Origin of the sequence: Ectothiorhodospira marina (assembly GCF_900109495.1) — a bacterium.
GTDB classification, from domain to species: Bacteria; Pseudomonadota; Gammaproteobacteria; order Ectothiorhodospirales; family Ectothiorhodospiraceae; genus Ectothiorhodospira; species Ectothiorhodospira marina.
Genome location: NZ_FOAA01000007.1, coordinates 1 through 57,671 on the forward strand (window position 1 = coordinate 1; position 57,671 = coordinate 57,671).

General features: G+C 64.5%; 50 protein-coding genes (1 of these 50 running past the window's edge). 38 read left to right on the top strand and 12 right to left on the bottom strand.

Features of this window, described 5'->3' with window-relative positions; genetic code table 11:
- Positions 1 to 452: 452 nt before the first annotated feature.
- On the bottom strand, positions 453 to 3,305 hold the full coding sequence (gene uvrA / locus BMY52_RS07455) for an excinuclease ABC subunit UvrA (protein WP_090252908.1): 2,853 nt from the start codon (positions 3,303 to 3,305) through the stop codon (positions 453 to 455).
- Positions 3,306 to 3,520: 215 nt separating this feature from the next.
- On the opposite strand from uvrA, the gene ssb reads away from it, so the two are divergent.
- The 6 genes from ssb (at position 3,521) to lnt (ending at position 9,666) form a co-directional block, all read left to right on the top strand.
- A complete protein-coding gene (gene ssb, locus BMY52_RS07460; protein ID WP_090252910.1) occupies positions 3,521 to 4,048 on the top strand; it encodes a single-stranded DNA-binding protein in 528 nt (175 codons plus the stop codon).
- A gap of 246 nt (positions 4,049 to 4,294) precedes the next feature.
- Positions 4,295 to 5,665 (top strand): tRNA (N6-isopentenyl adenosine(37)-C2)-methylthiotransferase MiaB, encoded by a 1,371-nt coding sequence (gene miaB / locus BMY52_RS07465; RefSeq protein ID WP_090252913.1) that lies wholly within the window; start codon positions 4,295 to 4,297, stop codon positions 5,663 to 5,665.
- A gap of 54 nt (positions 5,666 to 5,719) precedes the next feature.
- Positions 5,720 to 6,730, top strand: a complete 1,011-nt coding sequence (locus tag BMY52_RS07470; protein WP_090253192.1) for a PhoH family protein — start codon at positions 5,720 to 5,722, stop codon at positions 6,728 to 6,730.
- A 2-nt stretch (positions 6,731 to 6,732) separates the two neighbouring features.
- Positions 6,733 to 7,209: an rRNA maturation RNase YbeY gene (gene ybeY, locus BMY52_RS07475; RefSeq protein ID WP_090252918.1), complete on the top strand. Its 477-nt coding sequence runs from the start codon at positions 6,733 to 6,735 to the stop codon at positions 7,207 to 7,209.
- On the top strand, positions 7,206 to 8,078 hold the full coding sequence (locus BMY52_RS07480) for a CorC family transporter (RefSeq protein WP_090252920.1): 873 nt from the start codon (positions 7,206 to 7,208) through the stop codon (positions 8,076 to 8,078). The genes ybeY and BMY52_RS07480 overlap by 4 nt, the downstream gene beginning before the upstream one ends.
- 37 nt (positions 8,079 to 8,115) lie before the next feature.
- Positions 8,116 to 9,666, top strand: a complete 1,551-nt coding sequence (gene lnt, locus BMY52_RS07485) for an apolipoprotein N-acyltransferase (protein WP_090252923.1) — start codon at positions 8,116 to 8,118, stop codon at positions 9,664 to 9,666.
- On the opposite strand, the gene BMY52_RS07490 is transcribed toward lnt, so the two are convergent.
- Complete coding sequence (locus tag BMY52_RS07490; RefSeq protein ID WP_090252926.1) at positions 9,648 to 10,181, bottom strand: zinc ribbon-containing protein; 534 nt, start codon at positions 10,179 to 10,181, stop codon at positions 9,648 to 9,650. The two genes, lnt and BMY52_RS07490, sit on opposite strands and share 19 nt — an antisense overlap.
- Positions 10,182 to 10,411: 230 nt before the next feature.
- Here BMY52_RS07490 and leuS point away from each other — a divergent pair, with 230 nt between their 5' ends.
- The 14 genes from leuS (at position 10,412) to pmbA (ending at position 27,507) form a co-directional block, all read left to right on the top strand.
- Positions 10,412 to 12,865, top strand: coding sequence for a leucine--tRNA ligase (leuS, locus tag BMY52_RS07495; protein ID WP_090253194.1), 2,454 nt, complete (start codon positions 10,412 to 10,414; stop codon positions 12,863 to 12,865).
- Between the two features lie 26 nt (positions 12,866 to 12,891).
- A complete protein-coding gene (locus tag BMY52_RS07500; protein ID WP_245740685.1) occupies positions 12,892 to 13,404 on the top strand; it encodes an LPS-assembly lipoprotein LptE in 513 nt (170 codons plus the stop codon).
- A gap of 12 nt (positions 13,405 to 13,416) precedes the next feature.
- Complete coding sequence (holA, locus tag BMY52_RS07505) at positions 13,417 to 14,457, top strand: DNA polymerase III subunit delta (RefSeq protein ID WP_090252928.1); 1,041 nt, start codon at positions 13,417 to 13,419, stop codon at positions 14,455 to 14,457.
- Complete coding sequence (locus BMY52_RS07510; RefSeq protein WP_238627273.1) at positions 14,457 to 15,731, top strand: glutamate-5-semialdehyde dehydrogenase; 1,275 nt, start codon at positions 14,457 to 14,459, stop codon at positions 15,729 to 15,731. The genes holA and BMY52_RS07510 overlap by 1 nt, the downstream gene beginning before the upstream one ends.
- 30 nt (positions 15,732 to 15,761) lie before the next feature.
- Positions 15,762 to 16,400 (top strand): nicotinate-nucleotide adenylyltransferase, encoded by a 639-nt coding sequence (gene nadD, locus BMY52_RS07515; RefSeq protein ID WP_090252931.1) that lies wholly within the window; start codon positions 15,762 to 15,764, stop codon positions 16,398 to 16,400.
- A gap of 14 nt (positions 16,401 to 16,414) precedes the next feature.
- Complete coding sequence (rsfS, locus tag BMY52_RS07520) at positions 16,415 to 16,801, top strand: ribosome silencing factor (RefSeq protein ID WP_090252934.1); 387 nt, start codon at positions 16,415 to 16,417, stop codon at positions 16,799 to 16,801.
- A gap of 3 nt (positions 16,802 to 16,804) precedes the next feature.
- Entirely contained in the window at positions 16,805 to 17,275 is a 471-nt protein-coding gene (rlmH, locus tag BMY52_RS07525) for a 23S rRNA (pseudouridine(1915)-N(3))-methyltransferase RlmH (protein ID WP_090252936.1), read from the top strand.
- 13 nt (positions 17,276 to 17,288) lie between these two features.
- Positions 17,289 to 17,837, top strand: coding sequence for a Maf family protein (locus tag BMY52_RS07530; RefSeq protein WP_090252937.1), 549 nt, complete (start codon positions 17,289 to 17,291; stop codon positions 17,835 to 17,837).
- A 77-nt stretch (positions 17,838 to 17,914) separates the two neighbouring features.
- On the top strand, positions 17,915 to 19,393 hold the full coding sequence (gene rng, locus BMY52_RS07535) for a ribonuclease G (protein WP_090252939.1): 1,479 nt from the start codon (positions 17,915 to 17,917) through the stop codon (positions 19,391 to 19,393).
- A 41-nt stretch (positions 19,394 to 19,434) separates the two neighbouring features.
- The gene (locus tag BMY52_RS07540) at positions 19,435 to 23,253 is read left to right on the top strand and encodes a YhdP family protein (protein ID WP_090252942.1); all 3,819 of its coding nucleotides are present in this window, start codon (positions 19,435 to 19,437) and stop codon (positions 23,251 to 23,253) included.
- A 44-nt stretch (positions 23,254 to 23,297) separates the two neighbouring features.
- Positions 23,298 to 23,645, top strand: coding sequence for a hypothetical protein (locus tag BMY52_RS07545; RefSeq protein WP_143050444.1), 348 nt, complete (start codon positions 23,298 to 23,300; stop codon positions 23,643 to 23,645).
- A gap of 18 nt (positions 23,646 to 23,663) precedes the next feature.
- Positions 23,664 to 24,488: a carbon-nitrogen hydrolase family protein gene (locus BMY52_RS07550; RefSeq protein ID WP_281244074.1), complete on the top strand. Its 825-nt coding sequence runs from the start codon at positions 23,664 to 23,666 to the stop codon at positions 24,486 to 24,488.
- A 142-nt stretch (positions 24,489 to 24,630) separates the two neighbouring features.
- Positions 24,631 to 26,076 (top strand): metalloprotease TldD, encoded by a 1,446-nt coding sequence (gene tldD / locus BMY52_RS07555; protein ID WP_090252947.1) that lies wholly within the window; start codon positions 24,631 to 24,633, stop codon positions 26,074 to 26,076.
- A gap of 84 nt (positions 26,077 to 26,160) precedes the next feature.
- Entirely contained in the window at positions 26,161 to 27,507 is a 1,347-nt protein-coding gene (gene pmbA / locus BMY52_RS07560; RefSeq protein ID WP_177169889.1) for a metalloprotease PmbA, read from the top strand.
- A 7-nt stretch (positions 27,508 to 27,514) separates the two neighbouring features.
- On the opposite strand, the gene BMY52_RS07565 is transcribed toward pmbA, so the two are convergent.
- From BMY52_RS07565 to purM, 4 genes are read right to left on the bottom strand one after another with little or no spacing between them, the layout of a single operon-like run.
- Complete coding sequence (locus BMY52_RS07565) at positions 27,515 to 28,951, bottom strand: dihydrolipoyl dehydrogenase family protein (protein WP_090252950.1); 1,437 nt, start codon at positions 28,949 to 28,951, stop codon at positions 27,515 to 27,517.
- A 23-nt stretch (positions 28,952 to 28,974) separates the two neighbouring features.
- Positions 28,975 to 29,712, bottom strand: a complete 738-nt coding sequence (locus BMY52_RS07570) for a DUF3108 domain-containing protein (RefSeq protein ID WP_245740686.1) — start codon at positions 29,710 to 29,712, stop codon at positions 28,975 to 28,977.
- 34 nt (positions 29,713 to 29,746) lie between these two features.
- Positions 29,747 to 30,418, bottom strand: coding sequence for a phosphoribosylglycinamide formyltransferase (gene purN, locus BMY52_RS07575; protein WP_090252957.1), 672 nt, complete (start codon positions 30,416 to 30,418; stop codon positions 29,747 to 29,749).
- Entirely contained in the window at positions 30,418 to 31,473 is a 1,056-nt protein-coding gene (gene purM / locus BMY52_RS07580) for a phosphoribosylformylglycinamidine cyclo-ligase (RefSeq protein WP_090252959.1), read from the bottom strand. Before purM ends, purN begins: the two co-directional genes overlap by 1 nt.
- Positions 31,474 to 31,673: 200 nt before the next feature.
- Between purM and BMY52_RS07585 the strand changes: the two genes are divergently transcribed.
- From BMY52_RS07585 to hda, 3 genes are read left to right on the top strand one after another with little or no spacing between them, the layout of a single operon-like run.
- Positions 31,674 to 32,741, top strand: coding sequence for a DUF2066 domain-containing protein (locus BMY52_RS07585; RefSeq protein ID WP_177169890.1), 1,068 nt, complete (start codon positions 31,674 to 31,676; stop codon positions 32,739 to 32,741).
- A complete protein-coding gene (locus tag BMY52_RS07590) occupies positions 32,738 to 33,307 on the top strand; it encodes a CDP-alcohol phosphatidyltransferase family protein (protein WP_090252964.1) in 570 nt (189 codons plus the stop codon). Before BMY52_RS07585 ends, BMY52_RS07590 begins: the two co-directional genes overlap by 4 nt.
- A gap of 4 nt (positions 33,308 to 33,311) precedes the next feature.
- A complete protein-coding gene (gene hda / locus BMY52_RS07595; RefSeq protein ID WP_090252967.1) occupies positions 33,312 to 34,019 on the top strand; it encodes a DnaA regulatory inactivator Hda in 708 nt (235 codons plus the stop codon).
- Here hda and BMY52_RS07600 read toward each other — a convergent pair.
- Positions 34,016 to 34,363, bottom strand: a complete 348-nt coding sequence (locus BMY52_RS07600) for a DUF2069 domain-containing protein (RefSeq protein ID WP_090252969.1) — start codon at positions 34,361 to 34,363, stop codon at positions 34,016 to 34,018. The genes hda and BMY52_RS07600 overlap by 4 nt on opposite strands.
- 10 nt (positions 34,364 to 34,373) lie before the next feature.
- Complete coding sequence (gene wrbA / locus BMY52_RS07605) at positions 34,374 to 35,000, bottom strand: NAD(P)H:quinone oxidoreductase (protein WP_090252972.1); 627 nt, start codon at positions 34,998 to 35,000, stop codon at positions 34,374 to 34,376.
- A 139-nt stretch (positions 35,001 to 35,139) separates the two neighbouring features.
- Between wrbA and BMY52_RS07610 the strand changes: the two genes are divergently transcribed.
- The 3 genes from BMY52_RS07610 to BMY52_RS07620 all read left to right on the top strand — a co-directional run bounded on the left by BMY52_RS07610 (position 35,140) and on the right by BMY52_RS07620 (position 36,587).
- On the top strand, positions 35,140 to 35,475 hold the full coding sequence (locus tag BMY52_RS07610; protein ID WP_238627287.1) for a DUF4398 domain-containing protein: 336 nt from the start codon (positions 35,140 to 35,142) through the stop codon (positions 35,473 to 35,475).
- A gap of 105 nt (positions 35,476 to 35,580) precedes the next feature.
- Entirely contained in the window at positions 35,581 to 36,174 is a 594-nt protein-coding gene (locus BMY52_RS15625) for a LysM peptidoglycan-binding domain-containing protein (protein WP_245740689.1), read from the top strand.
- A 131-nt stretch (positions 36,175 to 36,305) separates the two neighbouring features.
- Positions 36,306 to 36,587 carry an acylphosphatase gene (locus BMY52_RS07620; protein ID WP_090252974.1) on the top strand — a complete coding sequence of 94 codons (282 nt, stop codon included), beginning with the start codon at positions 36,306 to 36,308 and terminating at the stop codon, positions 36,585 to 36,587.
- A gap of 19 nt (positions 36,588 to 36,606) precedes the next feature.
- On the opposite strand, the gene BMY52_RS07625 is transcribed toward BMY52_RS07620, so the two are convergent.
- Positions 36,607 to 37,488 carry an HDOD domain-containing protein gene (locus BMY52_RS07625; RefSeq protein ID WP_090252976.1) on the bottom strand — a complete coding sequence of 294 codons (882 nt, stop codon included), beginning with the start codon at positions 37,486 to 37,488 and terminating at the stop codon, positions 36,607 to 36,609.
- A 120-nt stretch (positions 37,489 to 37,608) separates the two neighbouring features.
- Between BMY52_RS07625 and BMY52_RS07630 the strand changes: the two genes are divergently transcribed.
- The 6 genes from BMY52_RS07630 to BMY52_RS16015 all read left to right on the top strand — a co-directional run bounded on the left by BMY52_RS07630 (position 37,609) and on the right by BMY52_RS16015 (position 45,503).
- Positions 37,609 to 40,098, top strand: coding sequence for a DUF1631 domain-containing protein (locus tag BMY52_RS07630; RefSeq protein ID WP_090253208.1), 2,490 nt, complete (start codon positions 37,609 to 37,611; stop codon positions 40,096 to 40,098).
- An 89-nt stretch (positions 40,099 to 40,187) separates the two neighbouring features.
- Positions 40,188 to 41,348 carry an ABC transporter substrate-binding protein gene (locus BMY52_RS07635; RefSeq protein ID WP_238627291.1) on the top strand — a complete coding sequence of 387 codons (1,161 nt, stop codon included), beginning with the start codon at positions 40,188 to 40,190 and terminating at the stop codon, positions 41,346 to 41,348.
- Positions 41,349 to 41,436: 88 nt separating this feature from the next.
- Entirely contained in the window at positions 41,437 to 42,312 is an 876-nt protein-coding gene (locus tag BMY52_RS07640; protein ID WP_090252979.1) for a branched-chain amino acid ABC transporter permease, read from the top strand.
- Positions 42,312 to 43,325, top strand: coding sequence for a branched-chain amino acid ABC transporter permease (locus BMY52_RS07645; protein WP_177169891.1), 1,014 nt, complete (start codon positions 42,312 to 42,314; stop codon positions 43,323 to 43,325). The genes BMY52_RS07640 and BMY52_RS07645 overlap by 1 nt, the downstream gene beginning before the upstream one ends.
- 4 nt (positions 43,326 to 43,329) lie before the next feature.
- Positions 43,330 to 44,148 carry an ABC transporter ATP-binding protein gene (locus BMY52_RS07650; RefSeq protein ID WP_090252983.1) on the top strand — a complete coding sequence of 273 codons (819 nt, stop codon included), beginning with the start codon at positions 43,330 to 43,332 and terminating at the stop codon, positions 44,146 to 44,148.
- A 5-nt stretch (positions 44,149 to 44,153) separates the two neighbouring features.
- Positions 44,154 to 45,503: an ATP-binding cassette domain-containing protein gene (locus BMY52_RS16015; protein WP_090252985.1), complete on the top strand. Its 1,350-nt coding sequence runs from the start codon at positions 44,154 to 44,156 to the stop codon at positions 45,501 to 45,503.
- Between the two features lie 61 nt (positions 45,504 to 45,564).
- Here BMY52_RS16015 and BMY52_RS07660 read toward each other — a convergent pair whose 3' ends face one another.
- Entirely contained in the window at positions 45,565 to 47,286 is a 1,722-nt protein-coding gene (locus BMY52_RS07660; protein WP_090252988.1) for a proline--tRNA ligase, read from the bottom strand.
- Positions 47,287 to 47,924: 638 nt separating this feature from the next.
- Here BMY52_RS07660 and BMY52_RS07665 point away from each other — a divergent pair.
- Entirely contained in the window at positions 47,925 to 48,968 is a 1,044-nt protein-coding gene (locus BMY52_RS07665) for an efflux RND transporter periplasmic adaptor subunit (RefSeq protein WP_090252990.1), read from the top strand.
- Complete coding sequence (locus BMY52_RS07670; RefSeq protein WP_090252993.1) at positions 48,965 to 52,237, top strand: efflux RND transporter permease subunit; 3,273 nt, start codon at positions 48,965 to 48,967, stop codon at positions 52,235 to 52,237. The genes BMY52_RS07665 and BMY52_RS07670 overlap by 4 nt, the downstream gene beginning before the upstream one ends.
- 41 nt (positions 52,238 to 52,278) lie before the next feature.
- On the opposite strand, the gene BMY52_RS07675 is transcribed toward BMY52_RS07670, so the two are convergent.
- On the bottom strand, positions 52,279 to 53,151 hold the full coding sequence (locus tag BMY52_RS07675; protein ID WP_090252996.1) for an SDR family oxidoreductase: 873 nt from the start codon (positions 53,149 to 53,151) through the stop codon (positions 52,279 to 52,281).
- 72 nt (positions 53,152 to 53,223) lie between these two features.
- Complete coding sequence (locus BMY52_RS07680; protein ID WP_090253213.1) at positions 53,224 to 53,601, bottom strand: DsrE family protein; 378 nt, start codon at positions 53,599 to 53,601, stop codon at positions 53,224 to 53,226.
- 124 nt (positions 53,602 to 53,725) lie between these two features.
- Between BMY52_RS07680 and BMY52_RS07685 the strand changes: the two genes are divergently transcribed.
- The 4 genes from BMY52_RS07685 to BMY52_RS07700 form a co-directional block, all read left to right on the top strand.
- Positions 53,726 to 54,019 carry an FmdB family zinc ribbon protein gene (locus tag BMY52_RS07685; protein WP_090252998.1) on the top strand — a complete coding sequence of 98 codons (294 nt, stop codon included), beginning with the start codon at positions 53,726 to 53,728 and terminating at the stop codon, positions 54,017 to 54,019.
- Between the two features lie 2 nt (positions 54,020 to 54,021).
- On the top strand, positions 54,022 to 54,678 hold the full coding sequence (locus tag BMY52_RS07690) for a DUF502 domain-containing protein (protein WP_245740691.1): 657 nt from the start codon (positions 54,022 to 54,024) through the stop codon (positions 54,676 to 54,678).
- 225 nt (positions 54,679 to 54,903) lie between these two features.
- Positions 54,904 to 56,691 carry an aspartate--tRNA ligase gene (aspS, locus tag BMY52_RS07695; protein WP_090253003.1) on the top strand — a complete coding sequence of 596 codons (1,788 nt, stop codon included), beginning with the start codon at positions 54,904 to 54,906 and terminating at the stop codon, positions 56,689 to 56,691.
- Between the two features lie 393 nt (positions 56,692 to 57,084).
- Positions 57,085 to 57,671: the 5' end (the start) of a molybdopterin oxidoreductase family protein gene (locus BMY52_RS07700; RefSeq protein WP_090253006.1), read on the top strand. It continues 2,314 nt past the right edge of the window; 587 of the gene's 2,901 nt are visible here — the first part of the coding sequence; the start codon lies at positions 57,085 to 57,087; its stop codon lies off the right edge, out of view.

Genomic DNA, 57,671 nt, shown 5'->3' on the forward strand with positions numbered 1-57,671 from the left:
TCGGGCCTTACCCCGAACACCGCCGGGTCGTTCGCGAACGACCCGTACAGGGACGGGGCATGAATCTCACTCCCCCTCCATCAGGAACACCCGCGGACGGCTCCACGGGGGGCTCAAGCCTGCCTAGAACCCCCCCGTACGGGCGCTTCGAGAAGCGCCCCTGCCAACCCCACCCCCACCGCATCCACGAGATACCGTATGGGTCGTTCGCGAACGACCCATACAGGGACGGGGCATGAAACTCACTCCCTCTCCGTCAGGAACACCCGCGGACGGCCCCACGGGGGCTCAAGCCTGCCTAGAACCCCCCGTACGGGCGCTTCGAGAAGCGCCCCTGCCAACCCCACCCCCACCGCATCCATGAGATACCGTACGGGTCGTTCGCGAACGACCCCCGCCGGAGCCCCAAAGCCCGACTCAGGTCGCCCGACCTACCAGGGCCGCCTGCTCGATTACGTCCCGGTCGATGAGGCCGTTTCGGGCATACCCAGCATGGGCGCCAGAAACCGCCCCGTATGCGAGCCGGATACAGCTGCGACCGCCTCTGGCGTTCCCGTGGCAATGATCTCACCGCCACCGGATCCGCCCTCGGGCCCCAGGTCGATGATCCAGTCGGCCGTCTTGATCACATCCAGGTTATGTTCGATGACCACCACCGTGTTGCCATGGTCCCGCAGACGGTGCAGCACCTTGAGCAGCTGATCCACGTCCTCGAAGTGCAGGCCGGTGGTGGGCTCGTCCAGGATGTACAGCGTCCGGCCCGTGTCACGTTTGGAGAGCTCCCGGGCCAGTTTCACCCGTTGGGCCTCGCCCCCGGAGAGGGTGGTGGCATTCTGTCCCAGTTGGACGTAGGACAGACCCACGTCCATCAAGGTATCCAGCTTGCGTTTGACCACCGGGACGGCGTCGAAGAACTCCACCGCGTCCTCCACGGTCATCTCCAGCACTTCGTGGATGTTCTTGCCCTTGTAGCGTACATCCAGGGTCTCGCGGTTGTAGCGCTTGCCCCGACAGATGTCGCAGGGCACATAGACATCCGGCAGGAAATGCATCTCTACCTTGATCACCCCATCCCCCTGGCAGGCCTCGCAGCGTCCGCCACGGACATTGAACGAGAAGCGACCGGGCGCATAGCCCCGGGAGCGAGCCTCCTGGGTGCCCGCGAACAGCTCGCGAATGGGAGTGAATAGGCCGGTATAAGTGGCCGGATTGGAGCGGGGTGTACGGCCAATGGGGCTTTGGTCGATGTCGACCACCTTGTCCAGATGTTCCACGCCCTCCACACGCTCATAGGGCGCCGGTTGATCTCCCGCCTTATTGATCCGCAGGGCCATGAGCCGATACAGGGTGTCGTTGATCAGGGTGGATTTGCCGGAGCCGGAAACGCCCGTGACGCAGGTCAGCAGGCCCACCGGCACGTCCATGTCCACGTTGCTCAGGTTATTGCCCCGGGCTCCGATGACGCGCAGCAGGCGGTCCGGGTCCACGGGGTGTCGCCGGGATGGCACTTCGATGCGTCGGCGCCCACTCAGATACTGCCCGGTGAGGGAGTGTTCCGTCTGACTCACCTGTCCGGGGGTGCCCTGCGCCACCACTTGCCCACCGTGACGTCCGGCGCCCGGACCCATGTCCACCACATGATCGGCGCGGCGGATGGCATCCTCGTCGTGTTCCACCACCAGGACGGTGTTGCCTAGGTCCCGCAGGTAGGTGAGGGTGTTGAGCAGGCGTTCGTTGTCGCGCTGATGCAGGCCGATGGAGGGTTCGTCCAGGATGTACATCACGCCCACCAGGCCGGCGCCAATCTGTGAGGCCAGGCGGATGCGCTGGGCCTCGCCCCCGGAGAGGGTATCGGCCGAGCGGTCCAGGGTCAGGTAGTCCAGGCCCACGTTCACCAGGAAATTCAGTCGGGCCACGATCTCCTTGACGATCTTGTCGGCGATCTGTCCCTGTTTGCCCGGCAGGGCCAGTTCGGTGAAAAATCGCTGGGCGTCGCCGATGGGTAGCGCGGTGAGCTGGGGCAGGGTGCGATCGTCCACAAAGACGTTGCGCGCGGCCTGGTTCAGGCGGGTGCCCTGGCAGGTGGGGCAGGGATGCATGGAGCGGTACTTGGCCAGCTCCTCCCGCACGGCGCTGGAGTCGGTTTCCCGGTAGCGGCGCTGCAGATTGGGGATGATGCCTTCAAAGGTGTGTTCGGATTTGGAGCGGCGACCGCGTTCGTTGTGATATTCGAACTGAATCTTGTCCCGGCCACTGCCATGAAGCACCACCTGGCGCACCTCTTCAGGCAGATCCTGGAAAGGGGTTTCAATATCAAAGCCGTAATGGGCCGCCAGGGACTGGATGAGTTGGAAGTAGTAGGCGTTGCGCCGGTCCCAGCCGCGCACGGCACCGCCGGCCAGGCTCAGTTCCGGGTGGGCCACCACGCGCTCCGGGTCGAAGAACTGTTGAACCCCCAGCCCATCACAGGTGGGGCAGGCACCCACCGGGTTGTTGAAGGAGAACATGCGCGGCTCCATCTCCTGGATGGCATAGCCGCAATGGGCGCAGGCGAACTGGGAGGAGAACACCAGCGGCGCACGCTTGGGGTCGTCCAGCCAGGCCACCAGGGCCAGGCCTTCGGAGAGATTCAGGGCCGTTTCCAGGGACTCGGCCAGGCGCAGCCCAATGTCGTCGCGCACCCGGAATCGATCCACCACCACCTCGATGGTGTGCTTGCGTCGTGGTTCCAGGCTGGGCGGGTCATCCAGTTCGATGAGTTCGCCATCAATGCGCGCCCGCAGATAGCCCTGGGCCCGCAGACCCTCCAGCACATTCAGGTGTTCGCCCTTGCGCTCCTGCACCACTGGCGCCAGCAGCATCAGCTTGTCGCCCTCGGGGAGCGCCAGGATCTGATCCACCATCTGACTGACGGTCTGTGCCTCCAGGGTGGTGCCATGTTCCGGACACCGGGGCGTGCCGGCGCGAGCGAACAGCAGGCGCAGGTAGTCGTAGATCTCCGTGATGGTGCCCACGGTGGAACGCGGGTTATGGGAGGTTGTCTTCTGTTCGATGGAGATGGCCGGAGAGAGCCCTTCGATGTGGTCCACATCCGGCTTTTCCATCATGGACAGGAACTGCCGCGCATAGGCCGACAGGGACTCCACATAGCGTCGCTGCCCCTCGGCGAACAGGGTGTCGAAGGCGAGCGAGGACTTGCCCGATCCGGACACGCCGGTGATGACGATGAGACGGTCTCGGGGAAGCATCAGGTCCACATTCTGAAGATTGTGGGTCCGGGCGCCGCGGATGATGATCTGTTCCATGGAGTGATCGCTTCGAGGGGGCGGAGGGAGTGGATCCACCCCAGTGACAGATTGCAGGCAAACGACTAATGTAACATGATCTCCGCCCCCCAAGCGGCCCCGGATCCTGGGGCCGGCCTGGGGCGGGGAGTCGGCTCGGCAACACGGATGATCCGGGCATCAGGGAATGATTCGAATCGATTGAAAACGGACTCAATGAGGCGTTAGGAGCGAACATGGCAAGAGGTATCAACAAAGTCATCCTGGTGGGTAATCTGGGGAATGACCCGGAAGTGAAATATATGCCCAGTGGCTCGGCGGTGGCCAATGTGAGCATTGCCACCACGGATCGCTGGAAGGACAAGCAGAGCGGCGAGATGCAGGATCGCACCGAGTGGCACCGGGTGGTGTTCTTCGGTCGTCTGGCGGAGATCGCCGGGGAGTACCTGCGCAAGGGCTCCCAGGTGTATGTGGAGGGTCGACTGCAGACCCGCAAATGGCAGACCCAGGACGGTCAGGATCGCTACAGCACCGAGATCGTGGCCAACGAGATGCAGATGCTCGGCGGCCGGGGTGGCAGTGGCGGCGGCGGTGGCTCCAGCGACTTCGACTCCGGTGGCGGTTCCGGTGGTGGTCAATGGGGCCAGGGCGGCGGCTCCCGGGGGCAGGGTGAATCCGCATCGTCCGGGGGCGGGCAAGCCTCCGGCCAGTCGTCCGGGTCACGGCCCGAACCCAGTGATTTCGACGACGATATACCCTTCTAGATCGGAGGTATCTGACGTGCCCCCCTGTGGGAGCGGGCCTGCCCGCGAATCGCTGCGGTAGCAGCGCTTGGGGGATTGGGGCCGCCGCTTTCGCGGGCAGGCCCGCTCCCACAAAGGCCAGGCTTGTTCCCGCCACCGCTGCCGGGCTGTCCCACAACTACCGGGTGGCCCTCACAACAGGAATGCCAGGCCTTCCTGTCCCTACCGGCCCGCGACATTCGCTCTGATCAGGTTTAAAATCCCCGCATGACTCTCAAGATCCACATCCAGACCCATGGCTGCCAGATGAACGAGTATGACTCGGGCAAGATGGTGGACGTGCTGCGGGCTTCCCATGGGGCGGAGTTGACGGACGATCCCGCCTCGGCCGATCTGCTGCTGCTCAATACCTGTTCCATCCGCGAGAAGGCCCAGGAAAAGGTCTTTTCGCTGCTGGGGCGCTGGCGCCGACTCAAGGACGCCCGCCCCGGGGTGCTGATTGGCGTGGGGGGCTGCGTGGCCAGTCAGGAGGGTGAGGTGCTGCGCGAGCGGGCCCCCTTCGTGGACCTGGTCTTCGGGCCCCAGACCCTGCATCGTCTGCCGCAGATGCTGGACCGTGCCCGCCGGGAGCATCAGCCGGTGGTGGACGTCTCCTTTCCCGAGATCGAGAAGTTTGATTGCCTGCCCGAGCCCCGGGCCGAGGGGCCCACGGCCTTTGTGTCGGTGATGGAGGGGTGCAGCAAGTACTGCACCTACTGTGTGGTGCCCTTCACCCGGGGCGAGGAGATCAGTCGCCCCTTCGACGATGTGCTGGCCGAGGTGGCGCAGCTGGCGGCCCAGGGGGTGCGCGAGGTGAACCTGCTGGGGCAGAACGTGAATGCCTATCGTGGCCCCATGCACGATGGCGAGATCGCCGACCTGGCCCTGCTGATTCACTATGTGGCGGCCGTGGACGGGATCGACCGGATCCGTTTCACCACCTCCCATCCGGTGGAGTTCTCCGACAGCCTCATTCAGGCCTTTGCCGATGTGCCGGAACTGGCCAGCCACCTGCACCTGCCGGTGCAAAGCGGCTCGGATCGCATCCTGGCGGCCATGAAGCGCGGCCACACGGCCCTGGAGTACAAGTCCCGCATTCGGCGGCTGCGCCAGGCCCGCCCGGATCTGTCCCTGTCATCGGATTTCATTGTGGGCTTCCCGGGCGAGACCGATACCGACTTCGAGGCCACCATGCGGCTGATCGAAGATCTGGGTTTCGATCAGTCCTTCAGCTTCATCTACAGCCCCCGCCCGGGCACGCCCGCCGCCAATCTGGAGGACTCGGTGCCCCTGGAGGTGAAGAAGGCGCGCCTGCAGCGCTTGCAGGATCACATTAATGCCTCGGCGCGGGCCATCAGCGAGGCCATGGTGGGTTCGGTGGAATCCATTCTGGTGGAGGGCCCCTCGCGCAAGGATCCGGCCTTCATGGCCGGTCGTACCGCCAATCATCGTATGGTCAACTTCCCCGGTGGGCCGGAGTTATTGGGGCAATTTGTCCCTGTGCGCATCACCGAGGCCATGAGCAACTCGCTGCGTGGCGAGCTTGTGAATGATCCGACATCGCCTCAGCCGGCCTCCATGGCGGCGAACAGCGCCTGATCCGGCTATACTTTTCAAGACACGCAACACGTCCAGTGGCCTGACCCGACCTTGATAGACCAACCTGCCGATTCCCAATCAGCGGCCCGACCCTCCTCCGTGGAGTTGTCTCTGGAGCCCGCCGACAACCTGCGTCTGGCCAATCTCTGTGGCCAGTTTGATGAACACCTTCGGCTGCTGGAAAAGCGCCTGGGGGTGGAGGTCAATAATCGCGGTAACCGCTTCAATATCATTGGCGATGCCGAGCCTGCCCAGGCCGGTGCCGAGGTGATTCGTGATCTGTATCGCATCACCGCCCGCGAGACCCTCACGCCCGAGCGGGTGCATCTGCACCTGCAGGAGTCCCAGGTGGATCTGCTCATGGAGCGCCGGGACAGTGCTGCCGATGAAGAGGACCCCGTCCTGCGGCTGCGCCGTGGCGTGATCCGGGGGCGTGGCGCCCATCAGATGCGTTATCTGCGCAACATCCGCACCCATGATCTCAATTTCGGCGTGGGTCCTGCGGGGACCGGCAAGACCTACCTGGCCGTGGCCGCCGCCTGCGAGGCCCTGGAGACGGACCGGGTGCGTCGTCTGGTGCTGGTGCGCCCGGCGGTGGAGGCAGGTGAACGCCTGGGGTTCCTGCCCGGGGATCTGGCTCAGAAGATCGACCCCTATCTGCGTCCCATGTACGACGCGCTTTACGAGATGCTGGGGTTCGAGAAGGTGGCCAAACTTCAGGAACGCAGCGTCATCGAGGTGGCCCCGCTGGCCTACATGCGCGGGCGCACCCTCAATGATGCCTTCGTCATCCTGGACGAAGCCCAGAACACCACGCCGGAACAGATGAAGATGTTCCTCACCCGCATCGGCTTTGGTTCCACCGCGGTGGTCAACGGCGACGTCACGCAAACAGATCTTCCTCACCCCCGGCAGTCGGGCCTGCGTCACGGGGTGGAGATCCTCAAGGACGTGAAGGGGGTCAGCTTCACCTTCTTTACCGCCCGGGACGTGGTGCGCCATCCTTTGGTGCAGCGTATTGTCGAGGCCTATGACGCCGGGGACGTCGGCGGCAAGGGCGCCTGATCGTGGAGTCTCGGATCCAGGTCCAGTATGCGGTGCCCCGTCGGGGCATCCCCGCCCCCGTGTCCCTGGGCCGTTGGGCGAGCCTGGCACGCCAGGGCGCCCCGGGGTCTGTGGTCATCCGTGTGGTTGATGAGGATGAGAGTGCCCAACTCAACGGTACCTATCGCGGCAAGCGGGGCCCCACCAACGTGCTGTCCTTCCCCTTCGAGGGGCCGGAGGGCATCCCTGTGGATCATCTGGGCGACCTGGTGATCTGTGCCCCCGTGGTGGCCCGCGAGGCCTGGGAGCAGGGCAAGACGCCTCGCGGCCACTGGGCACACATGGTCATCCACGGTGTCCTGCATCTGCGCGGCTACGACCATCTGAACGAGGCCGAGGCGCGGGAGATGGAAATGATTGAAACATTGCTGATGGCAGAATGCGGCTATGATGACCCCTACACCCTTCCTTCCAATCCCCCTGAAACGACACACTCATGAACACTGATCGATCTAGTCACCCCGGGACCCGCAGCTGGGTGGAGCGCTTTAGTCTTGCTCTCTCCTCGGAGCCCCGGGATCGTAGCCAGCTGGTGGAACTGCTGCGCAATGCACACCAGCGCCAGATCATTGACCCGGATGCCCTGGGGATGCTCGAGGGCGTCATGCAGGTGGCCGACATGCAGGTGCGGGACATCATGATCCCGCGGGCACAGATGGACGTGGTGACCCGGGATGCACGGCTGGATGAGATCGTGCCCCTGCTGGCGGAATCGGCCCATTCCCGTTTTCCCGTGATCGGTGATGATCGGGACGAGGTGGTGGGTATCCTGCTGGCCAAGGACATGCTGCGTTATTTCACTCAGGAGGGGGCGGCGGGCTTCGACATGCAGGACATCCTGCGTCCTGCCGTGTTCGTTCCCGAGGCCAAGCGGCTGAACATCCTGCTCAAGGAGTTCCGTAACAGCCGTAACCACATGGCCATTGTCGTGGATGAGTACGGCGGCGTGGCCGGGCTGGTCACCATTGAGGATGTGCTGGAACAGATCGTTGGCGAGATCGACGATGAGCACGATATCGATGATTTCCTCACGCATATCCTGCGCCATACCAACGGTCGCTTCACCGTCAAGGCGCTCACTCCCATTGAAGAGTTCAACGCCTACTTCAACACTCAGTACAGTGACGAGGCCTTTGACACCATCGGCGGTTTCATCGTCCACCGCTTTGGCCATGTGCCCAAACGGGGCGAAGAGCTGGTATTCGATCGCTTCCACGTGCGTGTGCTGCGAGCCGATAACCGGCGCGTTCACCTGCTGGAGTTGAGCTATCGGGACGTGCCGGCGGCCGAATCCGACAAGACCTCCTGACCACGGCCCCGTTGATGCTTCCAGACTCGTTGCCCTCATGACCGCACCGCTTTCGGACTTCCCCCTGCCGCGGCGAATCGAGCAACACCCGCGTCTGGCGGCCCTGGTGGCCGCCCTGGCCGGGGTTTTGCTGGTGGCAGCCTTTGCCCCGTTCCAGGTGCGTGCCCTGAGCATTCTGGCGCCCGCCGTCCTGTTCATCCTCTGGGTCGGTGCCAGTCCGCGCCAGGCCGCCTGGCGCGGCTACGCCTTCGGGGTGGGGCTGTTCGGGGCGGGGGTTTATTGGGTGTATCACAGCCTGCATCTGTTCGGGGCGGCCATTGCGCCGCTAGCGGCGCTGATCACGGCGGGTTTCGTGCTGGTCCTGGCCCTGTTCCCGGCCCTCATGGGTTATCTGGTGGCCCGTCTACGCGCGCGGATGCCGGGGCCCTGGGCGCTCATCCTGCTCATGCCGGCCCTGTGGGTACTATTCGAATGGTGGCGTGGCTGGTTTCTCACCGGCTTCCCCTGGCTGTTGTTGGGCACGGCCCACCTGGATACCCAATTGGCCGGCTACATGCCGGTGGTGGGTGTGTTTGGCGTGAGCGCCCTGGTGGCAGTCATGGCCGGTTGTCTGGCCTGGGGACTGATTCGAGGGCAACGGGCCGCGTTGCGGGCGGGCGGGTTCATCCTGGCCCTGTGGCTGGGCGGTGCGCTGCTCTCCCAGGTGGAGTGGACACGTCCCGCTGGTGACCCTCTCACGGCCAGTCTGCTCCAGGGCAACGTGGCCCAGGAGGAGAAGCTGCTGCCGGAGCACCTGCCCCAGTCCATGGCCCTGTACGCACAACTCACGGAAGAGGCCTTTGGCAGTGACCTCATCGTGTGGCCCGAGACCGCCGTGCCCACCTTCCACCGTCGACTGGAGCCGGAATTCCTCGGCCCCCTGGCCCGGGCCGCCCGGGCCCAGGGCAGTGAGATGATCACCGGTATCTTCACCTACGAGCCGGACACCGGGAAGATGTACAACAGCATTGGCCGACTGGATGGGGCAGGGGAGGTGGCGTTCTATCACAAGCGCAAGCTGGTGCCCTTCGGTGAGTACCTGCCGCTGCGCGGCCTGCTCATGTGGCTGGACGACTTCATTGAACTGCCCATGGCGGATCTGTCCCGTGGGCACGGTGGGTGGACCCTGGAGGCGGCAGGCATCACCCTGGGGCCCTCCATCTGCTACGAAGACGCCTTTGGCTCCCAGGTCATACGCGCATTGCCCCAGGCTCAGTTGCTGGTGAATGTGACCAATGATGCCTGGTTCGGCGATTCCATCGCGCCCCATCAGCACCTGGAGATTGCCCGGGCGCGCAGCCTGGAGACGGGGCGCGACATGCTGCGAGCCACCAATACAGGCATCTCCGCGGTGATCGATCACCGCGGCCGGATCCGGGATCAGTCACCCCAGTTCGAGACCCACGTGCTCACCGCCGAGGCCCAGCCCCGGGATGGGTCCACTCCCTACGTCATCTGGGGCAATTGGCCGGTGATCCTATGGGCTGTCATCGTGATAGGGGGCTTGCCGCTGCTGGCCCGGCGGTCGTTTCAGCCCCGCATGCGGTGATATTTCGTGCCTTGGCACTGTGGACAGGGGGGAATGCGCCCGCTCTCGGTGAAGTGCAATTCCTTACCGCACTGATCGCAGCGGAGCACGCCTGGCCCGGCCACTTCACCGGTATGCCAGACACCCACCACCCGCGCCTGGGCCTCCAATTCCGCCAGTTCCACACGGGTGCGATCGGCAATGGAACCGAGCAGGTCCAGTAGTCGAGCCTCGATCAACTGCAGATCCATGCGGAACCAGGCTTGATAGTCCCGGCTGGACTCACCCAGGTAGTCGCCCATGTCATGCAGGTCACGGCGAAGGTAGTCGGCCACCTGGTGGGCCTCCTCACGGGTGACCTCTCCCAGTTCCACCGCGCGCTTGCGGGCATGCTGGATGGCCTGTTCCAGGCTGGGTGTGGCCCGCTCTTCGGTCGTTTCCACGGCATGCTTCACCCGCTCCAGCATGGTGTCGTAGGCGTGGGCCAGGGTGTCCTTGACCGGATGTTCTGATTTTTGATGCTCTTGTTCGGACATGATGTGCCCTCCTGGTAAAAATCGCTGATGCCATCGTTTCTCAAAGCCTACCAACTCTGCACCTGGACAGCCACGCGCACCCATCAACCCAACGCGTGTCAGTTGTTCCCCTGCGGTGGGCGCTGGTATTCTTTTCGGTCTTTCCGCACGTCCCGGGTCCGTCCCATGCCGCACTGGGCATGCCCCGTTGCGTCCCGCGAACCCGTATCCAGATTCCAGCCGGTGTGACCATGCAAGAACTGTATCAACCCGAGACCGTCGAGACCGAAGCACAGGCCTGGTGGGCCGAAAAGGATTGCTTCCGCGCCCGGGAGGACCTCTCCCGGGAGACCTTCTACTGTCTGTCCATGTTTCCCTATCCCAGCGGACGGCTGCACATGGGGCATGTGCGCAATTACACCATCGGTGACGTGATCGCCCGGTATCAGCGCATGCAGGGTCGCAACGTCCTGCAACCCATGGGGTGGGACGCCTTTGGTCTCCCCGCCGAGAACGCGGCCATGAAGCATGGCGTGCCCCCGGCCCAGTGGACCTACGAGAACATCGACTACATGCGCGGTCAGTTGCAACGGCTGGGATTTGCCTATGACTGGTCCCGGGAACTGGCCACCTGTACCCCGGAGTATTACCGCTGGGAGCAGTGGTTGTTTACCCGGTTGTTCAAGAAGGGGCTGGTCTACAAGAAGACCGCCGTGGTCAACTGGGACCCGGTGGATCAGACCGTGCTTGCCAATGAACAGGTCATCGAAGGCCGCGGCTGGCGCTCGGGTGCCAAGGTGGAGCGCCGCGAGATCCCCCAGTGGTTCCTGCGCATCACCGACTATGCCGAAGAGTTGCTCAATGGACTGGACAATCTGCCCGGTTGGCCGGAACAGGTCCGCACCATGCAGCGCAACTGGATCGGCCGCTCCGAGGGCGTGGAAGTGGCGTTCCCGGTGGATGGGGGGGATCCCCTGAAGGTATACACCACCCGCCCCGATACCCTGATGGGGGTGACCTACATGGCCGTGGCCGCCGATCACCCGCTGGCACGGCAGGCCGCCGAGACCCGCCCGGACGTGGCTGCCTTCATTGAGGCGTGCCGGCACAACAGCGTTTCCGAGGCGGATATGGCGACCCTGGAGAAGCGGGGTGTGGCCACCGGTATCGAGGCGCGCCACCCCATGACCGGGGCGCGCGTGCCTGTCTGGGTGGCCAACTTCGTGCTCATGGAATACGGCACGGGTGCGGTCATGTCCGTGCCTGCCCATGATCAACGGGACTGGGAATTTGCCCGCGGGCACGGCCTGCCCATTCGCCAGGTGATCCGCCCCGCGGATGAGGCGACCTGCGTGGATCTGGAGCAAGGAGCCTTCACGGAGAAGGGCATCCTGATGGCTTCCGGGGAATTTGACGGGCTGGACTTCCCCCAGGCCTTCGAGGCCATCGCCGGTTATCTGGAGTCCAGGGGTCTGGGAACCCGCCAGGTGAACTACCGTTTGCGGGACTGGGGTGTCTCCCGTCAGCGTTACTGGGGCTGCCCCATCCCCATCATCAACTGCCCCAGTTGCGGTGCCGTGCCGGTGCCCGAATCCCGGTTGCCGGTGGTCCTGCCCGAGGATGTGGCATTCGATGGTTCAGGTTCGCCCATCAAGAAGATGCCTGAGTTCTACAAGACCACCTGCCCGGAGTGCGGCGGCGAGGCTGAGCGGGAAACGGATACTTTCGACACCTTCTTCGAGTCTTCCTGGTATTACGCTCGCTACACCTGCCCGGACAACGACGGCGCCATGATGGATGAGCGCGCCGGGCACTGGCTGCCCGTCGATCAGTATGTGGGGGGGATCGAGCATGCGGTGCTGCACCTGCTGTACGCCCGTTTCTTCCATAAATTGATGCGGGATGAGGGCTTGGTGCCGGGGGATGAGCCATTCACCAACCTGCTCACCCAGGGCATGGTGCTCAAGGATGGCGCCAAGATGTCCAAATCCAAGGGCAACACCGTGGATCCCCAGGATCTGATCCAGCGCTACGGTGCCGACACCGTGCGCCTGTTCATGATGTTTGCCGCGCCGCCGGAGCTGTCCCTGGAATGGTCGGACTCCGGTGTGGATGGCGCCTTCCGCTTCATCAAGCGGCTGTGGAAGCAGGTGCATGATCATGTCAGCCAGGGCCCGGCCCCGACTCTGGAGCCTGCCGGCCTCAATGACGCCCAGGCGGGGCTGCGCCGTAAGCTGCATCAGACCATCGCCAAGGTGAGCGACGACGTGGGGCGTCGCTACACCTTCAATACCGCTATTGCTGCCTGTATGGAATTGATGAACGACCTGGGGCGGCTGGAAGGTGCAACGGAGGAGGATCGTGCCCTGACCCAGGAGGTGCTGGAGTCCGTGGTGCTCATGCTCTCGCCCATCATTCCCCATGTAACCCATCGCCTCTGGCGGGAACTGGGTCATGATCAGGCCGTGGTGGATTGCGCCTGGCCGCGCGTGGATGAATCCGCCTTGCAGAGCGATACTCAGGAGTTGGTGGTGCAGGTCAATGGCAAGCTGCGCAGCCACATTCGTGTGCCCACCGGGGCTGAGCGGGGCGCCATCGAGCAGATGGCCCTGGCCGATGAGAATGTGCAGCGCCACACTGAGGGCAAGTCCGTGGCCAAGGTGATCGTGGTGCCCGGCAAGCTGGTCAACGTGGTGGCCAAGTGATCCGTATGGCTCCCTGGGGTGGATGGGTGCGTGTGGTCGTCCGAGGCGGTCGGATACTGTCCTGGCTCGGGGTGGGGTTGCTGTGCTTGAGCCTGGTGGCTTGCGGATTCCAGTTGCGCGGAGCGGGTGAGCTTCCACCGGAGATGGCGCGTACGGCCATTACCGGCATTGGCGAGAGAGATGCCCTGACACAGGAGCTGCGTCGGTCTTTGCGGGCCAATGGTGTTGAGGTGGTGGAACGGGAAGAGGCCGATGCCCTGTTACGCATCACCCGGATGGACACCGGACGTCGCACGCTATCCGTGGGCGGAGATGCACGGGTGAGTGAATACGAGGTCTATCTCACCCTTGCCTTCCAGGTGGACGGCAAGGGTTCGGAATTCGAGATCGCCAATCAGACCCTGACCCTCACCCGGGATTATCTCTTCGATCCTGCCGGGGTGCTGGGTCGTTCCGAACAGGAACGGGTGCTGCAGGAATCCATGCGCCGGGACGCGGTGCAACTCATCATGCTGCGCCTGCAAAGCGCCGCCCGCTAAAGGTCGCGCCCCGTGCAGCTTCGTCCCGAGCAGCTGGAGTCCCATCTGGAAAAGACCCTGGCGCCCGTCTATCTGCTCTCCGGGGAGGAGCCGCTGCAGTTGATGGAGGCAGCGGATGCGGTGCGCGCCGCCGCCCGGTCGAAGGGCGTGGAGGATCGCGAGGTCTTCAACGTGGACAAGGGATTTGACTGGGAGCAACTCTCTGTCGCCGCCGAGAGTCTGTCCCTGTTCGCCCGACAACGCCTGCTGGAGTTGCGCCTGCCCACGGGCAAGCCCGGCCCCCAGGGTAGCAAGGTGCTGCAGGCCTATGCCCGACGTCCCGCCGAGGACACGGTCCTGCTGATCGAGGCCGGTCGCCTGGATGCCAATGACCGCAAGACCGCCTGGTGCAAGGCACTGGAATCGGTGGGCGTGCTGGTGCAGGTGTGGCCACTGGACCTGCCCGGCACCCAGGCCTGGATGCAGCGGCGCATGCGCCGACACGGCCTGCAGCCCACTGCCGAGGCGGTGCGTCTGCTGGCCGAACGGGTGGAGGGCAATCTGCTGGCCGCTGCCCAGGAGATCGACAAGCTGGTATTGCTGAGCGGCCCGGGGCCGGTGGATGCCGATGGGGTGCTGAGCGCCGTGGCCGACAGTGCCCGCTTTGGCGTCTTCGATCTGGTGGACGCAGCCCTGGCCGGTGAGACGGCCCGGGCCGTGCGCGTGCTCCAGGGGCTGAGAGATGAGGGCGTCGAGGACGTGCTGGTGCTCTGGGCCCTGGCCCGGGAGATCCGCGCCCTGCATCGCATGGCCGAGCAGGTGGAGGCCGGCAAGTCGGTCCAGCAGGTTCTGGCCGGTGTGCGTCCCCAGCGTCGTCAGCCCGTGGTGCGTCAGGCACTGCGCCGTCAGGGTGCCCACGGTCTTGGGCGATTGCTATCTGGCTGTGCCCGGGTGGATCGGGCCATCAAGGGCCGTCATCCAGGCAACCCGTGGGATGAATTGTTAGACTTGACCCTGAACCTGGCCGGGGCCCATGTGGTGCCTGACCTTTCCCCACCGACAGGAACGCCGTAGTGTCCGATACAGCGAACGATGATATCCAGACGATGATGCGGGACATGGGCCATCAGGCTCGTGCTGCCTCCCGTGACCTGGCGCGGGCTGAATCCGGGGCCAAGAACGCCGCGCTCACAGCCATGGCGGCGCTGATCGAGCAGCGTGCCGATCAACTCATGGTCGAGAACCGCAAGGATCTGGAGGCCGGCGAGCATCACGGTCTGGATGCGGCCATGCTCGATCGACTGGCCTTCACCCCGGAGCGGCTGGGTGTGATGGCGGAAGGCCTGCGTCAGATCGCCGCACTGCCGGATCCGGTGGGGGCCATCAGTGATCTGAATTATCGTCCCAGCGGGATCCAGGTCGGACGCATGCGGGTGCCCCTGGGGGTGATCGGCATCATCTTCGAATCCCGGCCCAACGTCACCGTGGATGCCGCCGGTCTGTGTCTCAAGTCGGGCAATGCGGCCATCTTGAGAGGCGGTTCCGAGGCCATCCATTCCAACCAGGCCCTGGCGGGCTGCATCCGGGATGGCTTGGACGCCGCCGGTCTTCCGGCCAACGCGGTGCAGGTGGTGGCCACCACCGACCGGGCGGCCGTCGGCGCCCTGCTGCGCCTGAAGGACCATGTGGACGTGATCGTTCCCCGTGGGGGCAAGGGTCTGATCGCTCGGGTGAGTGAGGATTCCCTGATCCCGGTGATCAAGCACCTGGACGGGATCTGTCACGTCTATATCGATGACCATGCCCAGCTGGACAAGGCCACCCGGGTGACCGTGAACGCCAAGACCCAGCGCTATGGCACCTGCAATACCCTGGAAACCCTGCTGGTGGCCGAGGGTATTGCCCCTCGCGCCCTCAAGGCCCTCAAACCGTTGTTCGACGAGAAGGGTGTGGAACTGCGTGGTTGCCCGCGGACCCGGGCCTTTCTGTCGGACATCGCCGAGGCCTCGGAGGCTGACTGGGATACCGAATACCTGGCCCCGGTACTGGCCATCCGGGTGGTGGCGGGCCTGGATGAGGCCATCGAACACATCAATACCCATGGCTCCCAGCACACCGACAGCATCATCACCGAGGATTACACCCGGGCGCGACGCTTCCTGCGCGAGGTGGATTCCAGTTCCGTGATGGTCAATACCTCCACCCGCTTCGCCGATGGTTTTGAATATGGATTGGGCGCGGAGATTGGCATCAGCACCGATAAATTGCATGCGCGCGGACCGGTGGGCCTTGAGGGGCTCACCACCCTCAAGTTCATCGTCCTGGGCGATGGCCATGTGCGTGGCTGATTCCAGTCGGACGATGCGGCCGTTGAGCTCATGATCGGTATCCTGGGCGGCACCTTCGATCCCATTCACTTCGGCCACCTGCGCCCGGCCCTGGAGGTGAAGGAACACCTGGGCATGGATGAGGTGCGCTTCATCCCCTGCGGGTTGCCGCCGCACCGGCGCCAGCCCGCCGTGTCAGTCACGCATCGCGCGGCCATGGTGGAACTCGCCGTGCAGGGGCAACCGGGGTTTGTCATGGACCCCCGGGAATTGCAGCGGGAGGGCCCCTCCTACAGCGTGGACACCCTGGAGAGTCTGCGGGCGGAACTGGGGCAGGCGGTGCCCCTGTGCCTGATGCTGGGAATGGACGCCTTTGCCGGTTTGTCTTCCTGGCATCGCTGGCGGGAGATCACCCGGCTCGCTCATGTGGTGGTGTCCCACCGCCCCGGAAGCCCTGCGTCCCATGACCTGGGTGACTGGATGGAAGATCATTGCACTCAGGATCCCCAGGACCTGCGCCGAACACCGGCAGGGCGCGTGTTCTTCCTGCCGGTCACCCAGCTGGACATCTCCGCCACCGCCATCCGTCGGCTTACCGCCCGGGGTTGCAGCCCCCTCTACCTGACCCCCAGGGTGGTGGTGGATTACATTGCCGACCAGGGCCTGTATGGCCCTGCGGCCATCCGTTAAACAAGAGACTCAAGATGCAGACAGAAACCCTGACGCAAATCGTCACCCATGCCCTGGAAGACATGAAGGCCCAGGACCTCAAGGTGATCGACGTGCGCGGTAAGACCTCCATCACCGATACCATGGTCATTGCCACCGGGAGTTCCAATCGCCATGTGAAGTCCCTGGCCGAGAATGTCCTGCGCAAGACCAAGGAGGCCGGCGTCATGCCGCTGGGCTCGGAAGGCGAGCAGGATGCCGAATGGGTGCTCGTGGACCTGAACGACGTGGTGGTGCATGTCATGCTTCCTCAGGTACGTGATTTCTACAACCTGGAAAAGCTCTGGCTCACTGACGAGCAGGCCCGGCCCGAGGTCGACGAGGACTCCCCCGAGGCGGCCATCCGGCGCCTGCGCCGCTAGGCCGTGCGCATTCACCTGCTGGCCATTGGCCACCGCATGCCCGGGTGGGTGAACGAGGCCTACCGGACCTACGCCCAGCGCCTGCCCGCCGAATGCCGCCTGGAACTGCGCGAGATCGCCGCGCCGCGCCGGGGGCGCAACGTGCCCGTGGAGCGCCTGCGGGAGCAGGAGGGCGAGTCCCTGCTGGCCGCTGTGCCCCGGGACGCCTGGGTGGTGGCCCTGGATGAACACGGTCGTGGCCTGGAGACCGCTGCCCTCTCGAGCCGGCTGGATGACTGGATGCAGTCGGGCCGGGATGTCTGTCTGCTGGTGGGGGGCGCCGACGGCCTTTCGCCCGCCTGTCGGGCACGGGCTGATTTCACCTGGTCGCTTTCCCCGCTGACCTTTCCACACCCGCTGGTACGGGTGATCCTGGCCGAACAGATCTACCGGGCCTGGTCGCTATTGCGCGGGCACCCCTATCACCGCGAATGAGTCGTCTCCAGCCATGCTGATCCTTGCCTCCGCCTCGCCCCGTCGTCGTGAACTGCTGGACCAGATCGGGGTCTGCCATGAGGTGCGCCCCGTGGATGTGGATGAAACCCCTCACCCGGGTGAGGCCCCTGACGACTTTGCCCGGCGCATGGCCCGGGCCAAGGCCCTGGCGGGAGCGCGGATCGCCGATGGACGCCCGGTGCTGGGAGCCGATACGGTGGTCAGCATCGACGGTGATATCCTCGGTAAGCCCCGGGACCGGGAGCATGCCCTGGCCATGCTGGATCGTCTCTCCGGGCGGACCCACACGGTATATTCCGCTGTGGCCCTGATCCAGGAAGGGCAGGTCCGGGATGTTCTGAGTGTGACCTGTGTGCGCTTCAAGGCCCTGTCGGCGCGCGAGCGGGAGACCTACTGGGCCAGTGGCGAACCGGTGGACAAGGCCGGGGCCTATGGCATCCAGGGCCAGGGCGCCCTGTTCGTGGAACACATCGAGGGCAGTTACAGTGGCGTGGTGGGCCTGCCGCTGTTCGAGACCGGGGCCTTGCTGTCCGGGGACTGAATCCCTCGGCATCCTGTATTGTGTAGCGGGGTCTGCCCGCCCGGGCGCCCAGACATCCAGAACCAAGGCACCGAAGAATGATGGGCACGGAAATTCTCATGAATGTCACACCCCAGGAGACCCGCGTGGCCCTGGTGGAAAACGGCGTGTTGATGGAGCTGAACATGGAGCGCGCCCGCCGGCGCGGTCTGGTGGGCAATATCTACAAGGGCCGGGTGAGTCGTGTCCTGCCGGGGATGGACGCCGCCTTCGTGGATATCGGTCTGGAACGCGCCGCCTTTCTGCATGCCTCGGACGTGGCGCCGGTGGAGCGCGAGGAACTGCCTCGCGAGGAGACCGAGCGCAACGAGCCCATCCAACGGCTGCTGCGCGAAGGGCAGGACATCCTGGTGCAGGTGATCAAGGATCCCCTGGGTTCGAAAGGGGCACGTCTGACCACGTACATCACCGTGCCGTCCCGCTATCTGGTGCTGATGCCCGGCAATACCACCATCGGTATTTCCACCCGTATCGAGGCGGATGCCGAGCGCGCGCGGCTCAAGACCACCCTGGAGGCCCTGCAGGCAGAGGTACAGACCTCCTACGGCTTCATCGTGCGCACCGCTGCCGAGGCCGCTGCCGTGGAGGCGCTGAAAAACGATGTGATCTTCCTGGAAAAACTCTGGCAGACCATCCAGCAATCCGCCCGGGCGGCCAAGGCCGGCTCCGAGGTCTATGCAGACCTGCCCCTCACCTTGCGCATCCTCCGGGACATGGTGGGTGTGGATCTGGAGAAGATTCGCATCGACTCCCGGGAGACCGTGCAGCGAGTGAGCGACTTCGCCCGGGAATATGTGCCCGAACTGGTGGACCGTATCGAGCACTACCCCGGAGAACGCCCCATCTTTGATCTCTACAACGTGGAAGGGGAGATCCAGAAGGCCCTGGAGCGCAAGGTGGAACTGAAATCCGGGGGCTATCTGATCTTCGATCAGACCGAGGCCATGACCACCATTGACATCAATACCGGCGCCTTCGTGGGTCATCGCAACCTGGAGGAGACCATCTTCAAGACGAATCTGGAGGCGGCCCACGCCATTGCCCGGCAACTTCGGCTGCGCAACCTGGGGGGCATCATCATTGTCGATTTTATCGACATGACTCAGGACGAGCATAAGCGCCAGGTGCTGCGCTCCCTGGAAAAGGCCATGGAAAAGGATTACGCCAAGAGCCAGATCTGTGACGTCTCTCCCCTGGGCCTGGTGGAGATGACCCGCAAGCGTACCCGCGAGAGTCTGGAACACCAACTGTGTGAATCCTGTCCCACCTGTAGCGGTCGGGGTTACGTGAAGTCCGCCGAGACCGTCTGCTACGAGATGTTTCGCGAGATCCTGCGCGAGGCACGGCAGTTCGATGCCCGCGAGTTGCTGGTGCTGGCCTCTCAGGCAGTGGTGGATCTGCTGCTGGACGAGGAATCCGCCAGCGTGGCGCAGTTGCAGGAATTCATCGGCATCCCCATCCGTTTCCAGGTGGAGAGCCTGTACACCCAAGAGCAGTTCGATGTGGTTCTGCTTTGACCGGGGCCACGACATGACCCTCTAGCCCCGAGGCAGATCACTTGTCCGCCAGGATTCTCGAGTTCTCCATCCGGGTTGCCGTCGTCACTGTCGTTCTGCTGGCTGCGTTGACCCTGGCCCTGCGGCTGATGGTTCCCCGCCTGCCGGGGCTGGAAGCGCGCCTGGAAGCGGAACTCTCCGAACTGGCGGGCCACCCGGTGACCGTGGGCGAACTGGACATCCGCTGGCGCCTGGTCTCTGCCCGGGTCAGCCTGGTCGATGTGCGCATCCAGGCCCCTGAACAGCCCGCGGCACTGCTGGAAGTGGGCGGCCTGCAACTGGATGTGAACCCGTTCGCCAGCCTGTGGCGGGGCGAACCCGCCTTCGGTCGGGTGCGGGTGCGGGATGCCGATGTGCATGTGCTGCGGGATGCCTCCGGCCGTGTCCGGGTCCAGGGGGCCGCCCCCGCCGATGAGGCCACGCCGTCGGCGGCACCCACCGATCTCACCGAACTCCTGGCCGGGCGCCGTTTCAACCTCGTCGACAGTCGCCTGCGCTGGGAAGATCGCACCCTGGGGATCGATTACCAGTTTGATGACCTGAACCTGGCCGTGGCCCTGGAGGCCAATCGGCTGCGGCTGGCGGGCGATGTCTTCCTGCCTGCCCAGTTGGGGCATGCCCTGCGCGTGGGCATGGACCTGCGCCTGTCCGAGAAGCGGGATCAATGGCGCGGGCGGGCCTACCTTCAGGCCCAGGATCTGCAGGTTCAGGGCCTGCCCAGAGAGGCGAGCCAGCGCCTGGGGCTGGCGTCGGGCCGTATGGGTACCCGGCTGTGGCTCACCTGGGACCGGGGTCAGGTGGAGCAGGTTCATGTGGAACTGGAAGGACGTGAACTTGAACTGGCGGCCGGGGAGGGCAGCGAGGGGGTGCCCGCTGGCCTGGAGCATGTGGCCGGACGCCTGCTGTGGGAACGGGAGCAGACAGGCTGGCGCTTGCGGGGCAGCGATGTGCAACTGGAGCGCCAGGAGCTGAGTTGGCCGGAGGGCGGGTTCGAGCTGCGCTATCGGAAGGAGGATGGGGGCCGCCAACTGCAGGGTCATATCGACTATCTGCGTCTGGATGATATCGCGCCCTTGTGGGCGCACCAGCGGGTTCTGGAGCATGCCTGGCAGGACGCCGTCTCCGCTCTGGCTCCCAGGGGCACGGTGCATCAGGTGACCCTCAACCTGCAGCTGCCCACCGATGCCCCACCAAACCTGCATGCAGATGGACATTTCCGGGGGGTGGGCCTCTCTCCCCATGGTGCCGTGCCGGGGGTGCGTGGGCTGGAGGGTGGCTTTGCCTTCACGGGTGAGGAGGGTGAACTGTGGGTGGACAGCCCGGGGTTGGAACTGACCCTGCCGGATCTGTTTGACCATCCCCTGTGGGCGGATACTGCTCAAGGCACGATCCACTGGCAACAGGGGCCTGAGGGCCTGGTGCTGGGCACGCAGGATCTGCTCCTGGCCAACGAGGATATCCAGACCCGGGCCAGGGGCCAGGTGACCCTGGGCCAGGCGCCGGGCATGGACCTGGCTTTGGCATTCAGCGAGGGTAACGGTGCCCGCCTGGCACATTATCTGCCGCGGGGCATCCTGCCCGGGAATGTGGACAACTGGGTGAGCCGGGCCGTGGTGGAGGGGCGTGTGGTCTCCGGCAGCCTGCTGTTTCGTGGTCCCTTTGCCGCCTTTCCCTTCCGGGATCAGGAGGGGCGGTTCCTGGTGCGGGCACGCCTTGAGGACGGCATCCTGAATTACCAGGAGGGCTGGCCACGGTTCGAGGACTTCTCCGGCGAGCTGATCTTTGACAATCAAGGCATGGAGGCGCGCGCTGTTCGGGGGCGTCTGTCCAATGCGCGTGTCACCGATGCCCGGGTGCGGATCGAAGACCTTCGCAGCCCGCGCCTCGACATCGAGGGTGGGGTCCAGGGGCGGCTCGTGGATTATCTTCGCTACGTCTCGACAAGCCCGCTGGGCGAGGGTCTGGAAACCTGGCTTGCCCAGCTGCAGGTCGAGGGCGAGGGGCAACTGGACCTGCAGCTGGACATTCCCCTGCAGGGGCGAGATGCCATGGAGCGTCCCGATCAAGTGGAGGGTGTGTTCACCCTCCAGGGCAACCGCCTGGCCCTGGAGGGGCGCGACCTGGCCCTGGAGTCCATCCGGGGGCAGGTGGATTTCACGGAACGGACCGTGCAGGCCCAGGATCTCTCGGCCCGATTCAATGATGTCCCTGTGACCCTGAGGCTGGATCGCTTCGCCAATGGTGAGCTACAGGCCGAGGCTGAAGGAATGCAGTCGATTCGTGCCCTGCTTGGCGAGGCCGTTCCCCGGGCGGTGGTATCCCGGCTGGAAGGGGCCTCCCTCTGGCGGGCCCACCTGCTCATCCCCCCGGAGAGCGCGCCCAGCCTGCGTTTGGCCTCCGACCTGGTGGGGGTGGCCTCAAGCCTGCCAGCGCCCTTTGACAAGCCCCGTTCATCCAGCCGCCCCCTGGAAGTGGAGATTCCCCTGGGAGCCGCCGGCCGTCCCCTCCGGGCATACCTTGACGGGGGGATCCAGGCCGTTGTCTCCCTGGTTGATGAGTCAGGGGTTGATGAGTCCGGCGCGATGACGGGCGAGTTGCGTATGGGCCGTGGGGCGGCCCTGTTGCCGAGTGAGGGGTTTCGGGTGGTGGGTCGGCTGGACCAGGTGGATGTGGACGACTGGTGGACGCTGGTCTCTGACCTGGAGGCGGCCCCTCTGGATGGTGCGGGCGGGGCGCTCAAGGAAGTGGATCTGCACCTGGGAACGGTCAGCCTGGCCGGTGGTCGCCAGACCCGGGATGTGGATCTCCATGCCCGACGGAACGCCGGTCACTGGGATCTGCAACTGGCCTCACCGCTGGTGCTGGGCCAGGTGCTGATCCCGGTGACACCCGATGATGGAACACCCCTGGTCATGGAACTGGACCTGCTGGATCTGGATCAACTCAGTCCCGGCGATACGGGGCAAGGGCCACGGGCCCCGATGGACCCACGTCGATTGCCGCCGCTGGACGTGAGCCTGGGCACCGTGGCCCTTGAGGGGCGACGCTTTGGCCCGGTGAGGCTGGTGACCGAACTCACCCGCGACGGGCTGCTGATCCGGGAGGGCCGGGCGGTTACGGCGGGGGATCAGTTGCGGGGCCGGATGCAGGGCCATTGGACTGTGGATGAAGCAGGTCAACATCACACCCGGCTGGAACTCAAACTGGACAGTGACGATCTGGGCCGTGGTCTCACCGATTTGGGTTTCAATCATGCCTTCAGTGGCGGACGGGCGCGGGTAGAAGCCATCCTGGAGTGGCCCGACGCCCCTGACCGCTTTGATCTGGCTGCGCTGGAGGGCGCGGGTGATCTGCGGGTAAGGGATGGCCGCCTCATTGAACTGGAACCTGGCGCGGGACGCCTGCTGGGCCTGTTCAGTCTCAACTTGCTGCCACGGCGCCTGGCTCTCGACTTCCGTGATTTTTTCCAGCGGGGCTTTGTCTTCGATGAGCTCGTCGGTAGCTTCCGGCTGTCCGGGGGCAATGTACATACTCCGGATCTGCGCATCGAGGGCCCCGCTGCTCGCATCCGTATCCAGGGACGTACCGGGTTGGTGGATCGGGATTATGACCAGACCATCGTGGTCACCCCCAGTGTACGCGGTGCCCTGCCTCTGGCGGGGGCCCTGCTGGGTGGGCCAGTGGCGGGCCTGGCGGTATTCGTCTTTGATCGGGTGGCGGGCGTGGGTGAGCATATCGACGAGGCCTCCCGGGTGGAATACCGCGTGACCGGCCCCTGGTCCAGCCCTCTTGTGGAGGGCGTGGCGCGAGGTGGGGAGTAGGTGGCTGTTCGTCAATTTCATCTGAGTATTGCTATAGTACCGTCATGTTGCCGAACCTCTGCAGGGCGCTGATCCCGTACCTCCTGGCCGCGCCCATGCTGGCCATGGCCGGCGAGCCCGTTTACTCCATGAGTGCCGATACCTGGTCCCGTCCCCGCGATGCGGGATCCCTGGTGTCCGAGCCCGCGCTGCGCAGCATCCTGTCCCGCTACGAGTCCAGTCGTGGCGGTCACATCGTGCTGCGTCACCCTGCGGGTGAGCAGGGGCATCTCTGGGTGGCGGAACTGCAGGACTGGCTGGTGGCCCTGGGCGTGCCCTCCGAGCACATCCAGCAGGCGCCCACGGATGATCTGGAAGCACACATCGAACTCACCCTCAATCCATCACCCTGAACACCCAAGGGACTCAACGTGACGATTGCCGCCGCCATTCAAATGGCCTCGGGTACCAACCTGACCGCCAATCTGCAGGAAACGCGACGCCTGATCACCGTGGCTGCCCAGTCAGGGGCCGGCCTGGTGGTGCTGCCGGAGAATTTTGCCCTGATGGGCATGAACGAGATCGACAAGGTGGAGGTTCGCGAGGCGGAAGGTCAGGGCCCCATCCAGGACTTTCTGGCCGAGCAGGCCCGTCAGCATGGTATCTGGCTGGTGGGGGGGACCGTGCCCCTGAAGTGCCCCGACCCCGGGAAGATTTACGCCAGTTGCCTTGTGTATGACGATCAGGGGCAACAGGTCGGTCGTTACGATAAGATCCACCTGTTCGATGTGCGTCTGCCGGACAACGAGGAACACTACGAGGAATCCGATACCATCGCCAGTGGTGATCAGGTGGTGGTGGTGGAGACGCCTTTCGGGGTGCTCGGCCTTGCAGTGTGCTATGACCTGCGCTTTCCGGAGCTCTTTCGCGGGCTGCTGGACCGGGGCGCCGAGATCATCGCCCTGCCAGCGGCCTTCACTGCCGTGACGGGGCGTGCCCACTGGGAGCCCCTGTTGCGGGCCCGTGCCATCGAGAACCAGGTCTACGTGGTGGCCGCCGCCCAGGGGGGATACCACGTGAACGGTCGCGAGACCCACGGTGACAGCATGGTGGTGGATCCCTGGGGCAATGTGCTGGACCGCCTGCCCCGGGGCTCCGGTGTGGTGTGTGGCCAGCTGGATCCGGAACGCCAGAAGGTCATCCGTCGCAGCTTCCCCTCGATCTATCACCGGCGCTTGTCCTGCGACCTGACCTGAGGGTGGCCGGAGGCCCGGCGGGCATAAAAACCCCTGGGCCTTCGGGCTTGAATTACGGACTCAGCCCCCCAACACTGACTCCATGCCCGGCACTGTGCCCGGGATGCGTTGTCAGCGATCCCAAACCCGGAAGGCCCCTTACATGACCCAGACACTGGAAACCGCACGTCAGCATCTGCTTGATCCCTCCGGCCTGACCGATTCAGATCTGGACCGGGTGCTGGGCACCCTGGCCGGTCCCGGGCTGGATGGCGGCGATCTGTACTTTCAACTGGCCCGGCACGAGTCCTGGGTGCTGGAAGATGGCATCGTCAAGGAGGGGGGGTACAACATCGAACAGGGCGTGGGGGTGCGTGCCCTCAGTGGCGACAAGACCGGGTTTGCCTACACCGACGAGATCGCGCCGGCCTCGCTGATGGAGGCGGCCATGACCGCCCGGGCCATCGGGCGTGACCATCAAGATGGCAGCGTACCGGTGCGACGTGCCGCACCGGCGCATCGTCTGTATCTGCCGGTGGACCCTCTGGGCACCCTGGACGAGCAGGCCAAGATCGAACTGCTGCAGGCCCTGGATGCCGAGGCCCGTGGACAGGATCCGCGCATCAGTCAGGTCGTGGTCAGCCTCGCCGGCGTCCACGAGGTGGTCATGGTGCTCAATACCGAAGGCACCCTGGCAGCCGACATCCGGCCCCTGGTGCGCATGAATGTGCATGTGATTGCCGAGGATCGGGAAGGGCGCCGTGAACAGGGCTCCAGTGGGGGCGGGGGCCGCACCGGCTACGGCTTCTTTCTGGAAAAGGAACGCGGCCTGGGCTACGCCCGCGAGGCGGCTCGTCAGGCCCTGCTGAACCTGGACGCGGTGGATGCCCCCGCTGGGACCATGACGGTGGTGCTGGGCTCGGGCTGGCCGGGGGTGCTGCTGCACGAGGCCATCGGCCACGGCCTGGAGGGTGATTTCAACCGCAAGGGGACCTCGGCCTTCAGTGGACGCATGGGGCAACGGGTGGCCGCCCCCGGGGTGACGGTCGTGGACGATGGCACCCTGGAGGGACGCCGCGGATCGTTGAACGTGGATGATGAGGGCACGCCCACCCAGTCCACTACGCTGATCGAGGATGGTGTCCTCAAGTGTTTCATGCAGGATCGCCTGAATGCCCGTCTCATGGGACTTGCGCCCACGGGTAACGGGCGCCGGGAGTCCTACGCTCACCTGCCCATGCCGCGCATGACCAACACCTACATGCTGGCCGGACCCCACGATCCGGCAGAGATCATCGCCTCCGTGGACAAGGGGCTTTATGCCGTCAACTTTGGTGGTGGGCAGGTGGACATCACTTCCGGTAAGTTCGTGTTCTCCGCTTCGGAGGCCTATCTCATCGAGGGTGGCAGGATCACCCGGCCGGTGAAGGGGGCCACCTTGATCGGCAACGGGCCCGACGTGCTCACCCGGGTATCCATGGTGGGCAATGATCTGGATCTGGACACCGGCGTGGGCACCTGTGGCAAGGAGGGCCAAAGCGTCCCGGTGGGCGTGGGTCAGCCCACCCTGCGGGTGGACGGCCTCACGGTGGGTGGCACCAGCCACTGATCGTTCATTTCCACGCCGGATCGGCACCCACCGTCCCTGGCGCATTCCCTGGCAGTCATGCACTTACCCCACAAAGGAGCCCCCATGTCGGAAACAACCACCCCGGCCCTGGACGAGAAAGATCTGGAAGCCATCGTTGGCCAGGTATTGGACGAGGCCCGTCGCGCCGGCGCCACCTCCGCCGAGGCGGGCGCCAGCCAGGATGCCGGGCTGTCGGTGAATGTGCGCCTGGGTGAGGTGGAAACCCTTGAGTATCACAAGGATCAGGGCATTGCCGTGACCGTCTACATGGGGCAGCGCAAGGGCACGGCCAGCACGTCCGATCTCAAGCCCGCGTCGCTCCGCGAGGCGGCTGAGGCCGCCTGCCGCATCGCCCGTTACACGGCCGAGGACCCGTGCGCCGGGCTGGCCGATGCGGCACTGATGGCGCGGGACTACCCCGCCCTGGACCTGGATCATCCCTGGGGGCTGACCGCCGATGAAGGCATTGACATCGCCCGCGCCTGTGAGGCGGCCGCCCGGGAGCGGGATGCCCGCATCGTCAATTCCGAGGGGGCCGGGATCAACAGCTTTCGCGGCACTGCGGTGTACGGCAATACGCACGGCTTCGTGGGTGGGTATGCCACCACCCGGCATGCCCTGAGTTGTTCGGTGCTGGCCGGTGATGACGCCGGCAACATGCAGCGCGACTACTGGTACACGGTGGCTCGTCACCGGGATGCCCTGGAGGCGGCCGAGGCCGTGGGTGTGGAGGCCGCTGACCGGGCCCTGCGGCGCCTGGGAGGGCGTCGCCTGTCGACCCGGCGCTGTCCGGTGCTGTATTCCCCGGATGTGGCCCGTTCGGTGCTCGGTCATTTCATCGGCGCCATCCGGGGCAGTACCCTGTATCGCAAGGCCTCGTTCCTGGTGGATCAACTGGGCGAGCCGATCTTCCCTGAATTCGTGCACATCCACGAGCAGCCGCACATCCTCCGGGCCCTGGGCAGTGCGCCCTTCGACAACGAGGGCGTGGCGACCCAGGCCCGGGATCTGGTCAGCGGCGGACGGCTGGAGTCCTATGCCCTGGACACCTACGCGGCCCGCAAGCTGGGCATGCAGAGCACCGGTAACGCAGGGGGTCTGCGCAATCTGACCATCGATCCGGGGCCCATGGATTTCGAGCAGTTGCTTCGGGAGATGGGCACGGGCCTGCTGGTGACGGAGCTTATTGGCCATGGCGTCAACATGGTCACCGGCGACTATTCCCGGGGCGCAGCCGGTTTCTGGGTGGAGAATGGGGAGATCCAGTATCCAGTGGAGGAGATCACCGTGGCCGGCAACCTCAAGGACATGTTCCACAACTTGCGGGCAGTGGGTTCGGACATGGACCTGCGCGGCAACGTGCGTACCGGCTCACTGCTCATTGACGGCCTGACCGTGGCGGGGGAATAGGCCCCTTTCATCCCCGGGTACAAATCCCGGTACCGAAGATCGACTCTCTCAGGCCCCACTTGCCGGCCAGGGTCTCCACCGCGTTGAGCACCTCCTCGGCCCGGGCCGGGTGGTTGAAGCGGCCACGGGCAATCCAGGCCAGGGCCGTCTCACGGTCCGGGGCCAGGGACAGCAGATGGATCAATTCCCCCGCCTGGGCGCCCGTGATCTCGCCGCCCAGCAGGGCGGCCGTGTCCATGTCGGCGATGAGCCGGACAAATCCCGCCGTATCATCCTGGCCCAGGGCACAGGGAGATGTCTCGAAGGCGGCGAATCCCACCGCGGGTTCGTGGCCGGCATCCTCCGCGGTGTCCTCGTCCAGGCCCAGGCGGGCCAGTTCCAGGGCGCTGTAGACCACCACGGGCACCTGCCCGGCGTCCTGCTGACGGGTATTGCCCGTGAGGATGTTCTGGATGGCCACCGTGGCATCGGACAGGGCATGATTGGCCGTCATCCAGTGGCTGGCCACATCGCCGATGGCATACACGGTATCGGCCGTGGTGCGCAGATGTCCGTCGCGCCGCACAAAGCCCGCCTCATCCGTCTCCACCCCGGCGGCCTCCAGGGCCAACCCCTCGGTGTGGGGTATCCGCCCCGTGCCGAGGCAGACCCAGTCCACCGTCACCGTCTTGTCACCCGCAAGGCCCAGGGTGACCCCATCATCGTGGACCTCCACGGAGTCGAAGGTCACACCGCTTTGCAATGTCACCCCCCGAGCCGAGAGCGCATCCCGCAGGGCACTCAGGGCCGGGCGGCTGAAGTTCAGGCGTCGGAGCATGGCTGATCGGGCCAGCCAGGTGACCTCCTTGCCCATTTGACTGAAGATGAAAGCGAATTCCGTGGCCACCACCCCACTGCCGATCATGGCAACACGGTCACCGGGGGGCGGCGGCGCGTCGAACAGCATGTCGCTGGTGAGCACCCGGCCCGGCACGGCCTTGAAGGGTGCGGGAACGTGGCTATGGGCACCGGTGGCGATGATGATATGCCGGGCGGCGACGGTGTGTTCGTCGTCCTGTGTCGCCACGACCAGCGTGTGGGAATCCTGAAAACGCGCATGACCCGTCAGCGTGGCAACCTTCAGGTGATGCAGGTAATCCTGGTAGCTGTTCCGGATGCGTTCCACCACAGAGCGCTGGTGGATCCAGGCCTGGTCCATTCGGGCACTGAGCCTGCCCTCCAGCCCCCGGTCGGCGAAGCGGGATTGGGATGCCACGAGGCGGGCGGTGTGGTACCAGGCCTTCTTGGGAACGCAGCCGCGATTGAGGCAACAGCCCCCCCACTCGGCCTTTTCGATGATGACCACCGACAATCCCCGCAGGGCACCCAGCACCGCCGCCCGATAGCCACCGGGTCCGGATCCAATCACTGCCAGGTCAACGGCCTTGGGTGTCTTGTCTGGCATGGGGGCTCCCGGTGGGTAGGGGGTTAAAGAGGGGGGTCGTGCCACTCCAGGGAGCGGATGTTGAGAACCACCTTGTCCCCGTTTTGCTCCTGCTCCAGGCGTACTGGCAGGTAGTTCATGCGGGGCGCGAACCAGGTGCTGACGGTGGTGTCCCGATCCTTGATCTCCCGGATCACGGGGATCGCTTCCATCGTCCCCATGGGTGTGGTGATACTGCGTGGCTCACCCACGGTAAAGTGATAGGTGCGCACGCGGTGACGGTCCACAATGGTCTGGCTAAAGGCCTTCTCGCCCTGGCGCAGTTTATTGATCATGGCCAGTTGCAGGGCGAAACGGTCCACCGCCTCCGGGGGCAGATCCAGTTCGAAGGGCTTGCCGTTGTGGACGCCGGTCACCTGGTAGGCCTCCCAGTCGAAACGGCTCTCCGTCAACCGCTCGCGACTGCCGCCGGTATGGCTGTAGAGGTATTCCTCGCTGCGCAGCCCCTGAGGTGTCAGGCGCATGATGCTCTGCTCGATGATCTCATCGCTGCGCACCCAGGAGAGCACGCCAGTGGGCCGCAGGCGTGCCCGGTAGCGGAGGAACTGCCCCTCGCGGGTCAGGGTGATGTGCCCGACCACCGAGAGGCCCAGTTTCTGGGCCTCGTATTCGGCGGTGTAGGAAGGCGGGACGAAGGGCATCGACTGGGCCGCCACTGGCAGGCATGCCAGTATCAGCGTCAGGCCCAGCGCCATGGCCAGCGGCCAGGCTGGCCGGTGCACGCGTGTGCCGGGCGGCGCGCCACCTTGCGCCCGGTCAGGAATCCAGTGGCGTGTCCGCCTCCACCTGGAGAGGGCTGTGCAAGGGTTTTTCATCAAGCCATACCTGTCCGTCTGCGAGTGTCAGCCGCCCCTGGCAGAACCAGCGCACCACCTGGGGATAAATGCGGTGTTCCTGTTGCTGCACGCGGTCGGCCAGGGTATCGGGTGTGTCATCCGCCAGCACTGCTACCCGGGCCTGGATGATGACCGGACCACCGTCCAGTTCGGTATTGACGAAATGGATGCTGCAGCCGTGATGTTCGACACCGTCTTCAAGCGCCCGTTCATGGGTGTGCAAGCCTCGATAGGCAGGCAGCAGGGAAGGGTGGATGTTGAGCAGCCGGCCAGAGTAATGACCCACAAAGCCCGGGGTGAGCACGCGCATGAACCCGGCCAGTACCACCAGATCCGGTCCGTGGGCGTCGATGCCGGTCATCAGGGCCGCATCAAAGGCCTCCCGGGTATCATAATCCTGATGATTGATGACTTCATGGTGAATCCCCGCCCGTGCAGCGCGCTCAAGGCCGGCCACGTCGGGACGGTTGCTGATGACGGCGCGGATGCGTCCGGGGATGCGGCCATCGCCCGCGGCATCGATCAGGGCCTGCAGGTTGGTGCCCGAACCGGAGATGAGCACCACGATGCCCGGTTGTGCATCCGTGGGCATCAGCGCACCAGCTCCACGGACGGCTCACCCTCGGCCGGGGCGATCTCGCCCAGGCGCCAGCTGTTGATGCCCTCGGCCCCCAGGAGGTCCTGGGCGGCATCCACCGCCTCGGGTGGTAAGACCACCACCATGCCGATGCCGCAGTTGAAGGTGCGCAGCATTTCCCGTTCCTCCACGCCGCCGGCCTGACGCAGCCAGTCGAACACGGCCGGTCTTGGCCAGGCATCCGGGTTCACCCGGGCAAGGGTCCCCTCGGGCATCACCCGTGGCAGATTCTCCAGCAGGCCGCCGCCGGTGATGTGGGCCAGGGCATGCACCGGCTGGGCCTTCAGCAGGGCCAGCAGGGGTTTGACGTAGATCCGCGTGGGCGCCATCAGGGCCTCACCCAGGGTCACCTCGCCGCAGGGGGCATCCAGATCCGCGTCGGTCAGCTCGATCAGGCGCCGGATCAGGGAATAGCCGTTGGAATGGGGGCCGGAGGCCTCAAGGCCCAGCAGGATGTCTCCGGAGGCTACCCGGCTGCCGTCGATCAGACGGGATTTTTCCACGATGCCCACGGCAAAGCCGGCCAGATCGTATTCACCATCACCATACATGCCCGGCATCTCGGCGGTTTCCCCGCCCACCAGGGCGCAGCCTGCCAGGGCGCAGCCGTCGGCAATGCCCTTGACCACATCGGCGGCGGTGTCCACGTCCAGGGCGCCGGTGGCATAGTAGTCCAGAAAGAACAGGGGCTCGGCCCCCTGGACGATGATGTCGTTGACGCACATGCCGACCAGGTCAATGCCAATGCTGTCATGGCGTCCCAGTTGCTGGGCCAGCTTCAGCTTGGTGCCCACGCCATCCGTGCCGGAGACCAGCACCGGCTCCCGGTAATCCTGCCAGGGAAGCTCGAACAGGGCGCCAAAGCTGCCCAGGCCGGTCATCACCCCTGGGCGTCGGGTGCGTTGGGCATGGGGCTTGATGCGCTCCACCAGGGCGTTGCCTGCGTCGATGTTGACGCCGGCATCCTGATAACGGATGCCCTGGGTGGGTGGTTTGTCGTTCTGGGCCATGATGCATGTCCTTGAATGGATGGATGCCGGCCGGCGCTTGGCGGGGCAGGGCCGGCAATCGGGTCGCGAACCGGTGCCTGCCGGGTGCTGACGGGGGCTGTGATGTTAGCGACGCCGGGTGTTGCTGTAAACCGAGGCGGCGGGCCGGGCAGTTATGGTATTTTAGCCACCCAGACACCCCTAGCCCTAGTCCCGGTGCCATGAAATCAGCTGTTCAGTTTCGGCCGTTCCTATCCGTGGTTCTGGCGCTGGCCGTCCTGGCCGGAGCCCCGGCCGCGGCGGCGTTGCCTCCGGCGGGTCTCGACGAGGCCCAGGTGCCGGTGGAGTCCCGCGATCGTCCCGAGCGTGCCGAGGCCTTCTCCAGGGCCTTGAGTCAAGTGGTGGTCAAGCTCACCGGAGACCGTGCCCTGGCGGAGGATGAGCGCGTGGCAGAGTTTCTGGAGCAGGCCCCCCGTCATGTTCGCCAATACCGTTACCGGGAACAGCCGGATGGCGATGATACCCTCTGGGTACGCTTTGATACCGCCCCCCTGGAGCAATTCCTGCGTGACAGTGGCCTGCCGGTCTGGGGGCAGGACAGGCCGGCGCTGCTGGTCTGGATGTTGCTGCAGGGTGATGGCGAGCGACGGCTGGTGGGCGATCAGGATGCCGGTGAAGCGCGCCGCGCCATGGAGCGGGTGGCCCGCGAGCGTGGCCTGCCGTTGATCTTCCCCCTGCTGGACATGGAAGACCAGGCACGCGTCGGCCCTGCCGATGTGCTGGGTGGCTTCGAGGATGTCCTGCGCGAGGCGTCCGCCCGCTACAGCCCTGACGGCATGCTCGTGGTGCGCATTCGCGAGAGCGACGGGGGCTGGGAGGGGCGCTTTCAGTTGCATGCGGATGATTCCGACCCTTCCTGGGAGATGCGTGATGAGGGTCTGACAGGTCTCATGCGCCAGGGTGTGGACCAGGTGGCGAACAGCCTGAGCCGGCAGATGGTGGTCACGGGTTTGCAGCAGGACCAGGATGGCGTGATGGTGTCGGTGGCAGGGGTGAGCTCTCTGTCCGACTACCTGCGTGTGGGTCGACACCTCTCGGAGATGGCCCCGGTGAGCCGTGTGCAGCCCCGGGGACTGGATGCGGATCGCGCCTTGTTTCTGGTGCAGGTGCGTGGCGAGGCCAGAGACATTGAACGGGCCGCACGACTGGGCGGCACCCTCACGCCCACGTCCTTGAACAATGACGACCAAGAGGCCGACCCGGTTCTTGGTTTCAGGTTGATTCGGTGAGCCTGCGCCAACTTCCCAACACGATTACGTTGCTGCGCATTGCCCTGACAGTGCCCATCATCTGGGCGCTGCTGGCGGAAGCCTACGGGCTGGTCCTTGGGTTGCTGCTCCTGGCCGGCCTGTCCGATGCCCTTGATGGCTGGCTCGTGCGCCGTTACGGCTGGTATACCCGGCTGGGCGGATACCTGGATCCGCTGGCGGATAAGGTGCTGGTGGTGAGCACCTACTTCACCGTGGCCTGGACGGGGCTGCTGCCCTGGTGGCTGGTGGTCCTGGTGGTGGCCCGGGAGGTGATCATCCTCAGCGGCGCCCTGGCCTTCCGGGCGGTGACGCGCAGCCTGGAGATGCAGCCGCTGTTCATCAGCAAGGTGAACACCTTCATGCAGATCGTGCTGGTGCTCTCGGTCATCGTGAGCGCAGGGGTGTTCTCCCTGCCGGCCTGGTATCTGGAGGGATTGCTGGTGCTGGTGCTGCTCACCACGGTCAGCAGCGGCCTGGCCTATGTGGTGGCCTGGACGCGCAAGGCCTTCCATCACGGCCGTGCCACCGTCGACCCCCCGCGATGACCTCATGACCCAGAAACCAACCCAGCAACTGACCCTGGATGTGGCCCTGCGTGATGGCGCCACCTTCGATGTCTTTCATTCCGGAGACCATCCCCTGGGCCCGGAGGCGGTGCGTGCGGTCGCCCAGGGGACGGGTGAGCCTCAGGTCTATCTTTTCGGTGATGCCGGCTGCGGCAAGACTCACCTGCTGGAGGCGGCCTGCCACCATGTCTCCCGGTCAGGGGGGCGAATTGCCTACCTGCCCATGCAGTTGTTGGCGGACAGTGGTCCCGAGGTCCTGGATGGTTGGGAAGGGCTGGATCTCATCGCCCTGGATGAACTGGATCGGATGCCGCGGGCGGCGGATTTCGAACGGGCCCTGTTCGACTTCATCAACCGTCAGCGTGATGCCGGCACCCGCCTGCTGCTGGCCTCACGCACGGCCCCTCAGTCGTTGTCCGTGGCCCTGCCGGATCTGCGTTCGCGGCTGCTCTGGGGGCCGGTGTTTCAGCTCCACGAACTCAGCGATGCCCACAAACGTGAGGTGCTGGCGCGCCGGGCGCGTCGCCGGGGGTTCGATTTGCCCCCGGATGCCTGCGACTATCTGCTGCGCCATCAGCGTCGTGATCTGACCTCCCTGATGGGGCTTTTGGACCGTCTGGACAAGGCCTCGCTCCGGGACAAACGCAAGATCACGCTGCCTTTCGTGCGCAAGGTGCTTCAGCGGGACTAAGGTTTTCGGGTCTCGCCCCGGGCAGTCTTTACATAGCCGAGGCATCCGGCAAAAAACACCAGGCTCAGTACCAGCATCAGCAGTCCGTAAGCCTGATGGCTTCCTGTTGTGGCCATGGCCACACCGATCACCACATAGGGCAGGGCCAGCAGACTGCCCCAGATGTGGGCCTGGGTGCGCCCGTGCAGCAGTCCTCGCAAGGGGAGCAGCAGTGGGCCGCCCAACAGCAGCAGGAGCAGGGAGCGGGGGAAATCCTCGGGAGGAGAGGCCCAGGTGGTGGCGATCAGGATCAGCGCCAGCAATCCAAAGAACCCACCCAGGGTCAATATCCGGTAGTTGCGCATCGACACGACGTTATCCCTTTGGGTCGCTGCCCTGCTTGAGGGCAAGGGCTGTGCGGGCCAGGCGGCGGCCCAGGGCATGACAGAGTACCCTTTCGTGTTCGGTCAGGGGGTTGTCTCCCTTGGGGCCTGCCACATGACTGGGGCCATAGGGGGTTCCGCCAGAGGTGGTCTCGGTCAGGGCGGATTCCGTATAGGGTACGCCGACGATGAGCATGCCGTGATGCAGCAACGGGGTGATCATGCTCAGCAGCGTGGACTCCTGGCCGCCATGCTGTGTGGCGGTTGAGGTGAATACCCCCGCGGGCTTGCCCGCCAGATTCCCGGCGAACCAGAGGTTACTGGTCTGGTCAAGAAAATACTTCAGGGGTGCAGCCATGTTGCCAAAGCGCGTGGGCGTGCCAAAGGCTGCGCCGTCGCAGGCTTTCAGGTCTTCCATGGTTGCGTAGGGTGGACCGTCCGCCGGGATGGCGTCCTCCACCGCCTCGCAAGTGGCGGATACTGGAGGAAGGGTGCGCAGTCGAGCCGTGCAACCACCCACCTCTTCAACGCCGCGTGCCACGTGACGCGCCATTGTGGCGGTGGCGCCGTAACGGCTGTAATAGACGACAAGAATCTCTGCCTGGGGATTGAGTGTCATGCTCACTCCTGCTGGGCCTTGGGATGAACAGTATTTAAACAGTCATCAAAGGTTTTGTCTGTAGGTGATTGTTGTCTTGACGATTTTCTTTCCTGGTGCTAGGGTCTGTAAATCCGTCACGGGAGCCCCCGAAGCCATCGTGAATTCGCATCGCACCCTGCCTTTCCTTCTCCGCCCCGCCGGTCGACGTCGAGGCACATTATACGCCCTGGGCCTGTTCATGGGCGGTTTGCTGATGTTGTCCGGCTGTGCCACGACGCCGCCCGTTCAGGAGATGAGCGATGCCCGGCAGGCCCTGCGGGCCGCCGAGGAAGCCCAGGCACCGGACCGGGCGGGCGAGACCTACCAGCGTTCCCGTGAATTGCTGGAGCAGGCCGAAACCCGACTCCAGCAGGGTGAGTACCGGTCGGCGCGCTATAAGGCCAAGGAGGCCAAGCGTCTGGCCATTGAAGCACGGATTCAGTCCGGGGACTGACCCTTCGGCGACGTTCGCCTTGCATCGCGGGATCGTCTAAACTCAGTGGTCATGGGGAATTGACCCTGTGCTCGCTTCTCAGGATTCAAAAGGGAGTCTGTCGCCGTGAAAACCAAAAAGAATACGATACTGTTGGCGGGGGTCGCGTCTGTCGCATTGCTGTCGGGTTGTGCCACCGTGTCGGAGACGCCCGTGGGCACAGCCTATCTGGTTGATGCGAGCGGCGAATATGTGACCAACGCCTCGGGCGAATGCTGGCGCACCCCTTACTGGACCGAGGCGCGGGCCAGCGAGCACTGCGATCCGCAATTGTTCGCGCGTGCTTCGGAGCCTGCGCCCGAACCCGAACCCGAACCGGCGCCGCCCCCGGCCGAGCCCAAGCCGGAACCGGAGTCCGAGCCCAGTTTCATGTCTTATGATGTGCAACGGGGTGACAGCCTCTGGAAGATCTCGGGCAAGAGTTCCGTGTACGGCAACCCCTACCAGTGGCCGCTGATCTATCGTGCCAATGTGGACAGGATCCGCGACGCTGACCTGATCTACCCCGGCCAGCAGCTGCGCATCGAACGGGATCCTGCCTCGGCGGATGTGGATGATGCTGTACGGCATGCCCGTACGCGGGGCGCCTGGCAGGTGGGTCCGGTGGAGCGCTCGGACGGGCGCTACCTGGACCAGTATGGGCTGTCTGCCCGGCAGTGATCCCCAGGGCCTTTGAGCCCGGGGGGTGATCAGTGCCGCAGTGCTCGATCAAAGGGCCCGCCTTGGCGGGCCCTTCCGCGTTGTGATACCCACTACCTGCCGCAAGGCAGACCGATACGGAGTCAAGCATCATGTCGCAAGCCGACCATCAGGCCATGCGTTGCTGGATATCAGGCCGGGTGCAGGGTGTGTTCTTTCGGGCCTCCACCCAGGACAAGGCGCAAGCATTGGGACTGGATGGGTATGCCATGAACCTGTCGGATGGGCGCGTGGAAGTCGTGGCCCAGGGTCCGGAATCCGCACTTGAGTCACTCGGGCAATGGCTGCGCCAGGGGCCACCCAAGGCCCGGGTGGACAGTGTCGACTGCGAGGCCTTCGCCGGACGGGTGGAGCCCGGGTTCCACACCCGTTGAGGTGCCAAGGACCCCGGTCTCAGGCCCTGGCCCGGGGCACGATGACGGTGAGGATTTCCAGAAACTGGGGCGTGATCTCGTCCCAGATATCGTCCGTGTCTTCTTCCTCCAGTTTCAGTGTCGTCCAGATGCCTGGATCCACCAGGCACGCGTAGCCGCCATATTCACTGAAACTGCCCTGCTCGGTGCGATTGCTCAGGGCATCGGCCAGGTGCACCACCGATACTTCCAGGCTGGCCTGGTGAGCAGCGCCGGGCCGGTGGTGCCGCCCCACGGCCTCCTGCAGGACCGGTGGCAGGCCCCAGATGCGCAGCAGTTCCCCACCCACGTCAGCGTGATCAAACCCCAGGATTTCCCGCTCCTGTTCCGCCAGTACCTGTTCGTTGCCCTGGGAGATCATCAGGGCCTCACGAAGCGCCTCCGGGTACTGGCTGTACAGCACCAGACTGCCCACGTCATGCAGCAGCCCGGCCACAAATAATCTTTCTGGATGCAGTACATGGCAGCGCTGCGCCAGGGAGCGGGCCACCAGGGCCGTGAAGATGCTGTGACGCCAGAATACGGCCACGTTGACCAGCTCGCAGGGCAGGCGCGAGAAGGTGTTCGTTGCGCTGACCGCCAGGGCCAGATGGTAGAGGGCCCTCGTACCGATAATGGAGATGGCCCGGGAGACCGTGTCGATCCGGTTCGGCAGGCCGTACATGGCCGAGTTGGCCAGATGCAGCACCTGGGCACTCAGGTTGGGGTCCTGTGTCACAATGGCGGCAATGCTGTTGGCCGAAGAGTGGGGTGCCTCCAGTGCCTGGCGCAGCCGGATGATGATCTCCGGCGGAGAAATCAGGTGCGAGACGTCCTTCAACAGGTCGTCGAGATCGAACCGCTTGTCTGAAAGTTCACCCATGCGCTTGATTGGTCTCGAAAATATTTGAATCTTGTCGCGTTTCCCAAACCTAACTATGGACTATAAGACACTGAAGTCAACCGCGCCGGGAACGGTTTGAAGCAACCCCAGGGCATTGCCATGAACGAGAAAGCCGTACAAAACGTGGTCGCGTTCAAGGCCCCAGGCCAACAGAAGGCGGGGGGGCGCCTGCCCATCCAGATTCTGGGGCATTGCCGCAACCTGTCGACCCGTCACGTGGAACCGCTGTTGCGGGAGATGCTGGACAATGCCGACGATGCCTTGTTCAAGCTGGCCGAGAAGGCCGAGGATAACCGCTCGCAGACAGCCTATTTCGATGCCATGCGGGAACTGCGGCGGCAGCGCTCCACCATGGAAAGCGAGTATGCCACGCAGATGGCACGGGTCTTCGACCTGTGTCTGCGGGCCAAGCCCGGAACCTCAAAGACGTCGACCGTCGAGTCGGACGAACTCAGCCTGGTGGATGAGGAGGAACTGGAGGAAAACCTGGCCATTGATGGCATGGTGGGTAAGGCCCGGCGACTGAATGAACACGACCTGCAGGCCATCGCGCGGCGTCTGTCTGCGGTGATGGAGCGATCCCGCTTGAACGAGGAGGACAACCCGGTAGATCCCATTGCGTTCTGCCGAGGGTTCCGGGATGCCATGCAGGTGCTGGACGTGGATATCCGCATCCGTCTGATCATTTTCAAGCTCTTTGACCAGTTCGTGGTCACCCGCCTGGGCCCGCTGTATCACGAGATCAACCGTTATCTGGTGGAGATGCGCATCCTCCCGGACCTGCGCCATGAGAGTCGGGGAGGGGGGGGTGGCCCGGAGCACCGTGGAGGGACCTTGGGTGGCTCCACGGGTGATGACGCGGACGGGGCAGGGGGGCACGAGGCCGATGGCGATGACGACGAGGGTGACCTGGTGGCGCTGCTGCGACACTGGGTGGGGCGTCGAGGCCAGGGGGCTGCTGCCCAACCGCGTGGTCGGCCCGGGATGATGGGGCCGGGTGCGCCAGGCGGGGCTTCTGGCTCGGGCGGTGCGGTTGCCGGGCATGCCGGAACGGTCACAGCCGATATGGGCTCGGTGATCGCCGCGCTTTCCTCTCTGCCCTCCCAGGGGCATATGGGCGTTGCCGCAGGCGGGGCCGCGGAACTCAAGGGCGCCGTGGTTGGTGCGCTGAACACGGGGGGGGATCAGGCAGTCGCCCTGAACGGCATGGACGAATCGGCCATTGATATTGTGGCCATGCTGTTTGAATTCATCTTCGACGACGCTGCGTTGCCCGCCCCCATCAAGGAACTCATTGGTCGCTTGCAGATCCCCGTACTCAAGGTGGCGCTGCTGGACAAGAGCTTCTTCAGTCGCAAGCGCCATCCGGCCCGTCGCCTGCTGACGGAATTATCCCGGGTGGGCGTGGGGTGGTCCGAGGCTGCCGATGAAGAGGAAGGGCTGAAGGTCAAGATCGAATCCCTGGTGGAGCGTCTGCTGAACGACTTCGAGGATGATGTGGGCATCTTCGAATCGGTCCTTGAGGATCTGCAGACCTTCTGTGCCCAGCAGGCCGAACGAGCCGCCCAGCGGGAGGAGCAAGCAGCCCTGGCCACTCAGGGCCGCGAGAATCTGCTGCTGGCCCGGGGGGTGGCCGACGAGGCCATTGAGCGGGTGATCGATGGGCGTGACCTGCCGGAACCCGTTGATCATCTGCTGCGCCACACATGGAAGGAATTGCTGGTGCTGATCTATCTGAAGAATGGTCAGCACAGTCAATTATGGCAAAAGGCCTTGAACGTGGCCTCGCTGCTGGTATGGAGCCTTATTCCCAAGCAACGTCAGGATGAACGGGAGCAACTCATGGGCCTGCTGCCCTCGTTGCTCAAGGCACTCCAGGATGGCATGACCCGTATGGCGCGGCCACCAGAAGAGCAGCAGCAGGTCATGGCCCTGTTGGCACAAGAGCACACCCGGATGGTGAAAAAGCCCCTCTCCTCCGAGGATGCCGCTGCACTGGCCTCGATCGAGGGGCTGGATCCGGACGAGCCGATGGACCCGGAGGGGGTGAAGGCCTCAGCCGCTCCCGCTGCCCAGGCGCAGGCCGTGAACCCGGTACCCGCTCATGGGGGGGGCGGGCCGGATCCCCTTCTTCAGCCATCGGCTCGTGAGGCCCCGCCGGAAGGCATTCCTGAGGATATCCACGATGGTCGTTCCTTCATGGCCCGCAAAGTGGCGGAAATCAATCAGCTGATCTCCGAGGGTCGCTTCAGCGTGCCTGGTCAGGCCACGCCGGCGTGGCCGGAGGAAGAAGCGAATGGGGACGATGCCGTGGAGGATCTGCATCTGATGACCGCCCGGGAACTGGCCGAGGGCACCTGGCTGGAACTGCTGGATGCGGAGAATCAGCCCGAGCGGATCAAGCTGTCCTGGAAAAGTCTCATCAGTGGCAAGTACTTTTTCGTCAATCGTCAGGGCCTGAAGGTTCGAGAGATGACCTCCCATGCCCTGGCGGCGGAGTTCAGGGCTGGCCGGGCGCGGATCATCGAGGATGTGCCCGTCTTTGATCGGGCCATTGAAACCCTCATGTCCAGCCTGAGAGCGGGGTAATCCGGTGGCGCCCCTAGCCACCCATGATGGGTTTGTGGTTTTATTAGCGGGTTTTTCCATCTGTCCACCCCCACAGACGGGAGTACCCGGTGAACAAGAAGAGCCTGCTGCGCGGTCTTGCCGCTGTCACGACCCTCCTTGCCCTGGCCCTTGCCGGGCCTGCCCCGGCCTCCGATGAGCCCATACGCATCGGCGCCTTCGTCTCCGCTACCGGTCCGGCGTCCTTCCTGGGTGACCCGGAGCTCAAGACCCTGGAGATGTACGTGGAGCGCATCAACGAACAGGGTGGGGTGCTGGGCCGCCCCTTGCATCTGGTCCACTATGATGATGGTGGCAGTGCCTCCGAGGCCCGCAACTTCGCCAACCGGTTGCTGCGCCGCGATCGGGTGGACGTGCTCATTGGCGGGAGTACTACCGGAACCACCCTGGCTGCCGTGCCGCTGGCCCAACGGGCCCGCACGCCGATGATCTCCATGGCCGGTGCCCTCACCATCGTTGAACCGGTGAACCCCTGGGTGTTCAAGACACCCCAGTCGGATCGCATGGCGGCGGAGCGTGTCCTGGCCGATATGCAGGATCGCGGTATCACCCGCATCGGACTGATCTCCGGTACCGATGGGTTCGGTCGCTCCGGTCGGGAGCAGACCCTGGAAGTGGCCGAACAATTCGGCATCGAGGTGGTGGCAGACCAGACCTATGGCCCCCAGGACACGGACATGACGTCCCAGTTGACCCGTATCCGCACAACGGAGGGGGTCGAGGCGGTGTTCAATTTCGGTTTCGGGCAGGGGCCGGCCATCGTCACCCGCAATTATGCCCACCTGGATATTGATCTGCCCCTGTATCAGTCCCACGGCGTCGCCTCCGACCGCTTCCTGGATCTGGCGGGATCAGCTGCCGAAGGCGTGCGCCTGCCCGCCTCGGCGCTGCTCGTGCCCGATGCTCTCCCGGATGAGGACCCGCAGAAACCGGTGGTTCAGGGTTACAAGCAGGCCTACGAGGCACGCTGGAACACCTCTGTATCCACCTTTGGCGGTTATGCCTACGACGCCCTGCACCTGGCGGTGCATGCCATTGAACAGGCGGGCAGCACCGATCCCAAGGCCATTCGTGAGGCGCTGGAATCCATCCAGGGCTTTGTGGGGGTGACCGGAGTCTTCAGTATGGCACCAGAGGATCATAACGGCCTTGAGCCGGAGTCCTTCCGTTTGTTGGAGGTTCGCGACGGTGGCTGGGTATTGATTCACTGAGATCCCTATCCGTCATTTGCATGGCGCCCGGTCAGTCTCCACACGGGGTCTGTTCGATGACCCATCCCTAGTCTGCCTCGAGTCCCGCATGTTTGCCGAGTTTCTCCAGTACCTGTTCTCCGGCGTCACCACCGGGGCCATCTATGCCCTGGTGGCCCTCGGATTCACCCTGGTCTACAACGCCAGCCACGTGATCAACTTCGCTCAGGGTGAATTCATCATGATCGGCGGCATGGCCACCCTGTCGCTGCTGGGCATGGGGGTGCCCATGCCCCTGGCCATTGGTCTGGCCATCCTGTTGGCGGCGGTACTGGGGGCGCTGCTGCACCAACTCGCCATCGCCCCCGCGCGTCAGGCGGATGTGGTCACCCTGATCATCATCACCATCGGCGCCTCCATCTTCCTGAGGGGCCTTGCCCAGGTGATCTGGGGCAAGGAATACCATGCCCTGCCGTCCTTTAGTGAACAAGAATCCATTGAGGTCATGGGGGCGGTCATGTACACCCAGAGCCTGTGGATCCTGGGCGTGACCACGTTGCTGGTGCTGGCCCTGGCCCTGTTCTTCACCCGCACCCTGGTGGGCAAGGCCATTCTCGCCACCAGCATGAACCGGCAGGCCGCGCGTCTCATGGGGGTGCGCATTCAGTTCGTGGTCATGCTGGCCTTCACCTTGGCGGCCATTCTCGGTGCCGTGGCCGGGGCGGTGGCATCGCCCATCACCCTCACCTCCTATGACATCGGCATCATGCTGGGCCTCAAGGGCTTTGTGGCGGCTGCCATCGGCGGTCTGGGCAGCGGCGTGGGTGCCGTGGTGGGCGGCCTGCTGCTGGGTATCGCCGAGGCCATGACGGCGGGCTACATCTCCTCCGATTACAAGGACGCGGTGGCCTTTCTGCTGATCCTGGTGATCCTGCTGTTCATGCCCCGTGGCCTGTTTGGCAGTCGTGTGGCGGAGCGGGTGTGATGCGTTTGTCCGTCCCTTCGAAGATACCGGGCCTGCCGGTACTGGCCATCGTGCTGCTGCTGGTGCCCATCGTCCTGAACGATGAGTTTTATCTGGATATTGCCACCCAGGTGGCCCTGATCGCCGCGACGGTCGTGGGGCTCAACCTGCTGGTGGGGTACGCGGGTCAGGTGAGCCTGGGGCATGCGGCGTTCTTTGCCCTGGGGGCCTACGGCAGTGCCATCCTCACTGGCACCTATGGCTGGACGCCGGTGCCCGCATTGCTGTGCGCCGCCCTGCTGGTGGCGACCCTGGCCTGGCTCGTGGGGCGTCCCATCCTGAGGCTGAAGGGGCATTACCTGTCCATGGCCACCCTGGGCCTGGGCATCATCATCGCCATCATCATCAACAACGAGGGCTGGCTCACCGGTGGGCCCGACGGCATTCCGGTGGCCCCCTTCTCCGTCATGGGCTTTGAGTTGAGCATCTTTGATGAGTACCAGGTGCTGGGAATGACGGTGTCCGGCGCCCTGGCCTGGTATGCCCTGGCTGGCGTGCTGTTATTGCTGGCGGTGTGGATCGCCCAGAACCTGATCGATTCGCCCATTGGTCGCGCCCTCAGGGCGGTACGCGGCTCTGAGGTGGCGGCCCGGGTGGTGGGGGTCGATACCAGTCATTACAAGCTGCTGATCTTTGTCATCTCGGCAGTGTATGCCAGCCTCATGGGGAGTTTCTTTGCCCACTACACCGGGTTCATCACGCCCCAGCTGGCCACGTTCGAACACTCCATCGAACTCATCACCATCGTGGTCCTGGGGGGCATGGGGTCCACCTACGGGGTGATCATCGGGGCTGTCTTGCTGTTGCTGCTGCCCCAGTTGCTCACGGACTTTCACGAGTACGAGATGATGATGTTCGGGCTGATCCTGATGCTCACCATGATCTTCATGCCCAGGGGCTTGCTGCCAACCCTCAGTGGTCTGCTGCAACGCAGCTGGCCGCGTCGTGTCCGGTCGTCGGGACAGGAGGACTGAATCGATGCATGCGGTCCCGTCACAGAACGACCCTGTGGAACCTGACGAGGAAAAGGGGAGACGTGCCGGTGCCGATCTGGCGGTCCTGTCCCTGAGCAAGGCCTTTGGTGGCGTGCACGCGGTGGAGGATCTGACCTTCCACATCCGTGCCGGGGCCATCCATGCCGTGATCGGTCCCAATGGGGCAGGCAAGACCACCCTGTTCAACCTGATCACCGGGTTGTACCAGCCGGACCGGGGGGAAGTGCTTCTGGATGGGCAACCCATACAGGGTATGGCGCCCGAGCGTCTGGCCCGGCGCGGCATGTCCCGTACCTTCCAGAATCTGCAGGTCTGCATGAACATGTCAGCGGTGGAGAATGTCATGCTGGGCCGGCATCTTCATCTCAAGCGAAATTTTCTTGCGGCCCTGTTGCGCTGGCCTTCCTTGCGGCGCAGTGAACAGGCCTGTCGGGAGAAGGCGCGGGAGTTGCTGCGCTTTGTGGGCTGCGAGGCCTACCTGGAGGCCGAGGCCTCGGCCATGCCCTATGGTGCCCTCAAGCGCCTGGAGATCGCCCGGGCCCTGGCCACGGAACCGGGTATCCTGTTGCTGGACGAGCCGGCGGCGGGCCTGAACAGCGCCGAGACAGCCGCCCTGGAGCGGCTGGTTGTGCGCATCGCCGATCAGGGTGTGACGGTGGTGCTGGTGGAGCACGACATGAAGCTGGTCATGGCCATCTCCCACCAGGTGCTGGTACTGGATTACGGACGCAAACTGGCGGAGGGCACGCCGGAGGAAGTACGCCACAATCCCGACGTGATTGCTGCCTACCTGGGGGGCTGAAAGCCATGAACCAACCGCACAAAGGCGCTGCCAGTCAGCGTGCCACGGGCACGATTTCCGAGGAACACCTGAACCTGTGGCGCATCATCCTGCTGCTGGATCGCTTGCAAAAGGATATGGATCAGCAGGGCTCCGAGCCGGACGAGGTGCTGATCAATGCCATCCTGGACTATTTCGAGCATTACTCCGAGCGGGTGCAGAGTCGCCCCAACGAGATTCTGCTGTTTGAGCGTCTGCGGGCCCGCGCGGGAGGTACCTTCGAGGAACTGGACGAACTGGAAGCCGACTATCTGACGGCCCATGATGCCCTGCAGCACCTGCGCGTGCTGCTGCACCGCTGCGTGGAGCACTGGCCCGAGGGGGGGGAGGAACTATGCACGGCCCTGGATCGCTTCAATCAGACCCTGCGCCGGCACATCCTCCTGGAAGAGCAGATCCTCATTCCACAGGCCCTCAAGGTGCTGACCGAGGCGGACTGGACGGCCATCGCCGAGGCCCGGGACCAGTACAATGATCCCCTGTTCGGCGAGCGGGTGCGGGAGGAGTTCCGTGACCTGCGCCATCGCATCATCAACCTGGCGCCGGAGCACGTGGGCGGGCTGGGGATCAGTCACCCCACGCGCATGGAGGTGCCGCCGGATCGTCACGAGATGCTGACCATCCAGGGGCTGGTGTCATCCTATGGGCGCATCCAGGTACTGCATGAGGTGGATCTGACCATCCGGCGCGGCGAGATCGTCTCTCTGGTGGGTGCCAACGGCGCTGGCAAGAGCACGTTATTGATGGCCCTCTCCGGGCTGCAGCCGGTGGATGCCGGACGTGTGACCTATGAGGGAGAGGATCTGCGCCGCTGGCCGTCCCACCGTCGTGTGGCGCAGGGGATTATCCAGGTGCCGGAGGGGCGGCAGGTCTTTCGTGACATGACGGTGCACGACAACCTGCTCATGGGGGCCTACACGCGCGGGCGGGGTCAGGAGGTGGAGCAGGATCTGGAACGGGTGTATGGGCGTTTTCCCATCCTGCGGCAGAAGCAGCGCCAACTGGCCGGCATGCTCTCCGGCGGTCAGCAGCAGATGCTGGTGATGGGGCGCGCGCTCATGGCCCGGCCCCGGTTGCTGCTCCTGGACGAGCCCAGCATGGGGTTGGCGCCGTTGGTGGTGGAGGAGATCTTCGACATCATTCGCGAGCTCAACCAGGAGGGCATTACCATCTTTCTGGTTGAGCAGAACGCCTCCCAGGCCCTGGCTGCCTCTCATCGCGGTTATGTGCTGGAGGCGGGTAGGGTGGTGCTGGAAGGGCGTGGTGAGGACCTGCTCGAGAACGAGCAGGTGAGGGCGGCCTACCTGGGCATCTGAAGACCTCCGGGCCGCCGGGGGGGCGCCCGAAGGTGGTGGCGTTCAGGGAATCGCCGAGGGCTTACGCGGCCTGCATCCGCTCCTTCAGGAATGTGACCAGCCCTTCCAGGGGCACCAGGGTCGCCTCCGCGTCCCGTCGACCCTTGTACTCTGCCTCACCCGCATCCAGGCCCTTTTCCCCAAGTACCACCCGATGGGGAATGCCGATCAGTTCCATGTCGGCGAACATGACCCCGGGGCGGGCGCCTCGATCGTCGAACAGCACCTCCATGCCCGCTTCGGTCAGTTCCCGGTACAGCCCTTCCACCGCGTCCCGAAGCCGCTGGGACTTGTGGGCGTTGATGGGGCACAGGGCGACCTGGAAGGGGGCCAGGGCCTGGGGCCAGAGGATGCCGCGGGCATCGTGGTTCTGTTCGATGGCCGCCGCCACCACCCGGGAGACGCCGATGCCATAGCAGCCCATGGAAATCATCTGGTTATGGCCCTGCTCGTCGAGCACGGTGGCATCCAGAGCGCGGCTGTATTTGTCTCCCAGCTGGAAGATGTGACCCACTTCGATGCCACGACGGATGACCAGTGTGCCCTGGCCGTCGGGGCTGGCGTCCCCCTCCAGTACATTGCGCAGATCAGCCACCTGGGGCAGCGGGGTGTCCCGGTCCCAGTTGATGCCGAACAGGTGTTTACCGTCCTGATTCGCGCCGGCGGCGAAATCGCTCATTGTGGCCACGGAACGGTCAACGATGCAGGGAATGGGCAGGTTGACCGGCCCCAGTGAGCCGGGCCCCGCGCTGATGGCAGCGCGGATCTCCACCTCGCTGGCCATGCGCAGGGGGCTGGCCACCTGGGGCAGTTTTTCTGCTTTCAGGGTATTGAGTTCGTGGTCGCCGCGTACCAGCAGGGCCACCAGTTGGGTGGCGTTTTCCTCGGAGGCTGCCACCACCAGGGTCTTGATGGTCTTCTCCACCGGCACATCGAAGCCCTCCACCAGGTCCTGGATGGTGCGGACGTTGGGGGTGTCCGCGATGCGCATGCCTTCGGTGGGGGCCGGGCGCTCGCTGTTCAGGGCCGGTGCCTCGGCCAGTTCCACATTGGCGGCATAGTCGCTGGCATCCGAGAAGGCGATGGCATCTTCGCCGGAATCGGCCAGCACGTGAAATTCGTGGGAGTGGTGGCCGCCAATGGAACCGGTATCCGCCTGCACGGCCCGAAAATCCAGGCCGCACCGCTGAAAGATGCGGGTGTAGGCCGCGTACATGGCCTGGTAGGTTTCGTGCAGGCTCTGCGGGCTGGCGTGGAAGGAGTAGGCGTCCTTCATGAGGAATTCCCGGGCGCGCATGATCCCGAAGCGGGGGCGGATTTCATCCCGGAACTTGGTCTGGATCTGGTAGAAGTTGACGGGCAATTGGCGGTAGCTGTTGATCTCGCGGCGCACCAGGTCGGTGATCACTTCTTCATGGGTGGGGCCGAAGCAGAACTCGCGGTCGTGGCGGTCTTTCAGACGCAGCAGTTCGGGTCCGTACTGGTCCCAGCGGCCGGATTCCTGCCACAGTTCCGCCGGTTGCACGGCCGGCATCAGGACTTCCAGGGCGCCTGCGCGATCCATTTCCTCGCGGACGATGGCTTCCACCCGTCGTAATACCCTCAGTCCCAGGGGCATCCAGGTGTACAGCCCCGATGCCAGGCGGCGGATGTAGCCGGCCCGCAGCATCAACTGGTGGCTGATCACCTCGGCGTCGGCCGGGGTTTCCTTGAGGGTTGCCAGGGGGAATTGGGATACACGCATGTAGGGGTTCCGGATGATCGTGTTTGTTGGGGGCTTGGGTGGGGATTTTACATCAATCGGGGGTGGGTAGACCCTCCGGGTCAGGGGGATATGGTTCGGGTAGACCCCTTCGGGCCAGGGGGGGGGATCACCCATGAATTTTGGGGGCCATTCGTGTGCACCTGTAGGGGCCCGTTCGCGAACGGCCCGCGCGGAGCGTCCCGGGTCGCTGGCCTGTCGGAGGGTTGCGGAGGCATCGGACACCCCGGCCGGGCGCTTCCCGAAGCGCCCCTACGAGCGGATTGCGGGGTTGTGCGGGGCTTGGGTGCGGGCGCTTCCCGAAGCGCCCCTACGCGATGGTTCCGGTAGTCCCCTCGGGCCAGGGGGGGATCACCCATGAATTTTGGGGGCCATTCGCGTGCACCTGTAGGGGCCGTTCGCGAACGGCCCGCGCGGAGCGTCCCGGGTCGCTGGCCTGTCGGAGGGGTGCGGAGGCATCGGACACCCCGGCCGGGCGCTTCCCGAAGCGCCCCTACGAGCGGATTGCGGGGTTGGGGTGAGGGTGGGGGGGGGGATTTGAAATTGATCAATCTGTGATAAATTAGCGACATCTAATATTAAAGCGGCGCCCTCGGGTGTCCAAGCAGGGAGTTTTGCCCATGATCAACCCAGGACTTCGCTGGCTGCTGGCCGCCACCGCCCTCTGCCTGGCTGCGCCCCTGGCAGCTCAGGATCTGGAGACCACCCAGGTTCGCATGCACACCCTGCCCATGGAACAGGTGCTCGATGGTCGCATCGAGGCGGTGCAGCAGGCCACCGTGTCGGCCCAGACCAGCGGGCGGGTGGTTGAGGTCTTCTTCGACGTGGACGACTTCGTGGAGGAGGGGGATCTGATCCTGCGGTTGAGGGACACTGAGCAACGCTCCCGGCTGGAGCAGGCGGAGGCCGGTCTACGGGAGGCCCGGGCACGTTATAACGAGGCCCGCAGTGACTATGAACGCATCGAGGACATCTTTGAGCGGCAATTGGTCTCCCGCTCCGAGATGGACCGGGCCACGGCGGCGTTGCGGTCGGCGCGGGCTCGTCTGGAATCCGCCCAGGCCGCGGTAGAAGGGGCTCGCGAGGAACTGGATCATACCCGGGTGGTGGCACCCTACGCAGGCATCCTGACTGAACGCCATGTGGAGACGGGAGAGAGCGTCAGTCCCGGTCAGCCACTGGTCTCGGGAATCTCCCTGGAGCATCTGCGGGTGGTTACCCAGGTACCTCAGCGTCATATCCAGGCGGTGCGCGAGCATCAGCAGGCGCGCGTCATGCTCAATGGCGCCATGCCAGTGAGTGCGGAGGGCCTGACGCTGTTCCCCTACGCCGATCCGGTCAGCGCCAGCTTCCGCGTGCGGGTTCAGTTGCCCGATGGCACGCCGGGTCTGTTCCCTGGAATGTTCGTCAAGGTGGCGTTTGCGGTGGGCGAACAGAAGCGTCTGCTGGTGCCGACGGAGGCCGTGATGCAGCGGGGAGAGGTCTCTGCCGTGTATGTGGTGGACGAGGATGGCCGGATCCGCTTGCGCCAGGTGCGCACCGGTCGCGCCGCCAATCAGGATCATGTGCAGGTGCTGGCGGGTCTCGAGGCCGGTGAACGGGTGGCCGTGGATCCGGTACGTGCCGGCATCACCCTCAAGGCACAGCGGGAGGCGGCCCGATGAGTGACGCGGACAAGGATGGCGCCATGGGCATCTCCGGACGCATCGCCAGGACCTTTCTCACCTCTCAGATCACGCCGCTGCTGGCCATTGTGGGTCTGTTGCTGGGGCTGTTTGCCGTTCTGGTCACGCCACGGGAGGAAGAGCCGCAGATCGATGTGACCTTTGCCAATGTCTTCATCCCCTTCCCCGGGGCCTCGGTGGAGGAGGTGGAGCAATTGGTCAGCATCCCGGCGCAACAGGTGCTCTCCGAGATTGAAGGCCTGGAGCATGTGTATTCCACCTCGCGGCCTGGCATGTCGGTACTGACCGTGCAGTACGAGGTGGGTGAAGGGCGGACCGATGCCATTGTGCGCTTGTACAACCAGATCTTTTCCAATCAGGACTGGTTGCCTCAGAGGCTCGGGGTCGGGCAGCCCATCATCAAGCCCAAGGGGATCGATGATGTGCCCATCGTCGCCTTCACCCTGTGGACCGAGGATCGTCAGCGCAGCGCCCATGACCTGCAACGGGTGGCTCACACAGTGGAAACGGAGCTCAAGCGGGTGGCGGGCACTCGGGATATCTACACCATCGGTGGCCCGGATCATGTGGTCCAGGTCACGCTCGATCCGCAGCGGGTGGCCGGTTTCGGCCTCAGTCTGGACGATCTGCGTCAGGCCCTTCAGGCGGGCAATGTCTCTCGGGACGCTGGTGCCCTGGTGCGGGACAACCAGGAAATCCCGGTCCAGGCCGGTACTTTCCTGTCTTCCGAGGCACAGGTGGCGTCCCTGGTGGTGGGCGTGCATGAAGGCGCCCCGGTATATCTCTCCGATGTGGCACAGGTGCGCCAGGGCCCGGCATCTCCGCATCAATACGTGAGCTTTGGCTGGGGTGCGGGTTCAGAGGCGGGGGCCCTGCCGGGGCATAGCGAGCCGGCGGTGACCATTGCCGTTGCCAAGCAGCCGGGCACCAATGCGGTGGACATCGCCGATCAACTCATGACGCGCATGGATCAGTTGCGGGGCACCCATATTCCCGATGATGTGCAGGTGACCGTGACCCGCAATTACGGCAAGACGGCCGACGACAAGGCCCGCACACTGATCAAGAAGCTGATCCTGGCCACCGCTTCGGTGGTGCTGCTGGTGTGGCTGGCCCTGGGCTGGCGCGAAGCCATCATCGTGGGGACCGCCGTGGTGATCACCCTGGCGGTGACCTTGTTCGCCTCCTGGGCCTATGGCTTCACGCTGAATCGTGTCTCTCTGTTTGCCCTGATCTTTTCCATCGGCATCCTGGTGGACGATGCCATCGTGGTGGTGGAGAACATCCACCGACACATGCAGATGGGCAGGAAGAAGCTGCTGGAGGCCATTCCCCTGGCGGTGGACGAGGTGGGTGCCCCCACCATCCTGGCCACCTTTGCGGTGATTGCCGCATTGCTGCCCATGGCCTTTGTGACGGGCCTGATGGGGCCCTATATGAGCCCCATCCCCATCAACGCCAGCATGGGGATGCTCATCTCTCTGGCGGTGGCCTATGTCGTGACACCCTGGATGACCTACAAGCTGCTTCGTCGCCATGCCGAGTCCCGGCCGCCGGCTGAAGGCGGGCATGGGCAGGGCGGTAGTGAAGAGGCAAGTGCCGGGCTGATGCGTGTGTCGGAGACGCTCTTGGGGTCCTTCCTGCGGGGGGGCGGCGCCCGCTACCGGCGCTGGGGACTTTATGGGGGCATGGTGCTGCTGATCCTGGCCTCGGTGTCACTGGTGTATGTGCAGGCCGTGGTCCTCAAGATGCTGCCCTTTGATGACAAGTCCGAGTTCCAGGTGGTGCTGGAAATGCCGGAGGGGACCAGCCTGGAACGCACCTCCCGGGTGCTTCACGAGATGGGGGATTACCTGTCCACCGTCCCTGAGGTGCACGACTATCAGGTGTATGCCGGCACCGCTTCCCCCATCAATTTCAATGGCCTGGTTCGCCAGTATTACCTGCGTGAGGGGGCTCACCTGGGGGATCTGCAGGTGAACCTGGCACAGCAGAAGGAGCGCAGCCGCAAGAGCCATGAGATCGCCCGGGATGTGCGCGAACCGCTGCGGGAGATTGCCGATCGTTACGGGGCCAGGGTTCAGGTGGTGGAGGTGCCTCCCGGCCCCCCCGTGCGGGCGCCTATCGTGGCGGAGATCTATGGGCCGGACTACGCGGGACAGATGGCCCTGGCCGGCGAGCTCAGACAGATGTTTGAAGACACGCCGGGCGTGGTGGACGTGGATGACTCGGTTGAGTATCCCGGCCCGCGTCTGATCCTGGAGGTGGATCGCGAGAAGGCCGCCCTGATGGGGGTCTCGCAAACGGCCATCGCCCAGGCGGTGGACACGGTGCTGGCCGGCGAGGATGTCAGCTTCCTCTTCGGAGCCAACGTGAAATATGCCGTACCCATCCGTCTGGAATTCGATACGGCCGACAAGGCCGGTCTGGAGACGGTCCTGGGCCTGCGGGTACGCTCCATGGACGGTGGGCTGGTGCCCCTGTCGGAACTGGTGAACGTGGTGGAGACCACGCGCGAGCGCTCCATTCACCACAAGGATTTGTTACCGGTGGTGTTTGTCACCGCCGATATGGCGGGGCGCCTGGACAGCCCGCTGTACGGCATGTTCGATCTGGTGTTCCAGTTGGGCGACAAGCCCCTGGCCCATGATGAGCCGCTGGAGCAGTTCTTCATCCAGCAACCGGACGATCCATACCAGTACAGCATCAAGTGGGACGGAGAGTGGCAGGTCACCTATGAGACCTTCCGTGACATGGGGCTGGCCTATTCCGTGGGCCTGGTGCTGATCTATCTGCTGGTGGTGGCGCAGTTCCGCTCCTACGTGGTGCCCCTGATCATCATGGCCCCCATCCCGATGACGGTGATCGGCGTCATGCCTGGCCATGCCTTGCTGGATGGCCTGGTGATGGATGCCAAGTTCACGGCCACCTCCATGATCGGCATGATCGCCCTGGCAGGGATCATCGTGCGCAACTCCATCCTGCTGGTGGATTTCATCAACCATCAGGTGGAGCGTGGCATGGCCCTGGAGGATGCGGTGATCCGGGCTGGTGCCGTGCGCGCCAAACCCATTGTACTGACGGGGCTGGCCGCCATGATCGGGGCCGGTTTCATCCTGGATGATCCGATCTTCAATGGCCTGGCCATCTCCCTGATCTTCGGCATCCTGGTGTCCACCGTGCTCACCCTGCTGGTGATCCCGGTGCTGTATTACAGCTACCTGAACGGGAGAGTGGCACGCACCTGATCCCTTGAACCCCCTCTCCCCGCTGGGGAGAGGGGGTCGTCCTACCGGTTCTCCCCTCGCGACACCCCCCTCAACACCCAATCCAGCCCCCGCGTGGGCAACACCCGCCGAAGCGTGCCGAACAAATAGGTGGGCACCGTCACGTAATACCGCGCCCGCGGCCTGGGGCTCTCCAAGGCATGGATCAGCTTCCTCACCACCGCTTCCGACGGCAAGGTGAAGGGTGCCGCCGGTCCCGCCTTGGTCAGGCGCTGCTCCGCAGCCGCATATTGCTCCCGAAACACACTGTTCTCCCGATCGATGTGGGCCGCCAGGGCCGCATGGGCATTGGCCCGAAAACGGCTGCTGATGGGCCCCGGCTCGATCAGGCTCACCTGCACGCCGCTGCCGTGCAGTTCCAGGCGCAGGGTATCGGTGAGGCCCTCCAGGGCAAACTTGGAGCAGTTATAGGCGCCGCGAAAGGGCAGAGCCACCAGGCCCAGGACCGAGCTGTTCTGTACAATGCGACCTGCCCCCTGTTCACGCATCACAGGGATCACGAGATTGGTCAGTTCCAGCCACCCCAGCAGATTGGTCTCCAGTTGTTGGCGCAGCACGTCCCGGGTGAGATCCTCCACCGCCCCGGGCTGCCCGTAGGCCCCGTTATTGAACAGGGCATCCAGCCGCCCACCGGTGGCTTCCAGCACCGTGTCCACTGCCATCTGGATGGAAGTGGAATCGGCCAGATCAAGGGGTAGCGCCTCCAGCCCTTCCTCGCGCAGCCGCGCCACATCTTCCTCACGTCGCGCCGTGGCAAACACCCGGTAACCCCGGTGCGCCAGCGCATGAGCAGCGCAGTGGCCAATCCCTGAGGAGCAGCCAGTGATGAGGATGGTGCGTTCGTTGGGTGATGGGGCAGGGGAGGGGCTCGTCATGATGCGGGGGACTCGCGATACGTTGGCCATGTTGATGGCTTGGCGCTGGAAGTGTTTCGACCGGAGTAGGATTCAGTACGTCAGCGTCACCACCCCATCCTCCGCCACCTCGCCGATGAAGGCCCCGCCGCCGCGCTTGCCGTCCAGTTCCGGGATGGCGTTGGTATCATCCAGACCGTGTTCCCCCATGGCGCCGGCGCAGGCATAGAACTTCACGCCCGCCTCATGGGCATCCTTCATGAAGTCGTACACGGACTTTTCCCGGGCCTCTCCGGGGAAGAGGGTTTCCGCCACGCCCCGCTTGAGCAGTTGCGTGGTTTCGGCGGCGAAGTAGATCTCCACTTCCAGGTCCATGGCTGCGGCCACGGTGGCCTGGAAGAAGGGTGCGCCCAGGGTGCCCGGTGCATCCAGGCGGGTGTTGAGCAGCATGATCAGGATCTTCTCGGTCATTTCCGTCTCCTCTTGGGGCTTGCAAAATTCCTCATTGCCCCCATAACCCAAAAGACGCGCCATTGCGCCCCCCAAGGCAGTATAATTCGCGCACGATCAGACCGCCCCATACGGAGACCCGACCATGCCCATCTACGAATACGAATGCAATGCCTGTGGCCACCGCATGGAGGCCATGCAGAAGATTGCCGATGCCCCGCTGGTGGACTGCCCCGCCTGCAACACCCCCCAGTTGCGCAAGCTGGTGTCTGCCAGCGCCTTTCGTCTGGGGGGTAGCGGCTGGTATGAAACCGACTTCAAAAAGGACAACAAACGCAATCTCAAGGAGGGCGACAAGGCCGCGCCATGTGCCGCAGACAGCGGCTCCAAATCCGAAGCATGCAGCGCCTGCCCCGCTGCCGCCAGCTCCGGGGGGTAACCTTGTCGGATAAACACAGCGGACCCGTGCAAAGCCTGCGACGCTATCTGATCGCGGGCCTGCTGGTCTGGGTACCCCTGGTGGCCACCGCGGCCATCATCAAGTTCATCCTCGACATGATGGACCGCACCCTGCTGCTGCTGCCGCCGGGGTGGCGGCCGGAGACGCTGCTTGGCTTTACCATCCCGGGTTTCGGGGTGGTCATGGCCCTGGTGATCGTGTTCGCCACCGGCTTGGTGGTCGCCAACCTGCTGGGTCGCAAGCTGGTGGAGTTATGGGAGGCCATCCTGGCCCGTATTCCCCTGGTGAACACCATCTATTCGGCCATCAAGCAGGTGATGGAAACCCTGTTGGGGGCGGGGGGCGAATCCTTCCGCAAGGTCCTGCTGGTGGAGTACCCCCGCAAGGGCATCTGGACCCTGGGGTTTCAAACGGGCGCGGGCGTGGGCGAGGTACAGGCACGCACCGACAAGGATGTGGTCAGCGTGTTCGTCCCCACCACCCCGAACCCCACCTCGGGTTTCATCATTCTGGTGCCCCGTGATGAGGTGGTTGTGCTCGACATGACGGTGGAAGATGGCCTCAAGTTCGTCATGTCCCTGGGGGTGGTGGTGCCCCGGCATCCACCGCTCAACAAGGGTGACCCGGGCGCGAAATAAAGCCGCGAACCTCCCCCGTACGGGCTGTTCGCGAACGGCCCTGGTGGATTCTCCGCGATCCCGGGCATTCGGCCTGGCGCGGAGGTATCCACAGCCTCGGCAGAGGCCTTTCCTGCGCGCCCTTCCGACCAACCACCCCTCCAGACTTGCCACTCCAATTGGCAAGACCGTACCATTATCGGTTTTCCACAGCCTCAATCATTCAGGACACTTCAGGAATCCCCCATGCGCTCCCATTACTGCGGTATCGTCGATGAGTCCCTGCTCGACCAGGAAGTGACACTGTGCGGCTGGGTCAATCGCCGTCGTGACCATGGGGGCGTGATCTTCGTGGATCTGCGTGACCGGGAAGGATTGGTGCAGGTGGTGTTCGATCCGGACCGCGCCGATGTCTTCGCCACCGCCGAGCGCATCCGCAGCGAATATGTGCTGAAGGTGACGGGCCGGGTGCGTCGGCGCCCCGAGGGCACGGTGAACACCGATCTGCGCACTGGTGCGATCGAGGTGCTGGGCACCGGGCTGACCGTGCTCAACACCTCCGAGACCCCGCCCTTCCAGTTGGACGAGGACGATGTGGGCGAGGAAACCCGTCTGCGTTATCGCTACGTGGATCTGCGCCGCCCCACCATGCAGATGCGTTTGCAGATGCGTGCCCGCATCACCGGCGTGCTGCGCCGTTTCCTGGAAGAGCATGATTTCCTCGACATCGAGACCCCCATGCTCACCAAGGCCACGCCCGAAGGAGCGCGAGACTACCTGGTGCCCAGCCGCACCCATCCTGGCAGCTTCTTTGCGCTGCCCCAGTCGCCGCAGCTGTTCAAGCAGCTGCTGATGATGTCCGGGCTGGATCGCTACTATCAGATCGTGCGCTGCTTCCGGGACGAGGACCTGCGGGCCGATCGTCAACCGGAATTCACCCAGCTGGATATCGAGACCTCCTTCATGGACGAGGAGGGCATCATGACCCTCATGGAAGAGATGGTGCGTGAGCTCTTCGCCCAGGTACTGGAAGTCCCCCTGCACACCCCCTTCCAGCGCATGACCTATGCCGAGGCCATGCACCGCTTCGGCTCCGACAAGCCGGACCTGCGCATTCCTCTGGAGCTGACCGAGCTCACTGACGTGATGGCGCCGGTGGAGTTCAAGGTCTTTTCCGGCCCGGCCAAGGACCCCCATGGTCGGGTGGCGGCCCTGCGTCTGCCCAAGGGCAGCGATCTCACCCGTAAGGAGATCGATGATTACACCCAGTTTGTGGGCCGTTACGGAGCCAAGGGGCTGGCCTATATCAAGGTTAACGACGTCAATGCGGGCCGCGAGGGCCTGCAGTCGCCCATCCTCAAGTTCCTGCCGGACGAAGTGGTGGTGGAGATCCTCAACCGGACCGAGGCTGAAGACGGTGATCTGGTCTTCTTCGGTGCCGACAAGGCTCGGGTGGTGAATGAGGCCCTGGGTGCCCTGCGGGTGAAGCTGGGTCACGATCGCCACCTGGTGGAACGCGGCTGGCGACCCCTGTGGGTGGTGGACTTCCCCATGTTCGAGATGGACGACAAGGACAATCGCTGGGTGGCGCTGCACCATCCTTTCACCGCGCCTCGGGTGGACAGCCCTGATGATCTTTCCGGCGATCCCGGCCACCTGATCTCCCGGGCCTACGATCTGGTGCTCAACGGCACGGAAGTGGGTGGCGGTTCGGTGCGTATTCACAACATGGCCATGCAGCAGAAGGTGTTCGAACTGCTGGGGATCGGCGAGACCGAGGCCCGGGAGAAGTTCGGCTTCCTGCTGGATGCCCTCAAATATGGCTGCCCGCCCCACGGCGGCATCGCCTTTGGTCTGGACCGCCTGGTCATGCTCATGACCGGCGCCCAGTCCATCCGCGACGTCATGGCCTTCCCCAAGACCCAGACCGCCGCCTGCCCCCTCACTCAGGCCCCCGCCGAAGTCAGCGAGGCCCAACTGCGGGAACTGAACATCCGCCTGCGCCAGACGGGTGGAGAAAAGAAAGAGGGCTGACCCTCTTTCCACCCCCGCCACCCAATAGTTCGAGCCCCTCTCCCGCTGGCCGGGGAAGGAAGATTGAGCCCCTCTCCCGCTGGCGGGAGAGGGGTTGGGGTGAGGGTGGAATACGGGCACGGTGCCCGCCGCCTACCCCTCATCCCCGGCCCTTCTCCCCACGGGGGAGAAGGGAGATTGGACCCCTCTCCCGCCAGCCGGAGAAGGAAGATTGAGCCCCTCTCCCGCTGGCGGGAGAGGGGTTGGGGTGAGGGTGGCTTATACCCAAATCAAAAACTTCCCTTTGAGTTGGTGCCCCGCAACCGGCACACTTTCACACCTGGATTCTGCTAAAAACCACCCTGAGCGGATCATCACCACACCCTACATAATCATAACGACAGGTGACGGGGCATGAAGGCACTGCCGAAGTTTGAGGACCATTCCCGACAGGACACCCGGTACACCACGTGCTACATGTGTGCCTGTCGTTGCGGTATCAAGGTCACCGTCGAAGACAACAAGGTCCGCTATATCCAGGGCAACCGCAACCACCCGGTGAACAAGGGGGTGCTCTGCGCCAAGGGTAATGCCGGCATCATGAAGCAGCAGTCACCGGCACGGCTGCAACAACCCCTGATGCGCAAGCCCGGTACGGAGCGGGGGGCGGGGGAGTTCGAACCCATCTCCTGGCACGATGCCCTGAATCTGCTCACCACGCGTCTGGCGAAGATCCGCGCCACCGACCCGAAAAAACTCGCCTTTTTCACCGGTCGCGACCAGATGCAGGCCCTCACCGGTCTGTGGGCCACCCAGTTTGGCACCATCAACTGGGCGGCCCACGGCGGGTTCTGCTCCGTGAACATGGCCTCGGCGGGGCTGTACACCATGGGGCATGCCTTCTGGGAGTTCGGCGACCCGGACTGGGAACACACCAAGTACTTCATGCTCTGGGGGGTGGCCGAAGATCATGCCTCCAACCCCATCAAGATGGGTATCGA

What these genes read in the sequence shown, in the direction of transcription:
- uvrA (WP_090252908.1), bottom strand. Translation starts at nt 3,305, where the DNA reads ATGGAACAGATCATCATCCGCGGCGCCCGGACCCACAATCTTCAGAAT.
- ssb (WP_090252910.1), top strand. Translation starts at nt 3,521, where the DNA reads ATGGCAAGAGGTATCAACAAAGTCATCCTGGTGGGTAATCTGGGGAAT.
- miaB (WP_090252913.1), top strand. Translation starts at nt 4,295, where the DNA reads ATGACTCTCAAGATCCACATCCAGACCCATGGCTGCCAGATGAACGAG.
- BMY52_RS07480 (WP_090252920.1), top strand. Translation starts at nt 7,206, where the DNA reads ATGAACACTGATCGATCTAGTCACCCCGGGACCCGCAGCTGGGTGGAG.
- lnt (WP_090252923.1), top strand. Translation starts at nt 8,116, where the DNA reads ATGACCGCACCGCTTTCGGACTTCCCCCTGCCGCGGCGAATCGAGCAA.
- BMY52_RS07490 (WP_090252926.1), bottom strand. Translation starts at nt 10,181, where the DNA reads ATGTCCGAACAAGAGCATCAAAAATCAGAACATCCGGTCAAGGACACC.
- leuS (WP_090253194.1), top strand. Translation starts at nt 10,412, where the DNA reads ATGCAAGAACTGTATCAACCCGAGACCGTCGAGACCGAAGCACAGGCC.
- nadD (WP_090252931.1), top strand. Translation starts at nt 15,762, where the DNA reads ATGATCGGTATCCTGGGCGGCACCTTCGATCCCATTCACTTCGGCCAC.
- rsfS (WP_090252934.1), top strand. Translation starts at nt 16,415, where the DNA reads ATGCAGACAGAAACCCTGACGCAAATCGTCACCCATGCCCTGGAAGAC.
- BMY52_RS07530 (WP_090252937.1), top strand. Translation starts at nt 17,289, where the DNA reads ATGCTGATCCTTGCCTCCGCCTCGCCCCGTCGTCGTGAACTGCTGGAC.
- rng (WP_090252939.1), top strand. Translation starts at nt 17,915, where the DNA reads ATGATGGGCACGGAAATTCTCATGAATGTCACACCCCAGGAGACCCGC.
- BMY52_RS07545 (WP_143050444.1), top strand. Translation starts at nt 23,298, where the DNA reads ATGTTGCCGAACCTCTGCAGGGCGCTGATCCCGTACCTCCTGGCCGCG.
- tldD (WP_090252947.1), top strand. Translation starts at nt 24,631, where the DNA reads ATGACCCAGACACTGGAAACCGCACGTCAGCATCTGCTTGATCCCTCC.
- pmbA (WP_177169889.1), top strand. Translation starts at nt 26,161, where the DNA reads ATGTCGGAAACAACCACCCCGGCCCTGGACGAGAAAGATCTGGAAGCC.
- BMY52_RS07565 (WP_090252950.1), bottom strand. Translation starts at nt 28,951, where the DNA reads ATGCCAGACAAGACACCCAAGGCCGTTGACCTGGCAGTGATTGGATCC.
- purN (WP_090252957.1), bottom strand. Translation starts at nt 30,418, where the DNA reads ATGCCCACGGATGCACAACCGGGCATCGTGGTGCTCATCTCCGGTTCG.
- purM (WP_090252959.1), bottom strand. Translation starts at nt 31,473, where the DNA reads ATGGCCCAGAACGACAAACCACCCACCCAGGGCATCCGTTATCAGGAT.
- BMY52_RS07585 (WP_177169890.1), top strand. Translation starts at nt 31,674, where the DNA reads ATGAAATCAGCTGTTCAGTTTCGGCCGTTCCTATCCGTGGTTCTGGCG.
- hda (WP_090252967.1), top strand. Translation starts at nt 33,312, where the DNA reads ATGACCCAGAAACCAACCCAGCAACTGACCCTGGATGTGGCCCTGCGT.
- BMY52_RS07600 (WP_090252969.1), bottom strand. Translation starts at nt 34,363, where the DNA reads ATGCGCAACTACCGGATATTGACCCTGGGTGGGTTCTTTGGATTGCTG.
- wrbA (WP_090252972.1), bottom strand. Translation starts at nt 35,000, where the DNA reads ATGACACTCAATCCCCAGGCAGAGATTCTTGTCGTCTATTACAGCCGT.
- BMY52_RS07620 (WP_090252974.1), top strand. Translation starts at nt 36,306, where the DNA reads ATGTCGCAAGCCGACCATCAGGCCATGCGTTGCTGGATATCAGGCCGG.
- BMY52_RS07625 (WP_090252976.1), bottom strand. Translation starts at nt 37,488, where the DNA reads ATGGGTGAACTTTCAGACAAGCGGTTCGATCTCGACGACCTGTTGAAG.
- BMY52_RS07630 (WP_090253208.1), top strand. Translation starts at nt 37,609, where the DNA reads ATGAACGAGAAAGCCGTACAAAACGTGGTCGCGTTCAAGGCCCCAGGC.
- BMY52_RS07640 (WP_090252979.1), top strand. Translation starts at nt 41,437, where the DNA reads ATGTTTGCCGAGTTTCTCCAGTACCTGTTCTCCGGCGTCACCACCGGG.
- BMY52_RS07645 (WP_177169891.1), top strand. Translation starts at nt 42,312, where the DNA reads ATGCGTTTGTCCGTCCCTTCGAAGATACCGGGCCTGCCGGTACTGGCC.
- BMY52_RS07650 (WP_090252983.1), top strand. Translation starts at nt 43,330, where the DNA reads ATGCATGCGGTCCCGTCACAGAACGACCCTGTGGAACCTGACGAGGAA.
- BMY52_RS16015 (WP_090252985.1), top strand. Translation starts at nt 44,154, where the DNA reads ATGAACCAACCGCACAAAGGCGCTGCCAGTCAGCGTGCCACGGGCACG.
- BMY52_RS07660 (WP_090252988.1), bottom strand. Translation starts at nt 47,286, where the DNA reads ATGCGTGTATCCCAATTCCCCCTGGCAACCCTCAAGGAAACCCCGGCC.
- BMY52_RS07665 (WP_090252990.1), top strand. Translation starts at nt 47,925, where the DNA reads ATGATCAACCCAGGACTTCGCTGGCTGCTGGCCGCCACCGCCCTCTGC.
- BMY52_RS07670 (WP_090252993.1), top strand. Translation starts at nt 48,965, where the DNA reads ATGAGTGACGCGGACAAGGATGGCGCCATGGGCATCTCCGGACGCATC.
- BMY52_RS07675 (WP_090252996.1), bottom strand. Translation starts at nt 53,151, where the DNA reads ATGACGAGCCCCTCCCCTGCCCCATCACCCAACGAACGCACCATCCTC.
- BMY52_RS07680 (WP_090253213.1), bottom strand. Translation starts at nt 53,601, where the DNA reads ATGACCGAGAAGATCCTGATCATGCTGCTCAACACCCGCCTGGATGCA.
- BMY52_RS07685 (WP_090252998.1), top strand. Translation starts at nt 53,726, where the DNA reads ATGCCCATCTACGAATACGAATGCAATGCCTGTGGCCACCGCATGGAG.
- aspS (WP_090253003.1), top strand. Translation starts at nt 54,904, where the DNA reads ATGCGCTCCCATTACTGCGGTATCGTCGATGAGTCCCTGCTCGACCAG.